Annotated in this window: 50 protein-coding genes and 1 tRNA gene (2 of these 51 cut by a window edge); 11 read left to right on the top strand and 40 right to left on the bottom strand. The window is 60.0% G+C overall.

Annotation, left to right across the window (positions count from 1 at the left end; translation table 11 throughout):
• Positions 1 to 801 carry the 3' portion of a LysR family transcriptional regulator gene (locus EPK99_RS15490; RefSeq protein ID WP_128443975.1) on the top strand. The gene continues 99 nt to the left of window position 1, outside the view, so 801 of the gene's 900 nt are visible here — the last part of the coding sequence; its start codon lies beyond the left edge, outside the window; the stop codon is at positions 799 to 801.
• A 97-nt stretch (positions 802 to 898) separates the two neighbouring features.
• Here the strand turns inward: EPK99_RS15490 and EPK99_RS15485 are convergent, their stop codons facing one another.
• The gene (locus EPK99_RS15485; protein WP_425374210.1) at positions 899 to 1132 is read right to left on the bottom strand and encodes a helix-turn-helix domain-containing protein; all 234 of its coding nucleotides are present in this window, start codon (positions 1130 to 1132) and stop codon (positions 899 to 901) included.
• A 272-nt stretch (positions 1133 to 1404) separates the two neighbouring features.
• On the opposite strand from EPK99_RS15485, the gene EPK99_RS15480 reads away from it, so the two are divergent.
• The gene (locus EPK99_RS15480; protein ID WP_128443973.1) at positions 1405 to 1878 is read left to right on the top strand and encodes a hypothetical protein; all 474 of its coding nucleotides are present in this window, start codon (positions 1405 to 1407) and stop codon (positions 1876 to 1878) included.
• A gap of 96 nt (positions 1879 to 1974) precedes the next feature.
• Positions 1975 to 2940 (top strand): magnesium and cobalt transport protein CorA, encoded by a 966-nt coding sequence (locus EPK99_RS15475; RefSeq protein ID WP_128443972.1) that lies wholly within the window; start codon positions 1975 to 1977, stop codon positions 2938 to 2940.
• A 35-nt stretch (positions 2941 to 2975) separates the two neighbouring features.
• Here the strand turns inward: EPK99_RS15475 and EPK99_RS15470 are convergent.
• Both EPK99_RS15470 and EPK99_RS15465 read right to left on the bottom strand, forming a co-directional pair.
• Positions 2976 to 3052, bottom strand: a tRNA-His gene (locus EPK99_RS15470).
• Between the two features lie 111 nt (positions 3053 to 3163).
• Entirely contained in the window at positions 3164 to 3610 is a 447-nt protein-coding gene (locus EPK99_RS15465; RefSeq protein ID WP_128444245.1) for a phasin family protein, read from the bottom strand.
• A 240-nt stretch (positions 3611 to 3850) separates the two neighbouring features.
• On the opposite strand from EPK99_RS15465, the gene EPK99_RS15460 reads away from it, so the two are divergent.
• Positions 3851 to 7762, top strand: a complete 3912-nt coding sequence (locus tag EPK99_RS15460; protein WP_128443971.1) for an ATP-binding protein — start codon at positions 3851 to 3853, stop codon at positions 7760 to 7762.
• Between the two features lie 247 nt (positions 7763 to 8009).
• Here the strand turns inward: EPK99_RS15460 and EPK99_RS15455 are convergent, their stop codons facing one another.
• Positions 8010 to 9962 (bottom strand): acetoacetate--CoA ligase, encoded by a 1953-nt coding sequence (locus EPK99_RS15455; protein WP_128443970.1) that lies wholly within the window; start codon positions 9960 to 9962, stop codon positions 8010 to 8012.
• A gap of 249 nt (positions 9963 to 10211) precedes the next feature.
• Between EPK99_RS15455 and EPK99_RS15450 the strand changes: the two genes are divergently transcribed.
• Positions 10212 to 11996 carry an AsmA family protein gene (locus EPK99_RS15450; RefSeq protein ID WP_164901784.1) on the top strand — a complete coding sequence of 595 codons (1785 nt, stop codon included), beginning with the start codon at positions 10212 to 10214 and terminating at the stop codon, positions 11994 to 11996.
• A gap of 7 nt (positions 11997 to 12003) precedes the next feature.
• Here EPK99_RS15450 and EPK99_RS15445 read toward each other — a convergent pair whose 3' ends face one another.
• From EPK99_RS15445 to EPK99_RS15420, 7 genes are all read right to left on the bottom strand, one after another.
• Complete coding sequence (locus EPK99_RS15445) at positions 12004 to 12822, bottom strand: ABC transporter permease (protein ID WP_128443968.1); 819 nt, start codon at positions 12820 to 12822, stop codon at positions 12004 to 12006.
• A 1-nt stretch (position 12823) separates the two neighbouring features.
• The gene (locus tag EPK99_RS15440; protein WP_128443967.1) at positions 12824 to 13741 is read right to left on the bottom strand and encodes an ABC transporter permease subunit; all 918 of its coding nucleotides are present in this window, start codon (positions 13739 to 13741) and stop codon (positions 12824 to 12826) included.
• Between the two features lie 12 nt (positions 13742 to 13753).
• The gene (locus EPK99_RS15435) at positions 13754 to 14911 is read right to left on the bottom strand and encodes an ABC transporter ATP-binding protein (RefSeq protein ID WP_128443966.1); all 1158 of its coding nucleotides are present in this window, start codon (positions 14909 to 14911) and stop codon (positions 13754 to 13756) included.
• Between the two features lie 71 nt (positions 14912 to 14982).
• On the bottom strand, positions 14983 to 16080 hold the full coding sequence (locus EPK99_RS15430) for a polyamine ABC transporter substrate-binding protein (RefSeq protein ID WP_128443965.1): 1098 nt from the start codon (positions 16078 to 16080) through the stop codon (positions 14983 to 14985).
• A gap of 224 nt (positions 16081 to 16304) precedes the next feature.
• Positions 16305 to 18140 carry a methyl-accepting chemotaxis protein gene (locus EPK99_RS15425; protein ID WP_128443964.1) on the bottom strand — a complete coding sequence of 612 codons (1836 nt, stop codon included), beginning with the start codon at positions 18138 to 18140 and terminating at the stop codon, positions 16305 to 16307.
• 170 nt (positions 18141 to 18310) lie between these two features.
• A complete protein-coding gene (locus EPK99_RS25915; RefSeq protein ID WP_281033466.1) occupies positions 18311 to 18445 on the bottom strand; it encodes a hypothetical protein in 135 nt (44 codons plus the stop codon).
• Positions 18446 to 18573: 128 nt separating this feature from the next.
• Positions 18574 to 19755 carry a BaiN/RdsA family NAD(P)/FAD-dependent oxidoreductase gene (locus EPK99_RS15420; protein WP_128443963.1) on the bottom strand — a complete coding sequence of 394 codons (1182 nt, stop codon included), beginning with the start codon at positions 19753 to 19755 and terminating at the stop codon, positions 18574 to 18576.
• 126 nt (positions 19756 to 19881) lie between these two features.
• On the opposite strand from EPK99_RS15420, the gene EPK99_RS15415 reads away from it, so the two are divergent.
• The 5 genes from EPK99_RS15415 to edd all read left to right on the top strand — a co-directional run bounded on the left by EPK99_RS15415 (position 19882) and on the right by edd (position 26827).
• The gene (locus EPK99_RS15415) at positions 19882 to 21321 is read left to right on the top strand and encodes a glutamine synthetase family protein (protein ID WP_128443962.1); all 1440 of its coding nucleotides are present in this window, start codon (positions 19882 to 19884) and stop codon (positions 21319 to 21321) included.
• Between the two features lie 7 nt (positions 21322 to 21328).
• Positions 21329 to 22621, top strand: coding sequence for an NAD(P)/FAD-dependent oxidoreductase (locus tag EPK99_RS15410; protein WP_128443961.1), 1293 nt, complete (start codon positions 21329 to 21331; stop codon positions 22619 to 22621).
• A gap of 110 nt (positions 22622 to 22731) precedes the next feature.
• Entirely contained in the window at positions 22732 to 24204 is a 1473-nt protein-coding gene (gene zwf / locus EPK99_RS15405; RefSeq protein WP_128443960.1) for a glucose-6-phosphate dehydrogenase, read from the top strand.
• 4 nt (positions 24205 to 24208) lie between these two features.
• Positions 24209 to 24907, top strand: a complete 699-nt coding sequence (pgl, locus tag EPK99_RS15400; RefSeq protein ID WP_128443959.1) for a 6-phosphogluconolactonase — start codon at positions 24209 to 24211, stop codon at positions 24905 to 24907.
• Positions 24908 to 25009: 102 nt separating this feature from the next.
• Positions 25010 to 26827 carry a phosphogluconate dehydratase gene (gene edd / locus EPK99_RS15395; protein WP_128443958.1) on the top strand — a complete coding sequence of 606 codons (1818 nt, stop codon included), beginning with the start codon at positions 25010 to 25012 and terminating at the stop codon, positions 26825 to 26827.
• Positions 26828 to 26902: 75 nt separating this feature from the next.
• Here edd and EPK99_RS15390 read toward each other — a convergent pair whose 3' ends face one another.
• The 29 genes from EPK99_RS15390 to EPK99_RS15250 all read right to left on the bottom strand — a co-directional run bounded on the left by EPK99_RS15390 (position 26903) and on the right by EPK99_RS15250 (position 55990).
• A complete protein-coding gene (locus EPK99_RS15390) occupies positions 26903 to 27313 on the bottom strand; it encodes a hypothetical protein (RefSeq protein WP_205909102.1) in 411 nt (136 codons plus the stop codon).
• Between the two features lie 117 nt (positions 27314 to 27430).
• On the bottom strand, positions 27431 to 28525 hold the full coding sequence (locus tag EPK99_RS15385; protein WP_128443957.1) for an ABC transporter ATP-binding protein: 1095 nt from the start codon (positions 28523 to 28525) through the stop codon (positions 27431 to 27433).
• 36 nt (positions 28526 to 28561) lie between these two features.
• Entirely contained in the window at positions 28562 to 30217 is a 1656-nt protein-coding gene (gene bglA / locus EPK99_RS15380; protein WP_128443956.1) for a beta-galactosidase BglA, read from the bottom strand.
• Positions 30218 to 30248: 31 nt separating this feature from the next.
• The gene (locus EPK99_RS15375) at positions 30249 to 31409 is read right to left on the bottom strand and encodes a carbohydrate ABC transporter permease (RefSeq protein WP_128443955.1); all 1161 of its coding nucleotides are present in this window, start codon (positions 31407 to 31409) and stop codon (positions 30249 to 30251) included.
• A gap of 1 nt (position 31410) precedes the next feature.
• Positions 31411 to 32424 (bottom strand): carbohydrate ABC transporter permease, encoded by a 1014-nt coding sequence (locus EPK99_RS15370; RefSeq protein ID WP_128443954.1) that lies wholly within the window; start codon positions 32422 to 32424, stop codon positions 31411 to 31413.
• Positions 32425 to 32743: 319 nt separating this feature from the next.
• Positions 32744 to 34105 carry an ABC transporter substrate-binding protein gene (locus EPK99_RS15365; protein WP_128443953.1) on the bottom strand — a complete coding sequence of 454 codons (1362 nt, stop codon included), beginning with the start codon at positions 34103 to 34105 and terminating at the stop codon, positions 32744 to 32746.
• Between the two features lie 136 nt (positions 34106 to 34241).
• Positions 34242 to 35141, bottom strand: coding sequence for a bifunctional methylenetetrahydrofolate dehydrogenase/methenyltetrahydrofolate cyclohydrolase FolD (gene folD / locus EPK99_RS15360; RefSeq protein WP_128443952.1), 900 nt, complete (start codon positions 35139 to 35141; stop codon positions 34242 to 34244).
• Between the two features lie 119 nt (positions 35142 to 35260).
• A complete protein-coding gene (locus EPK99_RS15355) occupies positions 35261 to 37009 on the bottom strand; it encodes a GumC domain-containing protein (RefSeq protein WP_128443951.1) in 1749 nt (582 codons plus the stop codon).
• 80 nt (positions 37010 to 37089) lie between these two features.
• A complete protein-coding gene (locus EPK99_RS15350; RefSeq protein WP_128443950.1) occupies positions 37090 to 37719 on the bottom strand; it encodes a hypothetical protein in 630 nt (209 codons plus the stop codon).
• Positions 37720 to 37846: 127 nt separating this feature from the next.
• A complete protein-coding gene (locus EPK99_RS15345; RefSeq protein ID WP_128443949.1) occupies positions 37847 to 38380 on the bottom strand; it encodes a hypothetical protein in 534 nt (177 codons plus the stop codon).
• Positions 38380 to 38745 (bottom strand): hypothetical protein, encoded by a 366-nt coding sequence (locus EPK99_RS15340; protein ID WP_128443948.1) that lies wholly within the window; start codon positions 38743 to 38745, stop codon positions 38380 to 38382. The genes EPK99_RS15345 and EPK99_RS15340 overlap by 1 nt, the downstream gene beginning before the upstream one ends.
• Before the next feature lie 14 nt (positions 38746 to 38759).
• Positions 38760 to 39320: a rod-binding protein gene (locus tag EPK99_RS15335; RefSeq protein ID WP_128443947.1), complete on the bottom strand. Its 561-nt coding sequence runs from the start codon at positions 39318 to 39320 to the stop codon at positions 38760 to 38762.
• 133 nt (positions 39321 to 39453) lie between these two features.
• The gene (locus EPK99_RS15330) at positions 39454 to 39873 is read right to left on the bottom strand and encodes a hypothetical protein (protein ID WP_128443946.1); all 420 of its coding nucleotides are present in this window, start codon (positions 39871 to 39873) and stop codon (positions 39454 to 39456) included.
• Positions 39874 to 39880: 7 nt separating this feature from the next.
• Positions 39881 to 40633, bottom strand: a complete 753-nt coding sequence (gene fliR, locus EPK99_RS15325) for a flagellar biosynthetic protein FliR (protein ID WP_128443945.1) — start codon at positions 40631 to 40633, stop codon at positions 39881 to 39883.
• Complete coding sequence (gene flhA / locus EPK99_RS15320) at positions 40630 to 42720, bottom strand: flagellar biosynthesis protein FlhA (RefSeq protein WP_128443944.1); 2091 nt, start codon at positions 42718 to 42720, stop codon at positions 40630 to 40632. The genes fliR and flhA overlap by 4 nt, the downstream gene beginning before the upstream one ends.
• 140 nt (positions 42721 to 42860) lie before the next feature.
• On the bottom strand, positions 42861 to 43127 hold the full coding sequence (gene fliQ, locus EPK99_RS15315) for a flagellar biosynthesis protein FliQ (RefSeq protein WP_128443943.1): 267 nt from the start codon (positions 43125 to 43127) through the stop codon (positions 42861 to 42863).
• Between the two features lie 106 nt (positions 43128 to 43233).
• Complete coding sequence (gene flgD / locus EPK99_RS15310; protein ID WP_128443942.1) at positions 43234 to 43680, bottom strand: flagellar hook assembly protein FlgD; 447 nt, start codon at positions 43678 to 43680, stop codon at positions 43234 to 43236.
• Positions 43671 to 44120, bottom strand: coding sequence for a flagellar biosynthesis repressor FlbT (flbT, locus tag EPK99_RS15305; protein WP_128443941.1), 450 nt, complete (start codon positions 44118 to 44120; stop codon positions 43671 to 43673). Before flbT ends, flgD begins: the two co-directional genes overlap by 10 nt.
• On the bottom strand, positions 44117 to 44464 hold the full coding sequence (gene flaF, locus EPK99_RS15300; protein ID WP_128443940.1) for a flagellar biosynthesis regulator FlaF: 348 nt from the start codon (positions 44462 to 44464) through the stop codon (positions 44117 to 44119). Before flaF ends, flbT begins: the two co-directional genes overlap by 4 nt.
• A 47-nt stretch (positions 44465 to 44511) precedes the next feature.
• Entirely contained in the window at positions 44512 to 45540 is a 1029-nt protein-coding gene (locus EPK99_RS15295) for a flagellar hook-associated family protein (RefSeq protein ID WP_128443939.1), read from the bottom strand.
• A 2-nt stretch (positions 45541 to 45542) separates the two neighbouring features.
• A complete protein-coding gene (gene flgK / locus EPK99_RS15290; RefSeq protein WP_128443938.1) occupies positions 45543 to 47030 on the bottom strand; it encodes a flagellar hook-associated protein FlgK in 1488 nt (495 codons plus the stop codon).
• Positions 47031 to 47044: 14 nt separating this feature from the next.
• Positions 47045 to 48358 carry a flagellar hook protein FlgE gene (locus tag EPK99_RS15285; RefSeq protein WP_128443937.1) on the bottom strand — a complete coding sequence of 438 codons (1314 nt, stop codon included), beginning with the start codon at positions 48356 to 48358 and terminating at the stop codon, positions 47045 to 47047.
• A 190-nt stretch (positions 48359 to 48548) separates the two neighbouring features.
• The gene (rem, locus tag EPK99_RS15280; RefSeq protein WP_128443936.1) at positions 48549 to 49220 is read right to left on the bottom strand and encodes a transcriptional activator Rem; all 672 of its coding nucleotides are present in this window, start codon (positions 49218 to 49220) and stop codon (positions 48549 to 48551) included.
• Between the two features lie 271 nt (positions 49221 to 49491).
• Complete coding sequence (locus tag EPK99_RS15275; RefSeq protein WP_128443935.1) at positions 49492 to 50070, bottom strand: lytic transglycosylase domain-containing protein; 579 nt, start codon at positions 50068 to 50070, stop codon at positions 49492 to 49494.
• On the bottom strand, positions 50009 to 51694 hold the full coding sequence (locus tag EPK99_RS15270) for a flagellar hook-length control protein FliK (RefSeq protein WP_128443934.1): 1686 nt from the start codon (positions 51692 to 51694) through the stop codon (positions 50009 to 50011). The genes EPK99_RS15275 and EPK99_RS15270 overlap by 62 nt, the downstream gene beginning before the upstream one ends.
• Positions 51691 to 52854 carry a chemotaxis protein gene (locus EPK99_RS15265; protein ID WP_128443933.1) on the bottom strand — a complete coding sequence of 388 codons (1164 nt, stop codon included), beginning with the start codon at positions 52852 to 52854 and terminating at the stop codon, positions 51691 to 51693. The genes EPK99_RS15270 and EPK99_RS15265 overlap by 4 nt, the downstream gene beginning before the upstream one ends.
• A gap of 117 nt (positions 52855 to 52971) precedes the next feature.
• Positions 52972 to 54234 (bottom strand): MotB family protein, encoded by a 1263-nt coding sequence (locus EPK99_RS15260; protein WP_128443932.1) that lies wholly within the window; start codon positions 54232 to 54234, stop codon positions 52972 to 52974.
• Positions 54231 to 54872 (bottom strand): hypothetical protein, encoded by a 642-nt coding sequence (locus EPK99_RS15255; protein ID WP_128443931.1) that lies wholly within the window; start codon positions 54870 to 54872, stop codon positions 54231 to 54233. The genes EPK99_RS15260 and EPK99_RS15255 overlap by 4 nt, the downstream gene beginning before the upstream one ends.
• Before the next feature lie 236 nt (positions 54873 to 55108).
• Positions 55109 to 55990 carry a flagellin N-terminal helical domain-containing protein gene (locus EPK99_RS15250; protein ID WP_128443930.1) on the bottom strand — a complete coding sequence of 294 codons (882 nt, stop codon included), beginning with the start codon at positions 55988 to 55990 and terminating at the stop codon, positions 55109 to 55111.
• Between the two features lie 666 nt (positions 55991 to 56656).
• On the opposite strand from EPK99_RS15250, the gene EPK99_RS15245 reads away from it, so the two are divergent.
• Positions 56657 to 57362: the 5' portion of a flagellin N-terminal helical domain-containing protein gene (locus tag EPK99_RS15245; RefSeq protein WP_128443929.1), read on the top strand. 173 nt of this gene lie beyond the right edge of the window; only the first 706 of its 879 coding nucleotides appear in the window; its start codon is at positions 56657 to 56659; its stop codon lies off the right edge, out of view.

Raw genomic sequence — 57362 nt, 5'->3', positions numbered from 1 at the left:
AGAAGGATCACGGCGCTGGAAGACAGCCTTGGCACCAGGCTGCTCATCCGCCGAACGAATGGCTGCATTCTGACCGTCGAGGGCGAGGCTTTCCTGCGGGCTTCCGAGCGGATGGAAGCAGAGATGCTTGATGTTCAGGCGAGCATGGGCCGCATCGACGCTGCCATCGCCGGCACGGTCCGGATCGGGGCGCCCGACGGGTTCGGCGTCTCGTTTCTTGCCTCCCGCCTCGGCCGTCTCACCCGGCGGCATCCGGAACTCAAGGTCCAGCTCGTTCCGGTGCCCCGCTCATTTTCCCTATCCCAGCGGGAAGCGGATGTAGCGATCACCATCGAACGGCCGGACCAGGGACGCCTCGTTTCCTCCAGGCTGACGGACTATACACTCGGCCTTTATGCGGCCCGCAATTACCTGTCGGAATTCGGCGAACCAAAGACGATCGAGGCCCTGATCGACCATTCCCGTATCGGCTATGTGGAAGACCTGATCTTCTCGCCCTCGCTCGACTTTACCGGCGAGATCATGCGCAACTGGAATGCCCGTTTCGAGATATCGAGTGCGACCGGGCAGACCGAGGCGGTCCGCTCTGGGGCCGGTATCGGCATCCTGCATGATTATGTGGCAAGGCAATATCCGGAACTGGTGCGCATCCTGCCACAAACGGTGATCAGGCGATCCTACTGGACGACCTATCACGAAACCACGCGGGATCTCCTTCGTCTGAAAATCGTCGTGGAATTTCTGAAGGAGCTGGTCGAGGAGGAGCGGAATATCTTCGTCTTCGACACGGATACACTCTAATCCGGCTGTCTAAAACGCATGCGGCCGGCTCCCCCAGGGAAACCGGCCAGCAAGCATAGGAGCTTCGCCCTTCAGTCGGGCGAAAATCTTTAGCGGATCAGGCGTGGCGGAGCGTGCCGACCGGCACTTTCAACGCAGCAGCAACCCGCTTCAGTTTGCCCGGATCGAGATCCGTGCCGTTCTCTATGCTGACGATTTCGTCATTGACGAGGCCGGTGGTGACCGAAAGATCCTCGACGCTATAGCCAGCTGCCTGACGGGCTTCCGCAACCAGCACCGCGACCTGGTTCGGTGCGAGCGTGTTTTCAGACGAGGCATGAAAATTTTTCATAGAAACAGTCATTGTCGTTCCTTCCAGATAAACCTGCCTTGGAGGCAGACGAAGGGATGGGCTGCGGCCCAAGACTTGGATGGCCTATACGGTAGGCATCCCGCTGCGCATTAAATAGACAATCCTGTGGCGGCGGCAATAGCTTATATTGCACCGCACAAAGAATTGTCCGATTCCGTACCCTCTTTAGCCTCTTTTCCAACGCTTTGTTGATCGGGGCGAACCAATTCGCCCCGCCGCGCGTTCTCTTGTCGCCAAATCGAGGACCTATCATGCGCCATATGTCGGCATTCTGGGGCAACATCGCTGAAGACGCGTCAAAAATGCAGACGGATGCCGACGTGCTGGAAGCGGCCCATCATCTGGTGGATATCCATCTCATTTTCCTGCGGGAGCATGAGATCGGCAACAGCATACTGGACAGCAATGAGCTTCCGGTTGGGAAAGACGCTTTCGTCAATGCCTTCCGCGTGGTGATCGCCACAGAGAACCGGCCGAATATACGCTCGCTGCTCGTCAAGGCCGGTATCACCCTCGCCCACTTCCAGGACAATATCGGTGACCCCATCATACTGCGGCCCGCCCCGGACTCCGAGCACAGCGCCTTTCGTGGCCGCGTCGACATCGCCAGGATCCGGACAGTCGATCGCGCTATTCTCAACCTTGGCGAGGAACGTCTGAGGCTGGCTCAAATATTCCAGAAGGCGTCCAGACTTGCCGAAGGGAAAAAGTTCTACCACGCCTGAGACAACAGGTTTACAGCCGGTGGTTCCTGGTTGAATTCAGTAGGTCCTGACCCCAATTCCCGCCCCCGCAAGCAGATTCCAGATTGTTACTGAGCCATGAGCATTGTCGCGTCATATGTGTATCACGAAGGCAAGCGAGGTGCCGCCTTCGAGGCCGGCCGGGATACAGTTCCCGACGATCCGGAATCCTTCGTATGGATCGGACTCCACGACCCTGTGGAGCAGGAGCTTGTCGGGCTTCAGAAGATATTCAAGCTGCATGACCTCGCTATCGAGGATGCGCTTGCAGCAAAGCAGGTGCCGAAGGTCGATATCTACGACGACCAGCTCTTCATCATTGCCAAGACAGCCCATCTGGATGGCGACGCCATAGAATATGGCGAGACCGCCATCTTTATCGGTCCCCATCATGTCATCACCGTGCGCCACGGCTCCGACCGCGGCCACAGCGCCTTGCGGCAGAGGCTCGAAACCGCTCCGCAGATCCTCAAGAAGGGTCCGGATTATGTTCTGCACGGCGTTCTCGACTTCATCGTCGATGGCTATCTGCCGGTGGTGCAAACGGTGGAGGACCGGGTTCTGGAGATGGAACAGCATATGCTGGACGCTGTTCTTGGCCGCGAACAAATCAAGCGCCTGTTCCGGTTGCGCCGGCAGTTGATCCGCTTCCAACGCGTGCTGGGGCCGATGACCGAAGTCTGCGGCAAGCTGAACAATCTCGACCTGCCCTGCATCGACGATGAGACACGCAAATATTTCCGCGACGTCTACGACCATGTCCGCCGGGTGGATGGCATGGTGAGCGGCTTGAAGGACGTGATCACGTCGGTATTCGAGGCCAGCAACCTGCTTGAGCAGCAAAGCCAGGGTGCGATCACTCGACAGCTAGCGGCCTGGGCGGCGATCGCGGCGGTGCCGACGGCCATTGCCGGCATTTACGGGATGAATTTCGAGAACATGCCGGAGCTCAAGACGGAGCATGGCTATTACGTGGTGCTGGGCGTCATTCTGCTCTTGTGCACATTCCTGTTCGGACGCTTCAAACGCGCCGGCTGGCTGTGAGCCAGCAGCAGCTTCAAACACTTATGGAATGGAAATGGTACGGTTGGGGGGTCTCGAACCTCCGACCTCAGGTGCCACAAACCTGCGCTCTAACCAACTGAGCTACAACCGCACAAAACAGCGTCTGACGCTGCGGTGGTCCCAATACGGCGATCAGGCGGATTATGCAAGCCCCTTCCGATTAGAAAAGGCCATTCCCGAAGATCCGCCAGACGAGTGCCGATCAGGACGCCTTGACGTTTCCCATGGCTTTTTCCACGGCGTCCTTGCCGGGCTTCGCGACGGTGTCGGCTAGCTTGAGCGCCGATTCCTGGATTGCCTTGGCTTGGGCGACCGTCATTTCCGCCTGGCGCCGAAGAAACGACGTCTGCAGTTCGACGAGTTCGGAAACCGACTTGACGCCCATCAAGGCCTCCATGTGCAAAAGCGACATGTCGGCGGTGGTGCGCAAGGCTTCAATCGTCTGGATGCCGAGTTCCATACTTCCCGCCTGAGCAGACTGCATTGTGGATTCAGCCGTTTTGGTAGCTTCCTCTGCCGCCGCCTTCATCTTAATGTAGGCTTCGTGCGTCTGGCTTGCTCCCTTTTCGGCCAGATCACGAAAACCTTCGGTGAACTTGGCTGGGTCAAAAGCAGAAAAGGAGAACATATCTTCAGTCCGGTATGCCATCGCAGTCAATCCTCCGTCGGCGTCACCTTCGGCGCCAAAACAGGCAGCTTCGAAGTTCCAGTGCCACAAATATAGACTTTCTTCTTGTGCGTTGCAATGTTTGTTGTGCGATGCACAATCAGCGGGGATGTTAACCCTGTTGCCGGTTTGGCAGGCGTTCAGGTGGACCCTGATGGGACGGCGGGTTATTAATGATCAGTTAATTTTTCACTCCATGCCGGTTTCACCGACAGGTCGTCCATGCCAGCAGTTCAATACCCATTCATCGATATAGCTGTGCACGAAAGCGTGCGGGATCATTTTACCGCGGGCGAAGCCGTGGTCCTGTTTTCGCCTAACATGCAGGCCCCGCTCTGGGCCAATGGCGTCGGTGCCAGTCTTTTCGGCTTTCCGTCGATCTACGACTTCCTGGATCAAGGACCCAACCGGCTGGATGTGGCCTTCCGCCAGATCGAGGCAGCAGCCCGGCAGCTTTCCGCCAAGGGCGATGTGCGCCATGTCACGATCCGCGTCACCTCAGGCTTCCAGCGTCTCGCCATTCAGGCCCGTTGCGAACTCATCGAAGTGCAAGGCGAAGCAACGGTTCTGTTTACCGCCGCAGTGGAGACAAAACAGCTTAGCGACGCTGCCCGCGCCGCGCGGATGATCGAAGGGTTCGACGATCCGGAAACCCACATGGCCGTACTCGGGCAAGACGGCGCCGTGATCGCCGCCTCCGGTGAATTCGCAGGTCTGGAGATTTCCCCCGCAACGGCGAAAGCGCTGGCGGAAGCTGCAAGTGCCGATCGGGGGCGGCTGATCAAACGGCCGATCCCCACCATCAAGGGCTATCTGCCTGCCGCTATCGGCATGCCGTCGGACGAGCCCGCCCTGTTCCTTCTGTTCACCGTGGATACGACCTCGCACAGCGTTTCAAACGGCCCTATACCGACCACTGAAGAGCAGCCGAGCGACGATAGTGCCGGCATCCGGGATGATTTTGCGGATGCCATAGACGCCGTCGCGGAAATCGAAGAGGCGCCTGAGCTGGAAGAAGAAATCCTGCTTATGGTGGAGGAGCCTGTCGGCGAGGGCGACGTGCCGGAGGCACACGCCGTGGCTACCGAGACCGTAGCCGAGGTGTCCGCCCCTCCGGAAGTACTCGATCCCAGCGCAGATCCGATCGAAGACGTTGTCGACGGCGCGGTTCAAGCCGTCGATGCAGATGCGATCGAGCCTGCCATCGACACTGCGGCACCATCGACCACCGAGGAGGCGCCGGACGCAGATCCCACTCCCGAGCCCGAGAATGCCGCGTCCGACCCGGTTTCGGCAGATGTCAATCCCACGGATGAACCGGTGAATGCGACAGTCGAAGGCTTCGTATTCCAGCGCGACGCCCGGGCTCTGCGTTTCGTCTGGAAGATCGACGCGAACGGCCAGTTTACCGAGGTTTCCAAGGAATTTGCCACCGCAGTCGGACCGCATGCCGCGGATGTGACAGGCATGGCCTTTTCCGATCTCGCCGCGCTTTTCCATCTCGATCCGGACGGCAAGATCACCGAACTTCTCAACAAGCGCGATACCTGGTCGGGCAAGACCATATGGTGGCCGGTGGAAGGCACATCGCTGAACGTGCCGGTCGATCTCGCCGCCCTGCCCACCTATACGCGCACCCGCGAATTCGACGGATTCCGCGGCTTCGGCATCGTGCGGATCGCCGATGCTGCGGAAGATCCGAACGCTGTTGGGCTCTCCCTTTTGCCGCAGACGCAGGAAGACCTCGTCCCCGAAACCGAAGGTGAGGCGCGGGACAGCGTCGATGAGGAGATCCTTATTCCCGACCGGGAGAGCGTGGATGTCCTTCTGGATGAGCAGCCGCCAGAACAGGCGGCGGAGGACATTGTCGATCTGATCGAGGACCGCGCGCTAGAAGGCGGGGAGCCCGAACATTTCGAGCCGGAGGCACCGACCAGCGATATTGGCGACGAGACCACGAGTGGTGACGCTGCAACCGGTGGCGACGCAGCGGAACCCCTCGACTGGCCTGCTGGGGAGCGCCCTGCCCTGCGCCTGGTTCCGACGGCTGGCCGGCGTTATTCCGACAAGGTGATCCAGCTCGAAGAACGGCGATCGAGGCTGTCGCCCGGCGAACAGGCGGCCTTCCGAGAGATTGCCCGGCAACTCGACCGGTTCATCGGACCCGATGACCAGGATGGAATGGAATCGGACGAAGGTATGGAGCCTGCAAGCGAGGCCGAAGCCGAACTGCTGGAGGCGGCTTCTGTAGTGGAGGCTCCAGAAGCTCTGCCGCAGGACGTGGAGATCGTTCAGGAGCCGGAGCTTCCCGCCGAAGAAATCGAAGCGGCAGAAGAAGAGCGTGACGTTTCGGCCAGCGCCGAGGACGTCGTCCTTGACGCAGACCAGGTAGAAACCGAAGAACAAGCGCCCGAGGAAAGCACTGCCCAACCTGAGCCGGCAGTCACCCCGGAAGAGGCCGCAATGCCGGCGGACGCCGCCCCTGAGTTCCATGCCGCGAACATAAATGAAGTTCCGCCCGCGGATGAAACCGAGCCAGACGCTGCCGTAGACACAGAGGAAGAGCCTCCATTATCCGACCGCGAACTGCTCGGCCAGATGATCCCTATCCGCGAGCGGATCGGGCTGTCGGCAGAGATCATCGATCAGATGCCGGTGGCGCTGCTGGTACACAATGGCGATAGCCTCATTCACGGCAATCCGGAGTTCCTGAAGCTCACCGGCTACCAGACGATCGAAGAGCTTGCGGATGTGGGCGGTCTCGACGCGCTGCTGCAGCGGCAGGACCTTGAGGACAAGACCTCCGAAGCCAGCGGCATGGTGGTCGTGCGGGCCGACGATGCCATCATACCCGTCTCCGCACGACTGCAGTCAGTGCGCTGGGATGACGCCACTGCCCTGATGCTGGCGCTGATGCCCGTTGCGGCTGCAGCCACGCCGCAATCCGCCGGCACGGAAGACGAGGCCGGAGTGATACCTCTGCAGCCGGCCCGGCAGGCCGGCCAACTGGCACGCCTGCAGGTCGAGGTCGAAGAGCTACGCGCCATCCTCGAAACGGCGACGGATGGCGTGGTGATCATCGACGAAACCGGCGGTATCCGCTCCATGAACCGCGCCGCGAGCGGCCTCTTCAACTACGATAATGAAGAGATCAACGGAAAGCCTTTCGTGGTGCTCTTCGCACATGAGAGCCAGAGGGCAATCCTCGATTATCTGTCCGGACTTTCCGGCCACGGCGTTGCAAGCGTTCTCAACGACGGGCGCGAGGTGATCGGGCGCGAGGCATCGGGAGGCTTCCTGCCTCTGTTCATGACGATCGGAAAACTGACCTCGTCCAACGGCTATTGCGCCGTGATCCGCGACATTACCCAATGGAAGCGGACGGAAGAGGAATTGCGCACTGCCAAGCGGGCGGCCGAAACCGCCAATGCGCACAAGAGCGAATTCCTCGCCCATGTGAGCCACGAAATCCGCACGCCGCTCAATGCGATCATCGGCTTTGCCGACATGATGGCGAGCGAGCGGTTCGGGCCGATCGGTCATCCGCGCTATATCGAATATGCAAACGACATCAACCGCTCCGGTCGTCACGTCCTCGATATCGTCAACGACCTTCTCGACATCTCGAAGATCGAGGCGGGCGAGATGGAGATGGACTTCATCGCTGTCGGGCTGAACGAGACGGTGTCGGAGGCGGTGTCGCTTGTGCAGCCACAGGCAAACAACCAGCGGGTCATCATCCGCACGGCCTTGTCGAACGCGGTGCCTCAGGTGGTGGCCGACATCCGTTCGATCAAGCAGATCGTGCTCAACGTCCTGTCCAATGCCATACGGTTTACACCGTCCGGCGGCCAGATCGTGGTATCGACGGCCTATGAGGCCAATGGAACCGTGGCGCTCAGGATTAGGGATACCGGGATCGGAATGACGCGGGCGGAACTGGAGCTTGCGATGAAGCCATTCCGCCAGGTGGCCGGGACCGCCCGCAAGCGTGGCGACGGCACAGGCCTCGGGCTCCCGCTGACAAAAGCCATGGTGGACGCAAACCGCGCCAGCTTCGCGATCAATTCGGCTCCGAACGAAGGAACTCTCGTGGAGATCACCTTCCCGCCGCAGCGGGTGCTCGCTAATTAGAGCGGTCAGGGATGCGCATAAAAGAAAGGCAGCCTGGGGCTGCCTTTTAAGTTTTAATGCTGTCCAACGATTGGTGGAAGACATCATGTCTGAGGGAAGCTATCGGCTTCTCATATCCCCTACACGAGATCCGCCCATGTTGCTCCATTTTTGACCACATCGGATTAACAGGTGGTTAAAGCCGCCGGGCCTTTGCGGACAGGCAATATCTCCTGTCCCAAAACGAGACAACAGACCTCACCTTCTATCAATTCTTCAGGTCTTCCAAATCCTTGAAGAGATCGAGAGCCTCCGGATTGGCAAGCGCTTCCTTGTTCTTGACGGATCGACCATGCACCACGTCGCGGACCGCCAATTCCACGATCTTGCCGGACTTGGTGCGCGGAATGTCCCTCACCTGTACGATCCTGGCGGGCACATGCCGGGGCGAGGCACCGGTTCGGATTCGCGTCCTGATGGATTGCCTCAGCGCCTCGTCCAGTTCCAGGCCATTGGCCAGACGCACGAAGAGGATGACGCGCACGTCGTCATCCCAATCCTGTCCGATGCAGATTGCCTCGGCCACCTCCTGCATCTGTTCCACCTGGTTGTAGATCTCAGCCGTCCCGATGCGCACTCCGCCGGGATTGAGGGTGGCGTCCGAGCGTCCATGGATGACGATGCCGCCATGCTCCGTCCACTCGGCGAAATCGCCATGGCACCAGACATTGTCGAAGCGCTCGAAATAGGCCGCACGATATTTCTGTCCGTCCGGATCGTTCCAGAACATCAGGGGCATGGAGGGAAACGCCTTGGTGCAGACGAGTTCCCCCTTCCCGCCGCGCATCGGCTTTCCGTCGTCGTCCCACACGTCGACGGAAAGCCCGAGGCCCGGCCCCTGGATCTCGCCGCGCCAGACGGATTTCAGCGGATTGCCGAGCACGAAGCAGGATACGATGTCCGTCCCGCCGGAGATGGAGGCAAGATGGATATCGCTTTTGATGCCTTCATAGACGAAGGAGAAGCCCTCCGGCGACAGAGGCGACCCGGTCGACGCCAGCAGCCGCAGCGCCGACAGGTCGTGGCTCTGCCTCGGCACGATCCCGCTCTTGCGCAGAGCGTCGATGTATTTCGCGGATGTCCCGAAGACGGCGATCTTCTCATCCTGCGCATAATCGAACAGAACATTGCCATCGGGCGCGAAGGGCGACCCGTCGAACAGGCACAGGGTCGCGCCCACCGCGAGACCCGATACGAGCCAATTCCACATCATCCAGCCGCAGGTGGTGAAGTAGAAGAGCTTTTCGCCGGGCTCCAGGCTGCAGTGGAGCCGATGCTCCTTCAGATGCTGCAGCAATGTGCCGCCGGCGGAATGGACAATACATTTCGGCACGCCCGTCGTGCCGGAGGAAAACAGGATGTAGAGCGGATGCGAGAAGGGCAACGGCTCGAAGCGCAGAGCCTGTTCCTGGTAGGGGGACGTGAAGGCGTCGAGTGTGCGCCCATCGCCTAGCGAAGCGGCCAGCGTCGGCGCATCGCCCGCGTAAGGGATAACCAGAACCGGCGCCTTCAGCACGTCGGCAACCGCCCTCACCTTGGCCGATACATCCTGCAGCTTGCCGTTATACCAGTAGCCGTCGCAGGTGATGAAGAGCTTGGGGCCGATCTGGCCGAAGCGGTCGAGAACGCCCTGTTCGCCAAAATCCGGCGAGCAGGACGACCAGATGGCACCGAGCGATGCGGCGGCCAGCATGCAGGCTATGGTCTCGGGCATGTTAGGCATCATGGCGGCAACGCGGTCGCCGCTGACGATCCCCAAGCCGCTCATGGCCTGCTGCAGGCGCGATACCTCCGACCGGAGGCGGTCCCAGGACCAGCTATAACGGACCTTGTCCTCGCCACGGAAGATGAGCGCATCGCCCTCCCCGGAGCCCAAAAGAAGGTTTTCGGCAAAGTTCAACGTCGCGTCGGGAAAGAAGCGGGCGCCCAGCATGTCCTCGCCGTTGACGAGTGCGGGCACGCCCCGTTCGCCCTTGACGCCACAGAACGCCCATATGCCGGACCAGAAGTCGGCACGTTCCGCGATCGACCACTCATAAAAGGCATCGTAGCCGGAGAAGCTCTTCCCATAACGTTCGGCACACCAGCCCATGAACTGGTAGAGCGGCGTTCGGCGGCTCGCCTCCCCGGAGGGAATCCACAACGGCTGCTCAATGCCCATGCAACTGCTCCTCCCGAACAATCCTCGCGGGATATACGCTTAACGATAGACTCACCGCCGCAAGGCGACCCGCTACTGATTTGTATAGCAAGTCGATCAGGCGCATAAAGAGCAGTCGCGCGACCAGCTATCGTCCATTTGCGCGCCATCTTCATTTCCTATATCGCGTTTTCAATGTTGACCCCTCGCTTAGGAGATTTTCGGAGAAAGCTATGGCTCCCTCTTGGTCGAGGGTGGCAGCGCGTCATTGTGGGTGCAGCCGTTGTCCTTGCCCTGTTCGTCATTTTCCAGGTCGTCGCCCCTAGCCTGATCTCCTCCTCTCTCGTCCGCCAGAATATGGAGCGGGCTGTGGCCCGCTGGACCGGCCACAGCGTCAGCATTGCAGGACCCGCCGACATCCGCTTCTGGCCAAAGCCGCGGATCACGCTCCGCGACGTGACGATCCGCAAAACGGTCGAGGATGGCAGCGAGCGAGTGCTCGGCCATGTCGGCCGGCTTTCGGCGGGTTTCGATCTTTTGGAGGCGCTTAGGGGCGACCCGCAGTTCAAGGATTTCCGGCTGACCGACGCGCAGATCTTCGTGGTCCGGGAAGCGGATGGCCGCCTGGACTGGACCAATAGCGGATTGCTCAGTCAGGCCGTCAGAAATGTACAGACAAGCGGGGACCAGCAGATTCTCGACGCTGCTTCCGATGCCAACATAGGCGAGGTGAAGATCCGGGGCGGCATGCTTGAGGTCACCAATCTTACCGATGGCAAAAGAGTGCGCCTGGAGGGCATCGAAGGCAGCCTTGACTGGCCATCCCTCTCGCGGGGAATGCGCCTGCAAGGGCGGGCGAGTTTCCACGGGCGACCGCTGGATCTCGACATCGGGACGCCGCAACCGCTGCTGCTGCTTTCGGGACGAAGCGCCGAAACGGTGGTGAAGGTGCAATCCGATCTTTTCAGCGGCAGCTTCAACGGTGTCACCGACCTTGCTTCCCATGGCTTCCTCTCCGGTTATATTGCACTCTCGACCTCTGATTTTCCTTCGTTTCTCTCCTGGGTCGATGTCGATCTCCCCGCTACCACAGAGCTCCGGACGCTTTCGCTTCAGGCCAAGCTGGCCAGCAACGAGAACGCGATGCGGTTTGAAAGCCTGACGCTGGGGCTGAACGGGGTGGAGGCGAGCGGCATTCTCGATCTGACGCGGGAGGAGGGAAAGCGGCCGCGCCTTACAGGGACGCTTGCCATTGGCGATATCGACTTCTCGCCGCTCTTGCGAACGCTCGGGCCAAGCATGATCGATGGCGGCGAAGATGCGCGGCGGCTCCGCAGCAACCTCGAACTCGACGTCAGACTTTCGGCGCAGCACGCCACTGTCGGCCCCTTCGAACTCGATGAGCTGGCGCTCGGCATCATGAATGTCGGCGAGCAGACCCGCCTCGATATTCTCGACAGCGATTTCGAATCCGGGCGTCTGACCGGGCGCGTCGCGACCATCAAGGACGGCGGAGAGGGCGCGCTTGCCCTGCGGCTGATGATCCACAATGCGGATTTCGGCAGCATCGCCCGACGGCTGCAGTTTCAGGGCCCTCTGCCGGCTGCAACCGGCTCCATGGAAATCGCACTCGATGTGGCAAAGCCGCTGACACCTGCCGCCTGGCGCAATGCCAAAGGAACGGTCCTCTTTACCAGCGGCCCTGGCATTCTTCCGGGCCTCAACCTTTCCGCCATCCGCGAACTGTCGGCACGCAAACCCTATTTCCCTTTCAGCGAGGCGGCGAAGGGAGCTCTCGAGTTCCAGTCCGTGGAGCTAAACGCGAACCTGGCGGAAGGTTCGGCAGAAATAATCAAAGGCGAGATTACAACGGCCAGCGAAACCATCCAACTTGCCGGTATCGTCCCCTATGTAAACAACAGCCTGGCGCTTTCCTCGACCATACATCCGACCGGAAACGCTTCGACGGCACCTTCCGGCTTCTTCATCGGCGGCTCATGGCCAGACCCGGTCATCTGGCCGCTGCCCCAGACCGAGCCGAGGCCGGCCGAGTAGTCCCATGTCAGGCTGGAGTACGCAGGGCCAGGTGTTCGTCCTGCAGCCGGCGCAGCTCTGTCCGCTTCGTGCTGATCGAGGCGATGATCACGCCGATCGTCACGAGAGCGATGAGGATGGTGCAGATCGCATTGATTTCCGGCGTTACCCCAAGCCTTACCTGCGAATAGATCTTGATCGGCAGCGTGGTTGCGCCGGGGCCGGTGGTAAAGCTCGCAATCACCAGGTCGTCGAGCGACAAGGTGAAGGCAAGCATCCAGCCGGCGATGACGGCCGGAAAAATTAGCGGTAATGTGATCCGGAAAAAAGTTTTGACCGGCGGACAACCGAGATCCAGCGCCGCCTCTTCCAGGCTCCGGTCGAAGGTCAGCAGGCGAGACTGCACGACGATTGCGACATAGCACATGGTAAAAGTCGTATGCGCGATCACCACCGTCCAGAATCCGCGGTCCACCCCGAGCGCCACGAACAGCAGAAGCATGGACAGACCCGTAATAACCTCCGGCATGACAAGAGGGGCATAGATCATGCCGGAGAATATCATCCGGCCCGGGAACCGGCCGTAGCGGACCAAAGCCAGGGCAGCCATGGTGCCGAGAACAGTGCCGACCGATGCACTGAGGACGCCGACCCGTGCAGTGACCCAGGCGGCATCCATCAGCCCCTGGTTCGACCACATGGTCTGATACCACTGAAGAGAAAACCCGCCCCAGACCGTAACCAGCCTGGACGCATTGAAGGAATAGACGATCAGGATGACAATCGGGATGTAGAGGAAGGCAAAGCCCAGCGTCAGCACGGTCACGTCGAAACGGGAAGACTTCATCTTACGCGACCTTCTTCTGCTGGTTCTGGAAAATCATGATGGGGATGACCAGAAAGATAAGCAGGACCACGGCGACCGCCGAGGCAAGCGGCCAGTCGCGATTGCCGAAGAATTCCGTCCACAGCGTCTTGCCGATCATCAGCGTGTCGGCTCCTCCGAGAAGGTCCGGAATGACGAATTCGCCGGTGATCGGAATGAAGCAGATCATCGATCCGGCAATAACGCCCGGCAGCGAAAGCGGGAATGTGATTCGCCAGAAAGCCTTGAGCGGCGGGCAGCCGAGATCGTTGGCCGCTTCCAGAAGCGTGTTGTCCATCTTCTCCAGCGCCGAATAGAGCGGCAGCACCATAAACGGCAGGTAGGAGTAGACGATGCCGATGAAGACGGCAGTGTCCGTCCGGAAGATCTGCACCTGCTCCTCCGGCCCAAGTAGCCCGACGCCATGCAGGAGGAGCGTCAAAAGCCCATCCGGCTTCAGGATGCCGATCCAGGCATAGACGCGGATCAGGAAGGATGTCCAGAATGGCAGGATGACCATCATGACCAGCGTCGGGCGGATCGAACCCGGAGCCCGCGCCATGGCAAGCGCGATAGGGTAACCGATCAGAAGCAGCAGGACGGTGGAAATTGCGGCAATCCGCAGCGATGACAGGTAGGCCGTCACATAGAGGGGATCGTCGGTCAGGAAGATATAGTTCTCGAAATCCAGCTGCGAGAAGAAATCCCCGATCGCGCCGAAGCCTTCGAACACCGGCGTGTAGGGCGGCAAGGCGATGGCCGTATCCGAGAGCGATATCTTGAAGATGATGAAAAACGGCGCGGCAAAAAACAGCAGCAGCCAGAGATAGGGAAGACCAGCGACCAGCAGGCGGCCAAGGCCGCCTTTATCTTGCGTGTCTATGTCCTGAACAGCTGCCATCTTGCCTCCCCCTCACCGCGTCAGCACGAGGCCGGCATCGAGCGGCCAGGTAAGCCACACCATGTCGCCGAAGGTGATCGGCCGATCGACCAGACGAGAGACATTGGCCTGTGCGGCGCGCACGACGCGACCGTCGTCCAGCTTGACGATGAAAACGGAGAAGTCGCCGAGATAGCCGATATCCCAGACCTCGCCATGCACGGCATTGATGGAGGTATCTGCAGGCTGGTCGGGTGAAATACGGACCTTTTCAGGGCGCACGGCGAAGGCGACCTTGTCGCCGGTTGCGGCCTGGCACTCCTGATCGACCGCCACCTGGATGCCATCGCATTCGATGCGGATGGCACCTGGCGCGCCAAGCCCGCTATCCGTCGCCATCACCGTTCCTTCGAGGATATTGATGTCGCCGATGAAGTCCGCAACATAGCGGCTGTTCGGCGCCTCGTAGATTTCGGCCGGCGTCGCCACCTGGACTATGACGCCCTTGTCCATGACCGCGATCCGGTCCGAGACGGTCATCGCTTCTTCCTGATCGTGGGTGACGATCAGGAATGTCAGGCCGAGATTGGTCTGGATGTCCATCAACTCGAACTGGGTCTCCTCCCGCAGCTTCTTGTCGAGCGCGCCCAAAGGTTCATCGAGGAGGAGAACCTGCGGGCGTTTGGCCAGCGAGCGGGCAAGCGCCACGCGCTGCCTCTGCCCGCCAGAGAGCTGGTTCGGCTTGCGCTTGGCGAAGTCCTCCAGCTTGACGAGCTTCAGCATTTCCTCGACGCGCGCCGCGATTTCGCCTTTCGCCAGTTTGTCCTGCTCCAGCCCGAACGCGACGTTCTTTTCCACCGTCATATGCGGAAACAGCGCATAGCTCTGGAACATCATGTTGGTGGGCCGGCGATAGGGCGGTACGCCCCGAATGTCCTTTCCCTGCAGAAGGATCCGGCCTTCAGTCGGCTCCTCGAAGCCCGCCAGCATGCGCATCAAGGTCGTCTTGCCGCAGCCGGACGGCCCCAGCAGCGAGAAGAACTCCCGCTCGTAGATATCGAGGGTGAGATTGTCGACCGCGACGAAATTGCCGAACCGCTTGGTGATGTTCTCGAAGCGGATGAAGGGAACGGCCGACGGATCGGTCCACGGAGAGAATTTACGTTTTACCGGTCCAAGTGTCTTTGCCATCCCGTCGCCCCAGCCTGCCGAGAAACCGCATTAAAAAAGCGGGGCAGATGTTTCCATCTGCCCCTTTTCGATCAGTTTCCGGTCTTGATCTGCGTCCAGATCCGGTTCAGCACGCGCTGTTCTTTCGGTCCGTAGGGCGAGATGGTGAAGAGCTTCTTCGTCACCTCCTCGGTCGGATAGACCGAAGGGTTGTCCAGGATTTCCTTGTCGATGAACTTCTGCGAAGCAAGGTTGCCGTTGGCATACTGAACGTAGTTGGACGCCTTGGCGATGATCTCCGGCTTCATCAGGTAATTGATGAACGCATGAGCCTCATCGACATTTTTGGCGTCCGCCGGGATCGCCAGATTGTCGAACCACATATACGTCCCTTCCTTGGGGATCACGTACTGGATGTTCACCCCGTTCTTGGCGTCCGCCGCACGGTTCTTCGCCTGCAAAATGTCGCCCGACCAGCCAATGGTGATGCAGATGTCGCCATTGGCGAGATCGTCGATATAGGCCGAGGAGTTGAAGGTCTTGGCGAAGGGACGAACGGCGGAATAGACCTTGCCGCCGGCTTCCAGATCCTTGGTTTCCTTGCTGTCGGGGTTCTTGCCGACATAGTTCATGGAAATCGCAAACGTCTCGTCAGAGGCGTCGAGGATATTGATGCCGCAGGATTTCAGTTTCTTGGCATTTTCCGGCTTGAACAGAATGTCCCAGCTGTCGATCGGAACGTCGCCCAAGGCCTTCTTCACCTTGTCGACATTGTAGCCAATGCCCGTCGTGCCCCACATGTAGTTGACGGCGTACTGGTTGCCCGGATCGTATTTGGCGAGCCGTTCCGAGACCTGGGGCCACATATTGGAGAGGTTCGGCAGCTTGGACTTGTCAAGCTTCTGGAATACGCCGGCCTGAATCTGGCGGGCGAGGAAGGGGCCGGTCGGCACCACCACGTCATAACCCGAACCACCTGCCAAAAGCTTTGTCTCAAGGATGTCGTTGCTGTCGAAGACGTCGTAGACGACCTTGATGCCGGTTTCCTTGGTAAAATCGGTGAGGATGGATTCGTCGATATAATCCGACCAGTTATAGACGTGGACTACTTTTTCCTGCGCAAGTGCGCTTCCTGCGACGAAGGCTGACGCGGCAAATGCAGCAGCAAGCCTGAGCAACTGGCTTTTCATGATTTCTCCTGTTCCACTCTTTTTCGGGCAGCCGGTGAACGGCGCGCAAAATCCTTCGTCTTTTCAGGCGAGAGTAGAAAGGAATGCTTCTGCCCACAAGAGGGAAACTGCAGCGCAGCAAATGCCGGCGGACGGAACGAAAGGAGGAGCCGGCGGATGAGCGCCGGCTCCTCTTTCACTTGACGACTACGTAACCCGGCCTCTGCTGCCGGAGCGGCAGCCAATCAGGCCGCGCGGCTCATCTGCGCTTGGCGCCCCGCTTCGATGCGGAAGCGCTGGACGAGGGCCAGAAGCGCATCCGCTTCGCCGGCGAGACGACGGCTGGCTTCGCTGGTCTGGCCCACCATTGCGCCATTCTGCTGGGTCATCTGGTCCATCTTATTGACGGAGCCGTTAATGTCCTGCAGAGCCGCCGATTGATCCTGGCTGGCGGTCGCGATCGTATCGACATGCTGGCTGATAGCCGTGATTTCCCGGCTGATGGAAGCAAGGACACTGCCCGCTTGCTGGACCAGCGAGGCGCCAACGCTGACTTCGTGGCTCGACTGGTTGATGAGGTCCTTGATCTCCTTTGCGGCACCGGCCGAGCGCTGCGCCAGCTCACGCACTTCCTGCGCAACCACGGCGAAGCCCTTGCCGGCTTCGCCCGCGCGCGCCGCCTCGATGCCGGCGTTGAGTGCCAGGAGGTTGGTCTGGAAGGCGATCTCGTCGATGACCTCGATGATGAGCTCGATCTTCTGTGATGCTTCTTCGATCCGGCTCATGGCATCGACCGCGTTCTTGACGACCACGCCGGAGCTGTCGGCGCTTTTCTTGGTCGAGAAGACAGCATCGTTGGCCTCGCGCGCCCGCTCCGCCGAAGAACGGACCGTCACGGTGATTTCGTCCACCGCGGCGGCCGTCTCTTCCAGCGATGCCGCCTGGGTCTCGGTGCGACGCGACAATTCGAGCGAGGATTGGCTCAGCTCCGCGCTGCTTTTCTGGATGGAAAGCGTGCTCGTTCGGATCTGCGAAAGCGTATCGCGCAGGCCGATGATAGATGCGTTGAAGTCGTTGCGCAGCTCTTCCAGGCGGCCTGAGAAGGCTGTTTCGATGGTGGCGGAGAGGTCACCCTGCGCAAGCCGTGCGAGGGCCGTACCCAATTCCTTCACGGCGAGGTCGATCTGCCGATCCACGTGCTGCTTTTCCAGATCGTTGCGTTCGCGTTCCGCTTCCGCTTGGGTTCGTTCGGCTGCACTTCGGCTTTCGATCTGCTGCTTCTCGATCGCATTGTCGCGGAAGACTTCAAGGGCCCGGGCGATGTTGCCGAATTCGTTAGGCAGCGCGACGTAGGGAATGGCGGCAGCATTGTCGCCCGCCGACATAGCCCGAACCCGGTTCGTCAGAATGCCGAGGGGGCGGATCAGCGCGCGGATCGCGAAAAAGCTCACGAGCCCGATGAACAGCAGCGCGATCAGCGAGGTGCCGATGATGACATAGCCGGCAGATGCAATATGAGCGAAATAGACCTGCATTGGTATCCCGATGAACAATACTCCCGCGACGTTACCGGTAGTATCGGTGATCGGCAGGTAGCCGGTCATGAAGTCCTTGCCGAAGAGAACGGCCGAACCGAAATAGGCCTGCCCCCTGGCGAGAAGAGGCTGAGCAGGATGATCGACCGCAAGCTTAGTACCGACGGCGCGCTCGCCTTTTTCAGTTTTCACATTGGTGGATACGCGGACATAGTCGCTGCCCTGTTTATCAAACACCGTGGCGACACCGCCAATGGCGCTTGCCGCGCGGTCGACGAGATCGTGATCCTTCAGGGCTCCCTCGCCCCTCAGCACCTTGCCAACCAGTTTATCCTTGATCTCAACCTTGGCGCCCGGAAGCTCCAGCTCGTAAAGAAGCGCCATCGCCCGGATCGCGTCGCGAGCATCGTCACTGGCTGTTTCCATGATATCCCGGCGTACGTTGACGAAAGCCAAGCTGCCAACGGCGATCACGGCACCGGTAATCAGAACAAGACAAAGAATGACGATGCGGGATACGACCGAGGTGGGGAAAAGCTTCTTCATAAGCGACATCTCTCAAGACTTTGGGACAATGCGTCCAATTGTCGCTTCGCAAGATGAAGATTTACTAAACTTGACGTTCGTCAATGCTTACCCGCATGACACGTCATGAATATGCGGGAGAAACAAGGCTACGATTACGGCCCTGGCAGGTAAGAATGCGGAAAGAGGCTTCAAAAAACTGCCGGTAGAGCCAGAAGAGCCGCAGTTGCTCCGACGGTCAGGATCAGCAGGCGTAGTCGGAACAGCTTGGCGCTGTCCTCAGCCTTGGCAATGGCGATTGCACGGGCACGGCGGGGGTTCGACATAAATCAATCTCCATTGCGCGTCGTCCACGGCCTCCTCAATGAGCAAGGCCTTGCCAAACATAGACCTCAGGAATTGGCTGGCAATAAGGCAGCATCCGCCACCTCTATTAAGAAGTGTTGAATCCGCTCTATACCGCCTCGCCGCAGGCATGGCCGGACGCCCAGGCCCATTGGAAATTGTAACCGCCCAGCCAGCCGGTCACATCGACGCATTCTCCAATAAAGTAGAGGCCCGGTACGGCTTTGGCCTCCATGGACTTGGAATCGAGCGCAGCCGTATCCACCCCACCAAGAGTAACTTCGGCCGTGCGGTAGCCTTCCGACCCCGCCGGCCGGATGGTCCAGCCGCTGACCATGCCGGCAAGCCTGTCGATTGCCTTGTCCGGAACGTCGGCCAACGTACCGGTCATGGATTGGCTTTCGGCAAAAAACTGAGCCAGCCGCTTGGGCAGAACAGTTGCAAGGGCGGTCTGAACCGACTGCCGGCCATTCGTTCTGCGGGCCAGCTTCATTGCCGCAGCGATATCGATATCCGGCTCGATCGTCAGCCGAACCTCGTCGCCTTCCCGCCAATAGGACGAAATCTGCAGAACTGCCGGACCGCTCAGACCCCGGTGGGTGAACAGCAGCGCTTCGCGGAAGGAGGTCTTGCCGTGACGCAGTTCTGCCGGCACGGCAATGCCGGATAGCGGCGCCAGCTTCTCCAGCGTATTCGGATCGAGCGTCAGCGGAACCAGGCCGGGGCGCGTTTCGATCACCTGAATCCCGAACTGTCCGGCGATATCATAGGCAAAACCTGTCGACCCCATTTTGGGGATGGACTTGCCGCCCGTGGCGACCACAAGCGAACTGGCTTCCACCGTGCCGTTCGAGGTCTCCACGCGGAAGCTGTCCGGCGTCTTCTCAACCGCCGAAACCTGGGTCTGAAGCTGAACTACGGCCCCCGCTGCTGACATTTCGGCGAGCAGCATGCGGATGATGTCCCTGGCACTGTCGTCGCAGAAGAGCTGGCCCAGCGTCTTTTCGTGCCAGGCAATGTGATGCTTCTCCACCAGATCCACGAACTGACGCGGCGCGTAGCGCGCCAAGGCGGATTTGGCGAAGTGAGGATTGGCGGACAGATAGTTTTGCGGAGCGGTGTGCAGGTTGGTGAAGTTGCAGCGGCCGCCGCCAGAAATGCGGATCTTCTCACCCGGCGCCTTGGCATGGTCGATCACCAGCACGGTCCGGCCGCGCTTTCCGGCGCGCACCGCGCACATCATGCCGGCAGCGCCTGCACCCAAGATAACGACATCGAATTTTCGCGCCATCTGCCGCTCCTTCCGTTTCACAGCCTGCTTTTTCGATGCGGAGGGCAAAGTCAATGGCTGTACCCCCTCGCCAAGTTTGGTTCCATGGCTATGATGGGCGCACGATCAACCTCGCCCAGATGTGTCATGTCGCGCAAAAAAGCCGCTGCTGCCCCCGCCACGAGCCCTGTCCTCAAATCCGCCTCCGGCCAGCCGGCGCTGACCTCGCTGCGCGGCGCAACCGATTGGCGGGACGCAACGGCCTGGCTGCGGGCACGCGGTATCGAGGATGTGGAATGTATCACCCCGGATCTTGCCGGCGTGCCGCGCGGCAAGATGATGCCGTCGTCCAAATTCACCTCGAACACGTCGCTGGCCCTGCCATCGGCCATCTACCGGCACACGATCTCGGGCGAATATCCGGAGGAGACCGCAAGCTTCCGCTATGAACCCCGCGACAGCGACCTGAAGCTGGTGCCGGATCTGTCGACGCTCGCCGTCGTGCCATGGGAGAGCGATCCCACTGCTCAGGTCATCTGCGACATCGTCGATACCGAGGGCAATGCTGTCTGCTACACGCCGCGCAACGTGCTGAAAAACATCGTCCGGATGTACAGCGAGCGAGGCTGGAAGCCGGTCGTCGCGCCGGAAATCGAATTCTATCTCGTCGCCAAGAACGACGACCCGGACTATCCGCTGCATCCGCCCAAGGGACGCTCGGGCCGCTCCATCCTCGGTGGCCAGGGTTATTCGATTGCCGGCATCAACGAATTCGACGAACTTATCGACGACATCTACCACTTCTCCGAGAAGCAGGGCCTGGAGATCGACACGCTGATCCACGAGGAGGGCCCGGCCCAGCTGGAGATCAACCTTCGGCATGGCGATCCGGTGGAGCTGGCCGACCAGGTCTTCATGTTCAAGCGCACAATCCGCGAAGCAGCGTTGAAGCACGGCATCTACGCGACATTCATGGCCAAGCCCATGCAGGGCCAGGCCGGCTCCGCCATGCATATCCACCAGTCGGTGGTGGATATAGAAACCGGTCGCAACATCTTCTCCAACCCGGACGGATCGGCATCCAAGGAATTCTTCCACTTCATCGGCGGCATGCAGACCTACGTCCCAAAGACGCTGGCGATGATGGCCCCTTACGTCAATTCCTACCGGCGCCTGACGCCGGACATGTCCGCCCCGGTCAACAATGCATGGGGTTACGACAACCGGACCACGGCTTTTAGGGTTCCGGTTTCGGACCCCAATGCCCGGCGTGTGGAAAACCGCCTGCCGAGCTCCGATTCCAACCCTTATCTGGCGCTTGCGGCCTCGCTCGGCTGCGGCCTGATCGGCATCATGAACGCCATCGAGCCATCGGCTCCGACCGGCGATTCTGCCAACGAGGGCGATGTAGACCTGCCACGCGGGCTCCTCGAAGCGATCTCGCTGCTCGAATCGGACGCGACCCTTGCCGAGGTCTTCAGCTCGGAGTTCATCGGGCTTTATGCCGGCGTCAAACGCGGCGAGTTCGAAACCTTCATGCAGGTGATCAGCCCCTGGGAGCGGGAGTTCCTGCTTCTCAACGTTTGAGGCCGGTATGAGCGAAACATGGCAGAGCCCAATTGCCCCGGGCATTTCCTGGTATCAGGCGTCCCTTGACGAACGGCCCGCCTATCCAGCGCTCAATGGGTCGCTGAAGGTGGATGTTGCGATCGTCGGCGGGGGCTTTACCGGCCTTCAGGCCGCCTACAACCTGGCAAAAGCAGGGATCAACGTCGCCTTGATCGAGGCCGGGCGCTTCGGCGACGGAGCATCTGGCCGCAATGGCGGGCAATTGGGCACCGGCCAGCGCTGGTGGCCGGAAGATCTGGAAAAGGAACTCGGCCTGGAGCGGTCCAAGGCGCTGTTCTGGATGGCCGAGCATGCCAAGCAATATCTGCTCGACTTCGCCCAAACGCAGAGCATCGACATGGAATTCATGCCGGGCCAGCTCAACGTGTCGCACAAGCGGGGCTATGAGCGTGACTATCGCGCCAATGCGGAAATCGCCGCCACGCGCTATGACTATCCGCATATCAGTTTCATGGATGCGAAGGAGACGGCAGAGCGGGTCGGAACCACGGACTATTACTGCGGAATACGGGATACGGGCACGGGCCATATCCACCCGCTGAAGCTGCTGATAGGGCTAGCCCGAGCCGCCCAGGCTGCGGGCGGACAGATCTACGAGATGACCCGCGCCACGGCTATTCGCCAGTCTGGTGGCAAGACCCTAATCGATACGCCTGCCGGCGTGCTGACAGCCGACCGCGTGCTTCTCGCAACCAATGCCTATATCGGCGCGCTGGAGCCAATCACGGCTTCGCATATCATGCCGATCGGCTCGTTCATCGCGGCCACGGCGCCGCTCGACGATTTTCCGCAGATCATTCCGGGTCATGAGGCGGTGTGCGATTCGCGCTTCGTCGTGCGTTACTTCCGAAAGAGCCGGGACAACCGCCTGCTGTTCGGCGGTCGGGAAGTCTACTCCTCCCGCAATCCCGCCGACACGGCGGAAGCCATCCGCGGCCAGATTGTCACCACCTATCCGGCGCTGAAAAACGTCCCCATCACCCATGCCTGGGGCGGCAATGTCGGCATCACCCTGCCACGGCAGCCCTTCGTGCGGGAGGTGATGCCAGGGGTAACCTCCATCGGAGGTTATTCAGGTCATGGCGTCATGCTGTCAAATTACTGCGGTAAACTTTATGCAGACAGGGTTACGGGAAAGGCGAGTGAACTCGATCTCCTTGCGGAGCTGAAGATACCCGCATTTCCCGGCGGCCGTCGCATGCGCAGTCCCTTGCTTTTCCTAGCCCTGACCTGGTTCGCCTTGCGTGACAGGTTCTAGGGTCAAAATCCTCGGGCTAGGGCTTTCGCATCGTCTAAATTCAATTCGGACTAGCACTTTTCAATCGATTAGATTACACAGCCTCAACCATGCAAGATGAAAGAAACGCGATGAGCAGCCAGATCATCCCAGTCGAACCATTTGATTGCGTCGTCTTCGGCGGCACCGGAGACCTCGCGGAGCGCAAGCTCCTGCCAGCCCTCTATCACCGGCAGATCGAAGGGCAATTCACCGAGCCCACACGCATCATCGGCGCTTCGCGCAGCACCCTCACCCATGAGGAATACCGCAAATTTGCAGAGGACGCGCTGAAGGAACACCTGAAAAAGGGTGAATACGACGAAGCGGAAGTCCAGAAATTCTGCGAGCGGATCTACTACGTATCGGTCGATGCCAAATCCGACCAGGGTTGGGACGGGCTGAAGGAACTGCTCAACGACGGCAAGGAACGCGTTCGCGTGTTTTATCTTGCCGTCGCTCCAGGGATCTTCGGGGCGATTTCCGAGAAGATCCGCGACCATAACCTGATCACCGATTCGACGCGGATCGTTGTCGAAAAGCCGATCGGCCGCGACCTCGCCTCCGCACTGGAACTCAACGACACGATCGGCCGGGTTTTCCGCGAAGAGCAGATCTACCGGATCGACCACTATCTCGGCAAGGAAACGGTGCAGAACCTGATGGCTCTGCGTTTCGCCAATGCGCTCTACGAGCCGCTGTGGAACGCCGATCATATCGATCACGTGCAGATCACCGTGGCGGAATCGGTAGGCCTCGAAGGCCGCGCCGGTTACTACGACACAGCCGGCGCCCTGCGCGACATGGTGCAGAACCACATCATGCAGCTGGTCTGCCTGGTTGCCATGGAAGTGCCCTCCTCCATGAATTCGGAGGCCGTGCGCGACGAGAAGCTGAAAGTGCTGCGCGCGCTGAAGCCGATCACCGAAGCCAATTGCGAGCAGATGACGGTGCGCGGCCAGTACCGTGCGGGCGCTTCCGCCGGCGGCCCGGTCAAGGGCTATCTGGACGAGCTGGAAGGCGGCGTTTCCAACACGGAAACCTTCGTCGCGATCAAGGCGGAGATCGGCAACTGGCGATGGGCCGGCGTACCCTTCTACATCCGCACCGGCAAGCGTCTTGCCTCGCGCATGTCTGAAATCGTCATCAACTTCAAGCAGGTGCCGCACAACATCTTCGACAGCGCCGCCGGCCGGATTTCCTCCAACCAGCTGATCATCCGCCTGCAGCCGGACGAAGGCGTCAAGCAGTCGCTGATGATCAAGGACCCAGGCCCGGGCGGCATGCGCCTGCGCAACGTGTCGCTGGACATGAGCTTTGCCCAGGCGTTCAGCGTCCGCAGCCCGGACGCCTATGAGCGCCTGCTGATGGATACGATCCGCGCCAACCAGACGCTGTTCATGCGCCGGGACGAAGTGGAAGCTGCATGGCGCTGGGTCGATCCGATCCTGAAGGGCTGGGAAGAGACCGGACAGGTGGCGCAAGGCTACACGGCCGGCACCTGGGGACCGAGCCAGGCCATCGCGCTCATCGAGCGAGACGGCCGCACCTGGCATGAAGGCTGATCCGATGACGGCGACCCTGCACGAATTTGCCGATGCAGCCGCACTTGCCGCGGGTTTGGCGGACGAAGTCGCGGCTCGGCTTGGTTCCGCTATACAGCAACGCGGATCCGCTTCGATCGCGGTTTCCGGTGGCTCGACGCCCAAGCGCTTCTTCGAGACGCTGTCGTCGCGCGATATCGACTGGAGCAAGGTGACGGTGACGCTGGTGGACGAACGTTTCGTACCGCCCGATAGCGACCGCTCCAACCACTTGCTGGTGGCGACGCATCTGCTGAAGGATAAGGCGGCTCAGGCCGCCTTCATTCCTCTTTATTACGATGCACCGACGATCGAGGATGCAGCCGTGATCGCAACGGAGAAAACTGCCGGTATCGGCAATCCTTTCGACGTCGCCATTCTCGGCATGGGCGGCGACGGGCATACGGCCTCCTTCTTTCCACATGGCAATAACCTGGCTCGGGCGCTCGATCTTTCCGGTCCGCGTGGCATACTGACGATGCAGGCGGAAGGTGCGGGCGAGGAACGCCTGACCTTCTCCTTCGCCAGCCTTGCGGATGCACGCTTCCTCGTCGTCCACATCGAGGGCCAGGGCAAGAAGGATGTGTTGGAGCAGGCAAAGGCGGGATCGGACGAGACGGACATGCCGATCCGCGCCGTTCTCAATCGTGCCGCATCGCCGGTCGAGATCTACTGGGCGCCGTAAAAGGCGCTTCGAACAAAGGCGTTTGCTGCGCCTGATTTCCATCATGCGCAATCCCGGTGGCTGCCACGCCTTCCGCCGGGATTGGCCAGAGAGGACAGAACCATGGCTGCCCATTCCGCTATTGAGGCGATCACCGCCCGCATCGTTGAACGCTCCAAGCCCCAGCGCGAAGCCTATCTGGACCGGGTTCGCCGGGCCGCAGCCCGCGGTCCGCACAGATCGACGCTGTCCTGCGGCAACCTTGCCCACGGTTTTGCCGTCTGTTCCCCCGCCGACAAGGACGCGCTCGCCGGAGATGTCGTTCCGAACCTCGGCATCATCACCTCCTACAACGACATGCTTTCGGCCCATCAGCCCTACGAAACCTTTCCGGCCATCATCCGGGACGCCGTGCGGGAGGCGGGAGGCGTTGCCCAGGTCGCCGGCGGCGTGCCGGCCATGTGCGACGGGGTGACCCAGGGCCAGCCCGGCATGGAGCTTTCGCTTTTTTCGCGCGATGCCATCGCCATGGCGGCCGGCATCGGGCTCAGCCACAACATGTTCGACGCGGCGGTCTTTCTCGGCATCTGCGACAAGATCGTGCCCGGCCTGGTAATCGCGGCGCTCGCCTTCGGTCATTTGCCATCCGTGTTCATCCCGGCCGGTCCGATGACAACCGGCTTGCCGAACGACGAGAAGTCACGCATCCGCCAGCTCTATGCAGAAGGCAAGGTCGGCCGCGCCGAACTGCTGGATGCCGAATCCAAATCCTACCACGGCCCCGGCACCTGCACCTTCTACGGCACGGCCAATTCCAACCAGATGCTGATGGAGATCATGGGCTTCCACCTGCCGGGCGCCTCCTTCGTCAACCCGGGCACGCCATTGCGCGAAGCGTTGACGCGCGAGGCGGCAAAGCGGGCCCTTGCTATCACGGCCATCGGCAATGAGTTCACGCCTGCCGGCGAGATGATCGACGAGCGCTCCTTCGTCAACGGCGTGGTCGGCCTGCATGCGACGGGCGGCTCCACCAACCACACGCTGCATCTGGTTGCCATGGCCCGCGCCGCCGGCATCTGTCTCACCTGGCAGGACATCTCCGAACTGTCGGACGTGGTGCCGCTTCTGGCGCGCGTCTACCCGAACGGGCTCGCCGACGTGAACCACTTTCACGCAGCAGGCGGCATGGGCTTCCTCATCAAGCAACTCCTGAAACACGGCCTTGTTCATGACGATGTCCGCACCGTCTTCGGTCACGGGCTGGAAGCCTATACGGTCGAGGCGAAACTGGATGCGGCGGGCCAGGTTCACCGTGAGCCAGTGCCGGAGCAGAGCGGAGATCCGAAAGTGCTGACGTCGATCGATGTACCCTTCCAGTCTTCCGGCGGGCTGAAAATGCTGACCGGCAATATCGGCAAGGGCGTCATCAAGATTTCGGCCGTCAAGCCGGAACGCCATATCGTCGAGGCGCCCGCCATCGTGTTCCACGATCAACAGGAGTTGCAGGACGCCTTCAAGCGGGGCGACCTGAACAAGGATTTCGTCGCGGTCGTCCGGTTCCAAGGCCCCAAGGCCAACGGCATGCCGGAACTGCACCGGCTGACCCCTCCGCTCGGCGTGCTTCAGGATCGCGGGTTTAAGGTGGCGCTGGTGACGGATGGGCGCATGTCGGGCGCATCCGGCAAGGTGCCGGCCGCCATCCACCTGACGCCCGAAGCCTATGACGGTGGACCAATCGGCAAGATCCGCGATGGCGACATGATCCGCCTCGATGCCGTGGCAGGCACGATCGAAGTACTGGCGGATGCGGCGGAATTTGACGCCCGCCCCGCCGCGACCGCCGATCTTTCGGAAAACGAGTTCGGCATGGGCCGCGAGCTCTTCGCCCCCTTCCGCCGCAATGTCGGCTTTGCGGACCAAGGCGCCAGCGTGTTTGCTTGAGGCAAGACGACTTTCAATGAACAGGGCGGCAGTGGGCCAGTGGGCCGCCCTTCACTTTAATTCCTCAGGCTTTCCTCACCAAGCCCGGACATCCAGCGTCCGGTCGCGGTGGTTCGGATGGGTCGAGAAAACGAAAATCCGGTTCATTTCCTTCGGCGTCAATATGCGCAGGAAGCGTACGTCGATGGTGTTGTTGGCGTTGACGCGCATGAGCACGCAGCCGACCTTCGTGATGCGGGCATCGGGAATATCCAGATAGAACTGCTTGGGGAGGCTATATTGCGTCATCAGCGCCAGCACGGCGCTGCTCTGGGAGATGCGCACCACGTCGCAGCGGCGCTGCGCCATGTTGAGCACGCCGTTCTCAGTGTATTCGAGGCGCCCGGCATTCATCGTGTCTTCCATCTTGAACCGCTGCTCGCGGTCGTACATGAACGACTCTTCCTTGTTCAGAAAGTGGTTCTTGCCGCCTGGCGCCGTGCTCATGATCTTATCTCCATGCCGTGTTCCAATAGCCTAGACCGCGAAGTTTAACAGAGCGTTGGGACGTCCCGCTTTGGAACAAAGCACACCTTGGGCTCTTAAGATCTGGTGAATAGCAGGTTAGCGCTTCTTAGAGAAAGCTTGTCCGGCTGCATCGAAGAGGTGCAGCTTGGCCGCAGGGGCCGCAAGCCGCACGATATTACCCTTACGGATGTCCACAATACCCGGTAGCTTGACGACAACAGGCTCCGTGCCGGGCAGTCCGTCCACATAGAGGAGCGTCACCTCGCCCAGCGCTTCCACGATTGAGACGGTGCCTTCGAAAAGGTAGTCGTCGCCCGTCGCCACAAGGAGATCCTCCGGCCGAACCCCCAGGTTTACCGCCTCGCCTGCCTTAGCGGTCTCCGTGCGGATCGGCACCGGCAGCGAACGGCCGCCGGACAGGGAGATGCGGGTCGTCTCTCCGCTCTCCAAGATGGTGGCAGGGATGATGTTCATCGCCGGCGAGCCTATGAAACGGGCGACGAAAAGGTTGGCCGGATGCTCGTAAAGTTCCAGCGGGCGGCCGACCTGCTCCACCCGGCCGGCGGAGAGAACGACGATCCGGTCCGCCAGCGTCATCGCTTCCACCTGATCGTGGGTCACGTAGATCATCGTGGTTTCCGGCATCTGTTCTTTAAGCTTGGCGATCTCGATGCGCGTCGCCACGCGAAGCGCCGCATCGAGGTTCGACAGCGGTTCGTCGAACAGGAAGACCTTGGGGTCGCGGCAGATGGCCCGGCCGATCGCGACGCGCTGACGCTGACCGCCGGAGAGCGCTTTGGGCAGGCGGTCCAGATAGGGCGTCAGTTGCAGGATATCGGCCGCCGCGCGGACGCGCCGGTCGACCTCCGTCTTGCTCTCATGAGCGATCCTCAGGCCGAAAGCCATGTTGTCGTAGACGGTCATATGCGGATAGAGCGCGTAGGACTGGAAGACCATGGCAATGCCACGCTTGGACGGCGGAATGTCGTTGACCACCTGGCCGTCGATGGACATTTCACCGGCCGTGATGCTCTCCAGGCCGGCGATCATTCTCAGGAGTGTCGATTTCCCACAGCCGGACGGGCCGACAAAGACGACGAACTCCCCTTCGGCTACGTCCAGGTCGATGCCATGCAGCACCTGAACCTGGCCATAGGCCTTGCGGATATCCTTCAGCATGACACCGGCCATCTCGTCCTCCTCCTCTATTCCACCGGGATTTTCGCCTCAGGCATGACGGGCGAAAAATGCTCCCCATGCAGGCAGCTCCACCTGTCTTCCCTCAAGCGCGCTATCGAAGCCGTGGCCGCTCAACGCCTCCCACTCCCCGACCGGAAGATCGGTCGAAGCCGCATTCGGGCTCATGTTGAACAGGCAAAGCAGCGTCTCGTTGCCGTATTGCCGCTTGTATCGCAGCACGTCGCCATCTTCGGCCAGGAACAGGATGTCGCCCTTGGCAAAGACCGGATGCTGCCTGCGGAATGCGAGGAAGCGCCTGTAATGCTCCAGCACGGATGCCGGATCGCCATATTGGGCACCGACCGCCTTCAGCTGATGTTCGACCGGGATGGGCAGCCAGGTCTTTTCGGATGTCGAGAAGCCGGCCTGAAGCGCCTGCGCATCCCAGACCATGGGGGTGCGGCAACCGTCGCGTCCCTTGAATTCGGGCCAGAACTGGATGCCGTATGGGTCCTGCAGGTCCGCATAGGCAATATCGGCTTCCGTCAGCCCCAGTTCCTCGCCCTGGTAGATGCAGACCGAACCGCGTTGGGTGAGAAGGATGGACGCCATGATCCTGGCAAAGGCTTCGCGGTCGGCCACGTCGTGGCCCCAGCGGCTGACATGGCGGACGACGTCGTGGTTCGAGAAGGCCCAGCAGGCCCAGCCATCGGGAGCGGCAGCCGAAAACGCATCCTGCACCTCCCTTACCCGCGCAGGCGTCAGCGGATCCGGCGCCAGGAACTCGAAGGCGTAGCACATCTGCATCTTGTCATTGCCGGATGTGTATTCGCCGACGATCTCCAGCCCGCGTTGGCTGTCGCCCACTTCGCCCACGGCCGCAATGGCCGGAAACTCCTCCAGCACGGCGCGAAACCGCCTCAGGAATTCCAGGTTTTCCGGCCGGTTCTTGTCGTATAGATGCTCCTGGAAGTTATACGGGTTGACCGCGGGCGCCGTGGAGGCATTGCGCCGCGATGGGTCGAGCGCCGGATTGTCGCGCAATTCCTTGTCGTGAAAGTAGAAGTTGATCGTGTCCAGCCGGAAGCCGTCCACCCCGTGCCGCAGCCAGAAGCGGGTCATGTCCAGCAGCGCGTCCTGTACTTCCGCGTTGTGCAGGTTGAGATCCGGCTGCGAGGTCAGGAAGTTGTGCATGTAATACTGCATGCGTGTCGGGTCCCAATGCCAGGCCGATCCGCCGAAGATGGACAGCCAGTTGTTGGGCGGTGTGCCGTCCGGCCTCGCATCGGCCCAGACATACCAGTCGGACTTGGGGTTGAAACGGCTGGACCGGCTTTCTATGAACCAGGGGTGCTGGTCGGAGCTGTGCGACATCACGAGATCGATCATCACCTTCAGGCCAAGGCGGTGCGCCTCGGCGATCAGGCTGTCGAAGTCGGACAGCGAGCCGAACATGGGATCGACGTCCGTGTAGTTCGAAACGTCATAGCCGAAATCCCGCATCGGCGAGGTGAAGAAGGGCGAGATCCAGATCGCGTCGGCACCAAGTACCGAGACATGCGGGAGGCGGGCGGTGATGCCCTTGAGATCGCCGATGCCGTCGCCGTTGGAATCCTGAAAGGAGCGAGGATAGATCTGGTAGATCACGGCGCCACGCCACCAGTCCTTGTCGGGGGTCGCGGTCGCTGCTGCTGCAATGGTCATTCAATATCCTTGGAATACACGAAAGTTGAAGTCAGCCGCCCTTCACCGAACCGGTCAGCAGGCCACGGACGAGATAGCGCTGCAGGGCAAAGAAGACGGCAATGGGGACGAGGATGGTGATGAAGGCAGAGGCGGTCAATATCTCCCATTTGCCGCCCTGCGATCCCAGCAGGGCATTGAGCGCGCCGGTCAGCACGAGCTGGTCCTTTCCGGTGCCGAGGAAGACCATGGCAACCAGGAGATCGTTCCAGGTCCAGAGAAACTGGAAGATGGAGAAAGATGCAAGAGCCGGAAATGAGAGCGGCAGAACGATCTTGAGGAAAATCTCGAAATCGCTTGCCCCGTCCACCCTTGCGGATTCGATAATCTCCTTGGGCAGGCCGGCGATATAGTTGCGCAGTAGGTAAATGGCGAGCGGCATGCCGAAAGCCGAATGCGCCAGCCAGACCCCCGCATAGCTTCGCGACGGCACGCCGAACAAGGCGCCGACCTCGTTATACATCTTCAGGAGCGGGATCAGCGACATCTGCAGCGGCACGACCATGAGGCCGACCACCATGGCGAGGATGAGCGCGCGTCCCGGAAACTCCATCCAAGAGAGAGCATAGGCGGCGAAAGCAGCGATCAATATGGGAATGATGGTGGAGGGGATGGCGACCGTCAGCGAATTGACAAAAGCCTGGCCGATGCCTTGGGAGGTCAGCACCGTCTCGTAGTTCTGCGTGGTGAAGGCAGGCGGGGTTCCGACGGTGAGGTAGACGCGCTTGCCCCGGCCTGCTTCGAACGGAGCGTTCTTCGTGTAGGTGTAGCTGCCATCCTCGTTGATCGTAAGCGTCTCGCCCTCACCAAGATCGGCGGGTTCGCTAGCTTTGTAGTCCGAAGGCGCGGTGACCTTGGTTCCGAAGGCCTGCACCTTGCCGCCCTGTCCCGCTTCGAACACCGAGCCGGAGATCACGTAGTTGGTGCCGTCCTGCCTCGCCGCCACGCCGTCCGCCAACCGCACGGCCATGGTCTGCGACGAGCCGGTCAGGGCCGTCCACCAGCCGGAAGAGGCGATTTGCTGCGGCTCCCGGAACGAGGTGACGAGGATGCCGAAGGTGGGAACCAGCCAGAGCAGGCAGATCAGCAGCACCGAGAGGTGAACGACGAGCCGCGGAAGCCCGATGCGGCGAAGGCTGGCAAGTGCGGTCATCTCAACGCCCTCCGCCCTGATTGCTTGCCTGGCGGATGTTCCAGATCATGATCGGCGTGACGGCTGCCATGATGACCAGCGCGATGACCGCACTTCGGCCGCTATCCCCACCGCCCCGGAACATCCAGTCGAACATGAGATTGGCCAGCACCATGGTGTTCCACTGGCCGTTGGTCATGGTCAGCACGATGTCGAACACCTTCAGCACGAGGATGGTGATGGTGGTCCAGACGACGGCGATCGTGCCCCATATCTGCGGCACCATGATCTTCCAGAAGATCTGCCAGCCATTGGCGCCGTCGATGACGGCCGCCTCGACGGTTTCCTCGGGGATGCCACGCAACGCCGCCGACAGGATGACCATGGCAAAGCCGGTCTGGATCCAGATGAGGATCGCCATCAGGAAGAAATTGTTCCAGAAGGGCATGGAGATCCACACCTGCGGATCGCCGCCGAAGAATTGCACGATGGCGTTGAGCAGGCCGATCTGCGCTTCCTTGCCGCCGCGATATTCGTAGACGAACTTCCAGATCACCGAGGCGCCGACGAAGGAAATCGCCATGGGCATGAAAATCAGGCTCTTGGCGATATTGCCCCACCAGATCCGGTCGGTCATCACGGCGATGACGAGGCCTAGGAAGGTGCAGGCGGCCGGCACGACGGCGAGCCAGAGGACATTGTTGAAGATCGCCTGGCGGAACTGTGCGTCATTGACCGCCCAGAGATAGTTGGCAGCACCCACATAAGTGGTTCCCGACCGGTCATAGAAGGAGAGGATGAAGGTCGCGACGACCGGGTAGACCAGATAGACCGCCAGAAGCAGAAGCGCCGGGCCGAGGAAGAGCCAAGGACGGACGGAGGCACGCCGGTTGAGATTGAGCGAGGCAGTGCGGACATCGCCATCCCGGACAGGGAAGATCAGCTGCAGCAGCCTGTCGGAAAGCCAGTAATAGAGAGCGCAGAAGAAGACGCCGGCTATGACCACGCCAACCGACGAGACGAGCTGCGATATCATCAAATCCCTCCCCTTTTTCGCCTATCTTCTTGTTAACCGCACGCAATCGAAGGCCCCTCCCCACAAGGGGGAGGGCTTAACCCGGCCGTGCCGCCGCTGGATTGGGACGGAGGCGTTGCGGCTCGTTCCCCTCCCCTTCTGCCGTTCTTGGCGGCCTATCCCTCACCCGCCTCCGCTTCGCTCGGCGACCTCTCCCCGAGGGGAGAGGATGATCGTCAACGTGCCGGCAACTTCTCTTCTCCCCAACGGGGAGAAGGTGGCCCAAAGGGCCGGATGAGGGGGGCTTCACAATGCGATAGTTTTAAAATTGCCTAAGTCCCTATTTCAAACCGTCCCAGGCCTTCTGGATATCCGTACCAGCCGTCTTGGCATCCTTGCCGCCCACATAGTTCACCATGCCCGTCCAGAAGGCACCGGCGCCGATCTTGCCCGGCATGAGATCCGACGCGTCGAAGCGGAAGGTGGTGGCTGACGTCAGGATCTCGCCCTGCCGCCTCAAGGCGTCGTTGGCGTAGGCTTGGGGATTGACGCCCTTGTATGGAGTGAGGAAGGCTGCTTGGGCCATCCACACCTCATGGGCGATCGGCGTCTTGAGGAAATCGATGAAGGCCTTGGCGGCCGGCGAATCCTTCGTAATGGCGACGATGGTGCCGGCGCCGAGAACCGGCGTACCGAGATCGGGCTTGGAGGCATAGGTCGGCATGTAGAAGAAATCGGCGTCGGCTCCGAGCTTCTTGTCCGGCGGAAAGAAGGAGGAGATGAAGGAGGCCTGATGGTGCAGGTAGCACTTGGGCGGGATCTCGAACAGGCCTTTGGGACTGTCGCGGAAATCCGTCGAGGCGACGGCCGCCGTGCCGCCGCTGACATATTTGTCGTTCTTGGCGAATTTGCCGAATTCCTCGATCGCGCCGACCACAGCCGGATCGTCGAACTTCACTTCGTTGCTCACCCATTTGTCATAGACGTCGGGCTTCTGCGTGCGCAGCATCAGATCCTCGATCCAGTCCGTTGCTGGCCAGCCGGTGGCGCCTCCCGATCCGAGACCAATACACCACGGCACGCCGCCATCCTTGACGATCTGGTCGGAAAGCTTGATCAGATCCTCCATGGTCTTGGGGATTTCGTAGCCCGCTTCCTCGAAATTCTCCGGCACGTACCAAATCAGGGATTTGAGATCGGCCTTGTAGGGAAAGCCGTAAAAGGCGTCCTTTCCATCCTTGCCCTTGTAGATGCCGTAGCCGACCCAGCTTTCGCCGGCGCCGTAGTTCTGCTTGATCCAGTCGGCATTCTCTTCGCCGAGCGGCGTCAGAAAACCCTTGGCGGCCAGATCGGTCAGCAAGCCCGGCTGCGGCATGATCGCGATATTGGGCGGCGATCCCGCCTGCGTATCGATGACGATCTGCTGCTCGTAGTTTTCGGAGGAGGAATAGCGGCCATCGACGCCGGTCGCTGCGTTGAAATAGGCGAGCACGCTGTTGAACAGGATTTCATCTTCGCCGCGCCAGGGGCCGAACAGGGTCAGTCCCTGCCCTTTCAGATTGCCGTGGCTGGATTTGAAGTCGTCATAGCTTTTCCAGTTGAAGCGAGAGTCCTGCCCCGGTGGAAACTTCAACTCCTGGGCCTGAGCGGCACCTGCCAGCAGAACTGCCACGGCCGTGCCCACCAAAAACAACGCCTTCATCAGATCCATCCTCCCTTAACGTCCTCACCGCCGGAGCGGCCTCCTTGAAGACACTGTAACACTGCCAAGGATTTAAGGCGCTGGCGGGGGAGTCAAGGGCCGCGATGACGGTTTGCGGGGCGACCCTTGAGCAAGGCTAGAACTTCGGGGCCGGCTGTCCGGCGGCGCGATGGGCAGCAATGACCGTGTTGGCCATCAGCATGGCAATCGTCATCGGGCCGACACCGCCCGGAACCGGCGTGATGGCGCCGGCAATGGCGGATGCGTCAGCATAATCGACATCGCCGACCAGCCGCGTCTTGCCTTCGCCCTTGTCGGGAGCTGGAACGCGGTTGATGCCGACGTCGATCACGGTCGCACCCGGCTTTACCCAATCGGCCTTGACCATTTGGGCACGGCCGACGGCGGCAACCAGGATATCGGCGCCGCGGCAGACGGCCGCCAAATCCTTGGTTCTCGAATGCGCCATGGTCACCGTCGCATTGGCGGCAAGCAGCAGCAGGCCCATGGGCTTGCCGAACAGATTGGAGCGGCCGATCACCACGGCATTGAGCCCGGACAGGTCCTCACCATGGATACGCTTGACGAGCAGCATGGCGCCGGCTGGCGTGCAGGATATGAGGCCCGTATCGAGGTCGCCCGTAGCGATCTTGCCGGCATTGACGACGTTCAGGCCGTCCACATCCTTTTCAGGCGAGATGGACTGGATCACCGGCTCCGTATCAAGGTGCCGGGGCAGCGGAAGCTGAACCAGGATGCCATGGATGGAGGGATCGGCATTCAGTCCGGAGACCAGTGTCTGGAGCTCCTCCTGCGTCGTCTCCTCGGGCAAGCTGTGCTGTACGGAGTTGAAGCCGCATTGCTTGGCCATCTTGCTCTTGGAGCTGACATAAGCGTGACTGGCGGGATCATTGCCGACGATGACGACAGCCAGGCCGGGCTTTACCCCCGTCGCCTTTTCCAGCGAACCTGCCGCCTCGCTGACAGCCAAAATCACGGATGCCGCCGCCTGCTTTCCATCGATCACAACCGCCACACGCCATCTCCCACGCTAGACATTCCGCCTCATACTCGGACCTGCCTGGAATGACTTGCCCGCTTGCGCCCTATGATGTCCATCAGGAACAAATGCAAGCTGATTCGATATGTGAGGGTCTACCCGCGACCGGTAAAGCGGCGTTCGGAGTAGAAGCGCAGCTTGTCGCGAAGCTCCGACATCTCGCGGCGCAGTGCCACGATGTCCTGCTCGTCCTTGGGGTCATCCTCGACCGGTGAGGCAGCGGCAGGACGTTTGGTTTCAACCGAGCCGAGCCCACCCGCCATGACGGCGGCCACCAAAGGCGGAAGCTTCACCTCCGCTACGGGACGGCGGTTTGCCATCAGCACGTCGTTGATCTGATCCACGAGCGAACGGTCGTTGGCGGCAACCAAAGGCCAGGTGTCGGACACGATCGGCTCAATGGCGGCCGAATGCGCGCGTTCTGGCCAATGCTGACGGACCGGCTCCGGCTCCTCGCCGGTATTGATGTCGTCGGCAAGCAAATCCACATCCTGCATCCAGTCGAGGTCGGCTTCGGTCTCCGCGACATGCTGCTCCTCGGCAAACGCGTCCCGGCGGCGGCGGAACGATACCACCACAGCGGAGGCAGCTGCGAACCCAAGGCCCGCGCCGGCTGCGCACCACAACCAAGGAATGGTAGCGGCCGTATCGGCCCGCCTCACCACAGCCGGCTTTACGAACTGGACCGCGGGCGCCGCCGGTTTGGCCGGGGTGACCGCGCCATTCTGCTGGCCCTGAAGGTAGTTGTTGCGCGCCTCGTCCACCGCGGTTTCGAGCGATGCCAGGCGTTCGGCGCCATCGGCCTTGTCCTTGTCTGCTGCCATCCCATCGCGGCGCGCTTTCATCTCAGCAAGTTGCTTGACGGCTTCGGCCTGCTCGCGCTGCAGTGAAGACACCAGCTGGCGGATAGCCTGCTGCATGTCCTTTCGGACCTCATCCAGTGCTGCTTGAGCGGCCAGAAGACGCGGATGGCGCGGGCCAAGATTGGCCGAGAGCTGATCGACAGTGAGCTTGGCCTGAACCTGCCTCTGCCGTTGATATTCAAGCCCCGTAAATTCCACATTGTCGGGAAGCGGCCTGGCAAACACGTCGTCTTCGGTCATGGACGACGCCTGCGTCGCCTTCCGGGACAATGCCGCAAGGTCAGCCTCCGCCTGCGCAATCTGCGCCGCCAAAGTCTCTTTATCGGACCGGAACTGGCGGAGCTCAATGACGCGCTTTTCGTCCATATGCGACAGGAAGCCGGACAGAGCTGCCTCCGCCCGCTCCAGCGCCTGGCGCAAGCCCTCCAAGGCGGGATCGGTTCTGCCCGCGGCATAGGTCAAGCCGTCCGAGAACATGCCGCTCAGCGTATCGGCAAGCTTGTTCGCCTTGCCGGCCTCGCCTGCGGTTACCGAGACACGGACCAAGCGGCTGCCGCGGTCGTAGGTGACCGCAATGGCCTCAGCCAGCCGGTCGCGGATCTGTGCCTCGCCTTGAGCAATGGTCATGCCGCCGCCGGAGACGATGTCGGAAACAACCTGCACAAAGCCTGGACTATGGGGGGCAAAGTTGTCGTCGTGCGTCAGGTCGAGCGAGTGGATCAGGTTGTCGAGACTCTGCTTCGACTTCAACCCTGCAATGGCATTCGTAACCGCCGCATCGTCCACGGTCTGCACCCGGGCTTGCGTCTCCGCGACATATCGCGATACGGATTCCGGTTGAAAGACGAACGGAAGCAAGCCCCCTAGCAGGGCGCAAAACCCAATGACCATGGAGGTCGCGCGCGGCGAACCGGGACGCAAGGGCGCCTCGCCGGCCGAACCTTCGTTCCCCCTGCCGCTGATAGTTTCCAATTTGTCCATGGACGACCGCATCCTATCCGTGGCCCGCTCGACGCGGCGCACTGATTAATGCAGTCTAAATTTTGATGGCAAAGAAAGAGTTAACGCCCCAGCTCCGATCGATGCGAAGCGATTAGCCGCGGCGACGCCGAGCGGGCCGCAAGACTCGGTCTCAGGAACAATCCAGGCGCACAGATGGCAAGACCCATATGCCGCCGAAGAGCCGGCTGATGCACCTGCATCCGGTATAGCGACGCTTCCGAATCCGAAATGACGAGATCGAGACGCTGGAATACCTGCTGGTGTGGACCAAGAGCAAGAAACTGGTGCCATGGGGCATGGCGGGCGAGATCCGAACGCAGAGTTTCGAGACTATGCTGATCGGCTGCGACCAAGCCGATGCGACAGCTTTTATCCATGAAGGTCATCAGGCTAGGCACGAATCTGCTGGCGCTGAAGCGAGAGGATGGCATAGGACGAAAAAAGCGGCTCCATCCTCTATTGCCGGAGGCCTTGCGAAGGGAAAAACGCTTGAGCCTTCTCCATCGGCCATCGGACCAACTGGCCAGATCGATGACGCTGCCGGCAAAGCTCAGCTTGGAGGGCTGCCCGCCTTGGCCTATGACGCGTTCGACCAGCATGAAAGCTTCGTTCCAGCTCATCGTCTCCGGTATGCTGTCGAGCGGTCTGCGAAGCGGCGGCGCGCTGATGTATTCGGCCAATGTGCCCAAGACATTCCTCCCAAGACGATATGGCGGGAGGATAGCAACGAGCGCTGATCATGCTTTTAAGCGGTTCGGTAAAATGCCACCGATGTTGCGAAAAGCTTACCTGTGCGACAACCAGGAGTCGCGCCTCTCAGTGCGATGGCGCGGGAGTGGCTTCCACGGGGGTGCCTTCGACGATCTTCTGGGGCGGAATGGGATTGCCGCGGCGCTCCGAGTTCGACTTGATCGTGTCCTTGGACATGTAGTCGAGCTGTTCGATCATGACGTTCATGACGACGGCGTCACCCAATTTGGAGTTGAGACCCTCCTTGATCTTCGTCCGGAATTTTTCCGGATCGAAGCCGCCGACATTTTTGAGGTCGATCATGGGATTTCCCATCAGCAGGCTGAAGAGCTCGTCCGTCAGCATGACGTCCATGGGAAGCTGCACCTTCTTCGACTTCTCGGCATCGACGGAAAGTGAAATGCGGCCGAGGAAGTAGCCTTCCACGGCCCCGTTTTTGATAACCGGCATGCTGAGGGGGGTTCCGCGCACGACTGTCGAGACGACCGGAACGGGGGCGGCAGCCGCCTCCGCGCTCGATTGAGACATCCGCACGGAAAGGTAGACGCCTCCGATGGAGACGAGACATACCCAAAGCCCGATCAGCAGCACCTTAAGCATCAGGAAGCGCCATACCGAAATTGATGTTCGGAGTAGGTGCCGTCGGCATCCATATCCTTGACCGCATTCTTCAGGATGTCCGCAACGGCGCGAACAGCCTCTAGATGCGCTTCGACACGCTGGGCGTTGAGCTTCAGCTTCTTCTTCAGCCCGATCAGCTGATCGAGATAGGGCGCCGAAGTCTCCTTGACGTCCGGACCCCGGAACAGCGTCGTCAGCTCGTATAGGCACCGGCTCTTGTGGGCGTTCGACACCTTGAGGTCAAAGCCCGAATCGCGACCGATGCGCTCGTTTTCGTTGTCGATGATCATCTCAAGACGGGACAGAACAGTCTTGATGCGATAGTCGGTAGAAACGACTTCCATATCAACCTTCAATGTTAAGAGTTTGTTTTCTTGGCGTTGGTGTCAGTCTGGGCAGGGGAAAGAACTTGCCGCTGAAAGTCGGTGATCATACTCACGGCCAACTGCCGGTCGTTTTCATCGGTGGTGGCGTTGGGTGTCTGGCCGCGCGCATGCTGCACGGACTGCGAGAACAGCTTCTCGGCTATGCCGAAGCCACCCTGCTTGGACACCGCATCGGCAATCTGCTCCGCCATCATGCCCTTCCAGAAGTTGCCTGCGGCACCCTTGCCGTAAACTTCTTCGCTGTCCGAGGGCAGCATGTTCTGGATGAAGGTCGAGGCGACGCTGGCCTCGAACTTCCGGTAGGTTTCCGGGATGTCCTTGTGGTGGCTAACGCGCACATTGGCCACGTCCGGAAACGCCGCCTTATCGGTATTGCTGACAGCCTGGGAGAACCCCACGCCGTTCGATGCTAGCAACACTGATTGGTTCGCCGCCTCGTTCGCCTTCAGCTTGTCGCGTGCCGCCTGAAGCAAACCAGGATCCGCGGCCTGGACAACATCCAGGACCAGATCGCTCGGGGGAGAGATAGCCAATTTCAACTCCTACAGCATGTCGCGCAAAAGCGTGTCTCGGTTTTGCGTCAACGATATGCGATAAAACAAAGACTTAAAGCGTGGAGCGCTACTCTGAAAGATCGCGACACGCTTCAGTATTCCGCGACGACAATCATGTGTCATCAAGCTTGCTGGAAACTGGCGTGGCTGCGAGCAATCCAAGATCGACGAGATCGTACATCCGCTCGTCCTCCTTCAGCCGCTCTTCGGCGACTTCCGCGTCCTTCATCTTGTCTTCGAGACGGTCCCCCTTGGTCTTCTCCCTCAAGACCTTGGCTTCCTGGATGTTCTGCTGGATCGCGAGCTGCTGGCTTCTCGTAAACAAACGGGTCAGCCGTTCGCTGTAGTTCTTGGCGAACTGCTGGTGCAGCGAATCGACCGATGAAATCGCGTTGATGGTGGAGACGATGGAGGTCGTCACTTCCGCCTGGCGCGAAATGGCGACGCTGAGTTCGAATTCGGCCAGCTTCTCGAGCTGACGCTGTACGTCCACGAGACGTCGCAGTTTCTCCGACTTCGAATCATTTGCCATGGCAGCCTCATAGTCCTGTGAAGACGGTGGCGAAGCCCTTCACGAATTCCTGGATAATCGCGGCAATGCCCAGGTAAAACAGGAATATTCCGCCCATCAGGGCATAGGGCGTCGATATGAAATAGACCGGTATCTGCGGAGCCATCTTGTTGATGAAGCCGACCGCGAGGTTGAACATGATGCTGTAGAGCAGAAACGGGCTCATCAGCCGCAGGACGATCATGAAGGTCGCAGACAGCGTGTCGGTCAAGGTGATGAGTATCCGCCGCGGTTCCATCCCTTGCGCCAGAGGGATCGTGGTGTAGGAATCCAGTAGCGACTTGATGACGATGTGATGGAAGTTCAGCATCAGCAGCACAAGCAGGCCGGCAAGAGACAACATGCCGGTCAGCTGGTTTTCCGAGGAGTCTTCCATGATGTCGCTGCCGGGCGGACCGTTGAAGGAAATCGCCGTGGCGATGGCAGTGCCGGCAAACTGCAGCCCGACGGTATAAAGACGTGCGATCAGGCCAAAGACAGCCCCAACCACGGTTTCAGAGGCAATCATCATGCCGAAGGTGGCAGGATCGGCAGTCGTTTTCGGATAGATCGTGTCCCAGATCATCGGCAGAATTGCCATCGACAGGGCAAGCGACAGGAACAGCCTCACCTGCATGGGAAGCCGGGCGGAGGAGAAGCCCGGCATCAGCATGAAGCAGCCGCCGATGCGGCAGAACGCCAGGAAAAGCGCCAGAAGCGTTCCCTGCGGGTCCGTTATCATGAAATCGACCCAAGCACCTTGATCTCGATACCTTTCGCCAGCTCGACATGCGACAGAACGGGAAGCGTCGCAAAAAGCCGCTCAATAATCATGCGAACATAGGACCGCGTTTCCGGCGATGTGACAAGTACGAAAGGCAGGCCCCGATCCATATATTCACGGATAACCTGGCCGGCCTGCTCGCTGAACTCTTCCAATGTGCGCGGATCGATGTCGAAGTCGATGATATCGCCCTTGGCGTCGCGCTTGATGGCCTGGTGGAACATCAGGTCCCATTTCGAGCCCAGGCGAAGCACGCGCAGTACGCCGTTGTCGGCGAGGTCGCCGCAGATCTGCTGAGACATACGGACACGAACATGCTCGACCAGTTGCTCGGTCTTGCGGACATGCGGCGCCAGTTCGGCAAGGGCTTCCAGGATGAGGTGCAGGTTGCGGATGGAGACCCGTTCGGCCAGCAGCAGCTTGAGAACCGCCTGAAGGCCGGAATAGGACATGTGAGACGAACACATCTCGTCGGCGAGCTTCTTGTATTCCGGATCCAGCCGGTCGATCAGAATCTTCACGTCCTTGTAGGAGAGAAGCTGCGGCAGGTTGTTCCGGATCACTTCGCTGACATGCGTGAGCAGCACGGAGACGTTGTCGATCGGGTGGAAACCCTCGCGCTTCAGGTCTTCTACGAAGTGCTCCAGCACCGAGACGGCCGGCATGCCGAAGGTCGGTTCGCGCACCTCGTCGCCCGGGACGGTGGGCTTGCGGCCCTGGCCGACGATGACCAGGACTTCCCCGAGCCGCAGCGTGCTGCTGGCGACCGTCGTGCCATGGATGCGGATCTGGTAGGACTTGTCCGGAATAGCGATGTCGTCGATGACCTTGATTTCCGGAACGACGAAGCCGTACTGGGTCGCAAATCGCTTGCGCATCTTCGCCACGCGGAAGCCGAGCTCCTGGTGGGTGCCGAGCAGGCGCGGAAAGACCTGCTTGCCGAGCGCCAGTTCGACCTCTGCCGTCTTGAGAACGTTCTTGACCGAATCCTTCTCGGATTCGCGCGTCTCCACGACTTTTCTTTCCTCGCTCTCGCGCAGCCGCTTGTTCTCGGCTTCGATCTGCCTCGGGATGCCCCAGGCGCTGCCGCCCATGAGAAGCGCAAGAACCATGAAGGGGATGAAGGGCAGGCCCGGAACCAGCGCAAGGGTCGCCATCAGCCCAGCAGCAACCCACAATGCTCGAGGATATCCGCTCAGCTGGCCGATGACAGCCTTGTCGGTGGAACCGAGCGTGCCGCCGCGGGTAACGATGAGGCCGGCGGCCAGCGAGACGATCAGCGCCGGAACCTGAGAAACGATACCATCACCGACGGAGAGTTTGACGAAGACATCGGCCGCCTGGCCGATTTCCATCCCATGGCGAAAGTAACCGATGATGATGCCGCCGAACACGTTGATCGTGGTGATCAGCAGGCCGGCGACGGCGTCGCCGCGCACGAACTTCGAGGCACCGTCCATGGCGCCAAAGAAAGAGCTTTCCTCTTCCAGTTCGCGACGTCTGAGCTGCGCTTCCTTCTCGTCGATAATGCCCGCCGACAAGTCGGCGTCGATCGACATCTGCTTGCCGGGGATAGCGTCGAGGGTGAAGCGCGCGCCGACTTCCGCGATACGCGTTGCGCCCTTGGTGATGACGATGAAGTTGACGACGATCAGGATGAGAAAGACGATCAGACCGATGACGAAGTCGCCGGACATCACCAGGCTGGAAAAGCCCGCGATGACGCCGCCGGCGGCATTGTGCCCCTCGTGACCGTGGGAAAGGATGACACGCGTCGTCGCGATGTTGAGCGCCAGACGTATCATGGTGGCGATCAGCAGCACCGTCGGAAATGCCGAGAAGTCCAGCGGCCGCTGGATCCACAGCGAAACCATGAGAATGAGCACCGACAAGGCGATGGAGAAGGCCAGGCCGATGTCGATCAGGAAGGCCGGGATCGGCAGGAACAGGATGCAGAGGATAGAGACGATGCCAACGGCGAAACCGATGTCCCGGCCGTTGAGCCCGGGCTTGCTCGGTAGAACGGTGGTGCTGCTTATTGCCATGTCGCTCTATCTCTTCATGAGACAAGAAGGCGCTTGCTGCGCCCCGTGGATCGCGCAACCCCGGACATAAACATGCAACCGGACCTGCTACGACAGGTCTGTTTTAGTTGGCGAAGCTTGCGTGAAGGTGGCGACCCGCTTCAGAACCCGGTCTGGACGCGGGAGAAGACCATGTCGGTGAACAGCCCGATCTGCCCGCCGATAAAGGGAGCAGCAATGCCAAGCGCCACCATGACGGCGACGATCTTCGGCACGAAGGTGAGTGTCATTTCCTGAATCTGGGTCAGCGCCTGAATAAGAGCGATGACGAGGCCGACGATCATGGCCGTCAGCACGCCCGGGCTGGAGGCTATGAGAACCGTCCAGATGGCCGTGTGCATGACATCAAGAGCATCGGCTTCGTTCATGGTGGTCGGGTCCTGGCATTATCACGCGAATCGCAGATCCATGATGACAGCTGCCAGCGCCCAATACAATCGAACGGGCAGACCGCTGATCTGCCCGCCACAGCGTTTAGCTCGACGACGGCGTAGATTGCTTGGTGGTGGAGATGGTGATGCCTTCTCCGACAGCGATCTTGTCGCCTTTCGTCGTGGTGGCCGTGAGACCGTCCTTAGTCACCTCGACCGAGGCTATAACGCCGCTGGTCTTGCCGTCGGCGCTTGTAATTGTCTTGTCGATGTAGTTGGAAGCATTCGACAAGGAGGACTGGGCGATCAGGCTTTCCAGATTCGTATTCGTCTTGATCGTCTGCTCCACCTGAGAGAACGTCGCCAATTGCGAGATCTGCTGGCTGGCATCCATGGGATCGGTCGGATCCTGGTTCTTCATCTGAGCGATCAGAAGCTGCAGGAAGGCATCATAGTTCAGGGATGCCTTCGAAGCGTCGGACGATGAAGCCGAGTTCGTGCTGTTCGCGGTCTTGGCAGCGGCGGCTGAATTGAGGGGATCTATTGCCATGATGCCATTTCCCTTCTGAGGCCGGCGATCGCCGCTGGGCCAACTTCATCATTGTTCAAGATGCGTTCCTCGACCGGGTACAGGGCCCGGATCGCCTTCAATGCGTCGAATGCGCGATCCGAAGCGACCAGCGCGTCGATCTGCTTCAGCTCCTTGATGATTTCCGGGTTCCGGAAGCAGGACAGCAGCATCATGATCGAGCGGCGGAACATTGCTGTCGCCTGTTCCTTGCCGTCGGGATTGATGAGCATCATCTGGGCGATGAAATAGAGCTGGCGAAGCGGCGTCGTCGTATCTTCGGGCTGGAGAACATGGTTTTCCAGGAGGAACGTGACGTTGTTCAGGAACTCGAGCGAAACCTTCCGATCGACCCGCAGAACTGCGCCGTTGATGAAGATCTTCTCGCCAGACTTCAATGATATCCGTAGTGTGCTTTTCATCTTAGGCCATCCCTGATGATGGTAGTCACGTCAATGATCCCCTGGTAATTGTCGGACTGTCGCTTTCGAATGCGTTCGCATTCCTTCAGTATCCAGAGAGCGATGGAGATAAGCTTTGCCCGCAGCTCTATGCCGAGCTCGTTGTCGGGCTGGTTCAGATCTTCGATAAAACGCGTCCAAACGCGACGCGTGTAGTGGATGGCTTCTACGGCTTCCTGCCCATAGCGGGATTTGTCCGGAACAGCGGACAGAAGTTCGATCGAACGATCCAATACCTGGCGTTCTCTCTCACGAGCGCTTGCGAGGTCATCCTTAATTACCTCGGCATACGCGAACTGGAACATGCTTGCTTCCCTCATGTTGCAAACGAAGTGCCACCGACAACTAATCTTCAGAGATAGTTGACGAGGCTCATATCTTGTATCTTCGAGGTTATCTTATAGGAGGTCTCAACCTGCGTGAGCAGAGTGTTGAGACGGACCGACGCCTCGTAGGTGTCCACACCGACGAGACCCGTCAGCTGCGTATTGATAATGCCCATCTGCGACTTCATGGCCGTGTTCGCTTTTTCGACACGCTCCTGTGAAAGGCCCATGGACGACCGTTCTGCGTCGATGCCGGAGACAGCCAAGCCAGCCAAGGTGGTCACCTGGGTGTTGACGGCGCTCAAGGCGTCGGAAGACAGACCTTTGGTCGCCAGCTGTGACGTGATCAGACTGGAAAGCGCCAGATTCTTGAAGCCGTCTCCGTTGAGACTGCTCGACGTGGTGACGCTTTCGGACGTGCTGATGCGGCTCGACATCTTGTTGTCGGAGGCCTTGCTGTAGACGGACCAATCGAAGTTTGAAGTGTAATCCGTCAGAAACGTCTTCATCTGGCTGGACGTGATATCCGAAGCCGAAGCAATGCCGTTGCTCGACATGAAGTCGTCGAGGCTCGTGTTGAAGTTGTCCTTCAGGTCGCCGATGAACGTATCGCCGAGCGGTGCAACATCCGTGTTGATCCCCGAGAAAAGATATTCCCCGTTTGTCGAGACGTTCGCATAGCTGTTGAAGTTCTCCAACACCGACATGGCGGTATCGGCCGATACCTGCAAGCTGGTGGAGTCGCTGCTTCCGGACAAGGCCACGAGCGAATTGAGCAAGGTCTGCCCAGAATCCGACATCTGCTGCATGGCAAGCTGGGACGACTGCATGCGCTGGTTCGACATTGAATTGGAGTCGATGATCGCTTGCAGGCGCGCAGTCTCGCGGTCGTAATCAAGGCTCGTGGAGGTTCTGGTGCCCAGTTCCAGACCGACATCCTCGAAGGTGCCGCTGACGGATTCCTTCTGAAGTTTCGATATCTCGGCATGCGAGCTAGAGACGGTGAGCTGCATCGCCTGGCTGACGGACAGGGATGAGATGGACGTTGTCTTCATGACTAATTCGCAGCCTCCATCAGGGCGCCAAGCATATCATCGATGGTGGACAGCAGCTTTGATGCTGCTTTGTAAGACTGCTCCACATCGAGGAGCAGGATCAGTTCTTCATCCAGGTTGACGCCGGTCGAATTGGAATAAGCTTCCGTCGAACGCGACAGCATCGCAGAGGTCGTTTCGGATGCGTTGGTCGCACCGCTACGGTATTCTTCGGCCCAGCCGACAGAATCCGTCGAATAGTCGAGGATCGAGGCGCTGTTGCCGATCTGTGCGGCGGGATCGAAGTCCCTCGCGGTTTCGAAGCCTGCCACATATTGGTTAAGCAGTGTTGAAAAGCCGCTGGCACCGTCTGGATTCTGCGTGTCACCTGCGATCGAGCCGTCCCGGAGTTTCGACGGATCATTTATCGCAGCCTGATTCACGGTGATCAGGCCGGCCAGGCCATGGATGACCTGAGGAGTATCCGGAGATGGGTTGTAATTGGGCTCCGGGTCGTAATCCGCGACCGAGCCTGACGCCGGTCCGAACAGCCCCGGCACAGAGTCGGCGCCACTCTTTTCGGAAAACATCGAAACCAAGCCGCGGGCGATTTCGTCCAGCTGGTCCTGATAGGTCGGATAGATCTCGTCGCGCAGCTGCAGGAACGCCTGAAGGGAGCCTTGAGCCGTGCTGTCGCTGTTCTTGCCGGCGCCCAGCTCGACGCCGTCGATGTAGATGGCGCTACCCTTTATCGGAGTACCGGAGGAATTTGCGGCAGAATAGCTGGTCCTTGGATCGTATGAGACGGTGCGCGGAGAAGTCTCGAACAGGGTGATGCCGTCGCTCGTGTAGATCGACATGTTGTTGCCGCTGCCCGTGGCCGTGCTGACCCCGACGATGCCGGAGATCTGCTTCAACAGGCTTTCGCGGGTATCGAGCGCGTCATTGGCATCCGCGCCGGCAGACGTGGCTGCCATGACGGCGTCGTTGGCATCCTTGAACTGGCTCAAGAGCTTGTTGAGCTTGTCTATGGACGTCCCGATCTGCTGGTCGGCATCCGCCCGCAGGTTCTGCACTTCGGTGGTCGCCGTGTTGAGCGAGGTCGCCACGTCCACGGCGGAATTCACAGCCGCGGATGCGAGGGTCGAGTCGCCCGGCGTTGCCGCGTAGGCCTGCAGAGCATCCCGCATGTCTGCGAGTGCCTTGGACGGCGCAAGCGCGTAGTCGTCGCCGCCCATGATTGCGTGAAGGGAGTTCAACCCTGACAGGAGCGTCTGCTGTCCTGCATCGTCCGATGTCGACGTCAACGTCTGCTTCAGGAGCGCCGAATCCTGCGTCCTGTCGATTGCGACGGTTGTGGCACCTGAGTAGGCATTCGTCGTGACCGTCGCAGTACGGCGATTGTAATCGCTGTTGCTGACGTTCTGGACGTTTGTCGACAAGACCGCGGTTTGCGTTGCGGAATTGCTGAGGGTATTTTTTGTCGTGCTCAGTGCCGATGCAAGTGACATCGTTTAACTCCCAACTACCGGACCAGATTTATTAGTACGTCCATCAGATCGGATCCGGTCTGGAATACCTTCGAGTTCGCGCTGTAGCTGCGCTGAGACTCGATCATCTCGGTGAGCTCGTTCGCAAGATCGACGTTGGAGGTTTCCAGCGCGCCGGAAACGATCTTCCCGAACCCGCTGGTGCCTGCAAAGCCGAGCGTGACGACGCCCGAATCGCTGGTGGTGCTGTAGACGTTGCCCGAGCCTACTTCGAGATTGTCCGGGCTTTCGACCGTTGCCATCGCGATCTGGTAGAGCGGCTTGGTCGAACCGTCGGCATAGACCGCATTGATGGTGCCGGCGGCATCGATCTTGACGCTCTCGATCGAGCTCGGCTTGCTGCCGTTGACGCTGCCGCTCGAAATATTCGACTTTGCTGCAAGCTGCGTCATCTTGGACAAGTCGATCTTGATGCCAGCGCCGTCGCCATCCTCGTCGATAAGGATCGACAGATTGTCAGGGCTGCTATCTACATCGACCAGCTTGCCGTTGGCGTCGTAGGTTAGCGGAATATCCGACATCACCGGGCTGACTGGATTGCCATCGACATCCTGATAGGGGAAGCTGCCATTGCCAGCCTTACTCGCATCGGCTGCGTTATAGACTGTCAGTCCCCATGCGTCCGGCTCCGTGGCGGTCTTGGAGAAGTAGAAGTCGTAAACCACAGGATTGCCGAGGCTGTCATAGCTCGTCAGCGACGTCTTGAGCGTGCTGTTCATATCGACTTTGACGTCGGTCGTATTTTCGCTCGGAAGGTGATCCGTCACCACCGCAGCCGCACTGTTGAGGTTGCCGGCCAGTGAACCGTTGGTGGATGCGACTGCGCTGAGATCGTTGCCGCCGACATTGATCGGGATCAAGCCGTCATAGCTGTTGACGACGGTGGTGGGCGTGCCGGATTCGTAGGAGTAGCCGAGCAGCGTGTAGCCGGCCGCATTCACTAGATATCCGCTTTCGTCCTTGGTAAAATTGCCAGACCGCGTCAGGAAGGTGTTGCCAGCGGTGTCCTGGACGACGAAGAAACCGTTGCCCTGGATCGCGAGATCGGTCTTGGAGGTGGTGTACTCAAGCGCACCCTGCTCGGAGACCGCGTAGGAGGTCGATGTCTCTACGCCGCCCGAATTGTAAGCGCCAGCCGTCGAAGGCAGAACGAGCGACGAGAACGAGGTCGATGCTTTCTTGTAGGCAGTCGTCGAAGAATTGGCAATGTTGTCGCCGACGGTGCCCAAGCGGTTCGCCTGTGCCGACATACCGGATACGGCGGTTTTCATGGTTCCAAAAAGGCTCATAGGAATCCTCGTTCATTTAGGCTTTTGAGTTTTAATAAGCGGGCCTTGCGTGAAGCTGTCTGTTTATCCTGCTCAGCTGGATCGACATGCTAACCCGAAGTTCGTGCTGCATTTTTTCGAAGAAAAGGACGTGTCTGCATAAACAAAAACGGCACCTTGTGACAGGTGCCGTTCAGGACGTTCTTTCGGGTTATTGCCAGTCGATGCAGTAGCCCAGGAAGCGCTTGGAATCGATGGGATCGAAGCCGAGTTTCTTGCGCAGTTTCTTGCGCAGCTTGCTGATGTGGCTTTCAACGACGTTTTCCTCGACGTCCTCGTCGAAGACCCCGTAGATCGCGTTGAAGATCTGCGACTTCGATACGCGGCGGCCGCGGTTCGAGATTAGATATTCCAGGATACGGCGCTCGCGCCTCGGAAGCGCGAAAACCTCGCCTTCCACTTCCGGATCGCGACCGTCCGAGAAGACCCTGATCGGACCGACATCGGTATGGCCGGCAATGGCCCGCAGGCGGCGCCGGATGGCTGCAGCCCGAGCCAGGATTTCGCGCGGGTGGACCGGCTTGCGCACCACATCATCGACTCCGCAGTCGAACAGTGCCAGGGTCGCCTCCAGAGAAGGCTGATCGCTGACTGCGATCACCGGTGCCTGGCTGCGTCCCCGAATGGCCCGCGGCAGGTCGTGGATCAGTTCGCCCTGACCAATCAGAAACGCCTCGATTGCCGCAATATCGGCCTCCGCTGCGGAGTTTACCCAACCGGTAAATTCCTCCGCATCAAAGCCTGTGGACGGAACGCCTTCCCGCCCAAAAAGGGATGTGTAACCATCCTTAACAATTTGTCGATCATCAACCACTACGATCATTCGTCCGCCTCCGAATCAGTGTCGCATTCTGGTGATCAAGTAGTACGAATCGGCTGGAATCGGAGCAACTAGAGGAAGTCACAGGGCTTTGCTAATAGTTGATTAACCATGATGCATCGATTTGGCTCTACATCTAGTAGGTATAGCCCGCATGCACCCTAGAGTGTTGTGGAAAATTAACTATTTATGAAGGAGCTTCCTTGCAATGGAAGGCAGAGAGGAATCCAGCAGCAGCCGTCCCAAACGTAACAAGTAACAATAGTATTCTATTTTAAGTTGCGGAACCGGCACAGAAAGCCGAGGCATTCGGAGTCCATTTTCCAAAGCCCGTCGCGACCAGATTAGCAATGACGCGGCACACATATTGCTGCTGGGCCGGATTGTTGTTCGGACCGGCATGGTATCTGGCTACCGCCATCGTCCAGGTCTCATGCCGATCGTGGAGACGCTTCAAAAAGAGAGCGGCGTATTCCACGTTTTTCGCCGGATCGAACATGTCCTGCACGGAGGCAAATTCTTCTCCGTGGTAGTGGTGGTTGATCTGCATGCAGCCGAGATCGATGAGCGTCGCACCAGCGTTTTTGGCCTGCGCGAAGAGCGCCAGCGCCTCCTGCAGAGAGGATGCGAAATACGCCTTGCCTTCGACATTAAGCGCATAGGCGCTGAGCGAACCCTTGCGCCCGGTTTCGGTCAAGCCGACGGAATAAAGGATGCCCTCGGGGATGCCGTACTTGCGGGCCGCGGACTGGATCTGCCTCTCGCACCCGCCTGCCTGCTGCGCCTTGGCGTCAAAGGTAAACGCTGCCAGCGTTACCATTGCTCCTGACAGAAGCTTCAACGGCAGTTTCATTGCGGTTCTCCGTCTCATTGCCACCAGGCTGACCAGATGACCGGCCCTGGGCCTGCTGGCGTGCTGCTTCGCCGTCCCTCTGGGGTTGCTGATGCTGCGCCTGCGGGTTGTTGTTTGCCTGCGGCTGCCCGCTGGACGAATTGGAATTAGGATCCGCCGAGGATGCCAGGCTGACTGTCACCTGATCGACGTTGAAGCCTTGGGCGCGCAAGGCTTCCAGCATGGGCTTGCTGTCGTTGCTAAGCTCCCGGTAAGCGGCCGCATTGTGCACGGTCAGGTGGATTGACAGCTCTTCGCCTTGCAAGCGCATGTTTGCCGTCACCGTGCCGAGATGCTCCGGGCTCAGCTGAAGCTTCAGCGTGTTGACGACATTGCCGGTACTGGAGACGCTGGCTGCGTTGGAAAGACTGGAGGCGGGATACATGGCCGAGGCCCAGTCGCGATCGTTCGATGCTGCCGAAAGCAGGTTGCTGGCATTGCTGCCCATGCCGAAACCGAGATAGCGGCGGGAATCGAGTACAGTGATCATCTCGGGCTTCTCGATATCTCCGACACTCTCCTGCAGTTCCGCGCCTCCACCGTCACCCTTGGTGATCGAAAGGCTGATGGCAACGGCCGCATCGCCCACCTTCTGGAAACGGAACGACTTCGTATCCGGGGCGTCCGTCTCCCCGCCGGTTGGCGCCAGGAAATCCATCGAGGTGTCGCTATCGTCCAGGGAGACGGCTGCGTCGATCTTGGCCGGACCATCCGCGATGGTGCCGTCGGTCGCATTCAATGCAGACGGATCGCCCTTGGCCCCTGTGGCGGAATTGACCATGAGTTGCAGAAGCGCCTCGGCGGAAGCCGATGAAGGTGCCAGCTGGGCATTGGCCGCTGGAGCCGGGGCATCGGCTTGGCCGCTGCCTGCAACATCATCGGGGCTTGCAGCTTCGTCAGCGGCCTTCCCTTTGCTGCCTTCGGCGAGCGCAGATGAGGGACGCTTCACGCCCGTGACTGCCGCGGTGAATTTTGTGAGGTCGAGTCCGGCTGCCAGTTCCTCCTGGCCCGCCGACACTAACGCTGCCGAAATTTCATCAGCCGACAAGTCAGTCTTCGCGCCGGTTGCGCGTGGAGGCACCTGGCCGTCGTCTGCCGGCAGCGCGCCCTGTTGTGCCGCAGCCTGAAGGAGCGCCTGGGCCGCAGCACTTTGCTGCGCTGCCGTCTGCGCCATGTCCGCAGGCGGTTGTTGTTGCGCACCTTGAGGAGCAATCGCCTGAAGCAGGGTCTGGGCTGTATTGGTTGCCGGCTGCGAAGGCGGCTGGGGTGCATCGGTCGATGCCTGCTCGGCCGCCTGCTGAGCAGCGGATGTGTCCGTGCCTGCGGTTCCGGTCATCTGTAGCTGCGACCCTAGCGAAGCGAGGTTGTTGAGCGCGTTGAAGCGGGCAGCCGGCGTGCTATCGGCAGACGGATTGGTTTCTTGCCCGTCGAGTTGCGCGGGGTTGGAATTGTTATCCTCGTTCGCATCCGTCAGCGCCCGGGCAAAAGCGCCGGCGTCGCCGCCTTGGGAAGACGTTTTGCTGAGCAGAGCGGCCATCGAGGGATCGGTCACCGTGCTCGTCGCGGCAGCTGCAACATTCGTCATTTTCTTGCTTCCCCCTTCAGCAAATCATCAATCTGCTTCAGCTTCATTCGGTTTTCGTCCAGATAGGACTTAAATTCACTGTCTGCCTGGACAGCCTGCGGACCGGCCGGCTGACTATCCGGCGAGGGTGCCAAAGCAGTGGTCATGGAATTGTCCGTGGCAGGAGTTGGTGCGCTGCCTGCGCCCAGCGATGCAGGCATCAATATCTGCTCTGCGACGTTTCGTGCGGCATCGCGCAGTTTCTTGTCACGTTCCGAAAGCGTCTCATCCGGAATCAGCGAAATGCTCTCCACCGCATCGGAAACCTTGGCCGTCGAAATATTGGCGAGATCGCCGTACAGTTGCCCCATGGCCTTGCCGCCCCCGGCAATATCTGCGGCAGGCGGCGCGGCGCGAGCAGATGCGTCGCGGGCCAGATCCTGTTTGCCCGCCAGAAGCGCCCGCCGTGCAACCCGCAGGTAAAGTTCCTTGGCTCGCTCATCATCCATCATGGCGACGATGTCGGCCCACTGACTGCGCTCAAAGCGCCCCTCGCCATCAACGATCAGCTGGACGAACATATCGACGAACTGACTGGCATAAGGGGAATAAAGAAAACGGCGAACATATTTGCCCGACAGGTCGAGCGACCGGGGAAAGTCCGAAATTTGCAGGGCAACCGCCAGCGAACGGCGCAGCGCGGCCTCCTCGAGATTGGTGCCCGGAGCCAGAAGCCTGGCCTGATCGAAATAGCCGAGCGCCTTCTGAGGCTCGACTGCAGCCGTGGTGTTGCCGGCGACCAAAGCCAGATAAGGGCCGACATCCGTCGTGCCATATTCCTTCACCAGTTCATCGAAGGCCGGCAGGACCGAGACACCCTGCCCTTGCAGGTAGCGCCTCAAGACCCGCGTCAGGCGACTGTCGAAATCGCCCTCTATGTCGCGCGAGGCTAGATATTCGAGCGTCTGCGGATTGCCACCGCTCATGGCGAACATGAAAACCGCATCCACATTGCGGGTATCCTTGAAGGCTTCCGGGCCGATCGTGCGCAGTCGCTGGTCGAGCGTCTTCAAAAGGAAGCGCTGCATTTCATTGGCGGAATGGTCGCCCATGACGATGGAATCCTGGATGAACTGCAGCGAGCGCATCATCTTGTAGGGTTCCAGGTCGTCTGCGGCCAAGGCAGGGCCAGCCCCGGCGAGCAAGGCGCCCGCGAGGATGGATCTAATTCTGCTTTGGCGATTGCGCGAACGCATCATCAGGACCTTTTCTATCGAGCCTATCAGCCGCGGAAGCGACTATCCCTGGCCGAGCAGGATTTCGATGCGGCGGTTTGCTCCGTCCATCGGATTGTTGGGAACCTGCAGGCGCCGGTCGGCAAAGCCGGATACCTGCTTCACCCGGTCCTCCTTCAGTCCGCCCCGCACCAGCATGTAGTAAGCCGCATGAGCGCGGGACATGGAGAGGCCCCAGTTGTCTCCCGAGCTTCCCTTGTAGGGACGAGCGTCCGTATGACCGCGGATAATCACGGAGCCCTGCCGCTCGGCCAGAACCTTGCCGATCTTTTCCATGGCAAGGACCAGTTCCTTGTTCGGCAACGCCGATCCGACTCCGAACATGGAGGTATTGGCCTCGTCCGATACGGTGATCAACACGCCGCCTTCGGCCGGTTGAACGACGATGCCTTCGGCAAGCTTGCCGGCGATCCCGGAGACCTGGCTCTGGATTTCCTTCTGCAACGCGTCGGCCTCCTGCTGCCGCGCCGCCTCGCTTGCCTTGGCCTCGGCAGCAGCCTTTGCGTCCGTAGTGGCCTTGGCGCCGTCCTTGCCAGTAGCGACAGGCTCCGTCTTGGCAAGCTCGGTCGGAGCCGCAGGCTTCACGTCGGTCTTGGATGGATCGACTGTGGGTGCCGGCGGCTGCGAGAAGGCGCTGGCCTCCTGTCCCGGCAGGCTCGTGTCGGCGCTTTGCTTGCCGTTACCTTTCGAAGCGACGTCGAGCTGCTTGCTCCAGAAATCGGGATCGAAGGGGTCTCGGTAGGCTTCGCCGCCATCCGCGCCTGTCGACGGACCTGAATTGCTGGCACCGCCCTCACCCTTGGTGCTGACATTGTCCTGCTGGCCCACTTCCTGGGCAATATTGGCCAACACCGAATAGGGGTTCTTGAACAGATCCGACTCGGAATAGTTCATCTCGTCGCCCGAGGCGGAAATGGACTCCCCGTCGAGACCGGCCTTGCCGCCGCCGACTCGATCGTTCTCCACCGAAGACTTCTGCTCGGTTGCTTCGCCTTCCGCCTGGTCGGCCGGCTTCTTTATGCCTTTCGAGGCAGGCGTGTCGTCGGATAGGGGCACGGGATTGAAATAGCTTGCCAGAGAAGCCTTGGTCTCTTCGTTGGATGCGTTGACCAGCCACATGACGAGGAAGAAAGCCATCATGGCGGTCATGAAGTCGGCAAATGCGATCTTCCAGGCGCCGCCGTGGTGGCTGTCATGATCGCCTTTGTGGCGCTTGATGATGATGATCTCGTTCTTGCCGTGGTGATGGTTTTCAGCTTCGCTCATGCCAGAACTCGCTCAAGGTCGGCCGCAAAGGCTGAGAGCCGCGTGACGAGAAGGGTATCGCCCATCTCGACACGAAGGTCCGTTCCCTCGGTGGGATGAAATTCGATAGTGCTGCCTGCCTCTTCGAGCTTGTCGCGGAGGAGATCGCAAAGGTGCTCCGGTCCCGAAACCTTGATCTGTTCGAGAACCTCCTTGGCAAGCTCGGGCTTCAATTGTTCGGCCAATTCCTCGACAGCCTGACGATCGAACTGTTCCTTCAGGATGGGAGCCAGGAGACGTACCGTGGCATCGGCCAGATCGGAAGTAAGGCGATCGAAAAGTTCCGGCAGTGCCTTGGCAAGATAGTCGGCAATACCGCCCTCGAACTCCTGCCGCTGCATTTCCAACTCGGCCTCATGCTTCTGCTGCAACTCGGCCAGGGCTTCCGCATGTTCGGCGGTCATCTGTTCGCTCGCCGCCTTGAACCCCTCGTCATGGGCCTGGCGGCGCTCCGCCTCGAGATCGACCTGCTCCACGAACGGTTCGATAGCAGGGAAATGGGATTCGACTTCGACGAGCGGCGGCGCCTCGAAATGCACAGCCGCCGGCATCGACTCCGCACCGAAGTCCCGCAGATATCTGGCCAGTGGGGAATTCATCACGCACTCCATCAACGTCGTCTGCAGCTTGGACGCCGCAGCATCCTCCATCCGCTGTCTCTGCCACCCATTGCCTTCCCATATGCGTCAGCAAGGAACGGCGCGGGAGCGTCGGCGAAGGAATAGATGCAAAACTAGGCAAGTAAACTTGTGCGAGGATGATGCCGGCCATGTCCACAAAAGCAGACGGCCGCTCCAGGGGAACGGCCGTCTCAAGATCGGGATCGGAAAGGCTCTTACTGCTGGAAGAGCTTGAGAATGTTCTGCGGACCGGAATTGGCGATCGACAGCGACTGGACGGCGAGCTGCTGCTGCGTCTGCAAGGCAGACAGCTTGGCAGATTCTTCTTCCATGTCTGCATCGACCAGACGGCTGACGCCTTGCTCGATGGCGTCGGAAAGCTTGGAAGCGTAGCTCGTCTGCAGATCGATACGGGTGGTCAGGGCACCGAGGGCTGCGCCCCCATCCGTCAGCTTGGAGAGAGCGTTTTCGACATTGCTCAACTGAGTTGCAAGACTGTTGGTGGTGATATCGGATACATCGACGCTCATCACATCGTCCGTGAGGATGCCACCGGTGGTGACGCCCGTCGTAGGATCGATCGATTCGAACAGAGCATTGTTCGCGATGTCGTAAGTGGCGGTGGTGACTGAAACGCCGGCATCGGTACGAACGAAACCGTCAACGACCGTGCCGGTGTTGGCGCCATTGTTGACCATCCAGTTTTCGCCGCTGAAGGAAGCGCCCTTGGCGATGGAAACCAGCTGTTCCTTGAGCTTGTTCACTTCGAGCTGGATCTGGCTCTTGTCGGTCGAGCTTTCAGTTGCCGTGACGATCTTCGATTTGATCTCGTTGACGACGTCGATGGCGCTCTGCATGGCGGCATAACCAGTGTCGACTTTGGCAGCGCCGACGCCGAGGGCGTCGGAAGCAGCGTTCAGGGCCTTGTTGTCCGAGTTCATGGTGGTCGAGATCGACCAGTAGGCAACGTTGTCGGCAGCCTTGCTCACCTTGTAGCCCGAAGACACCATGTTTTGAGTGTCTTCGAGGTTCTTGTTGATGGTGCTAAGCGTCTGGAGTGCGGAATTTGCGGCGACGTTCGTCAAGATGCTGGTCATTGAAAATTGCCCCTTGTGGCGTATTGAACTGGGTGGGCACCCCGGGTGCTCCGGTAACGACGATCAGCTTCATGCTTGCCGCTTCCATGATCGGCTCGTCGCTGCGATGACCGAAGAAAATCATTTTATGGTTAACAGCCGGTTAAACATGACATTGCACCGGCAATCTTCGTTACTTTTCTCCTTCCAAACAGCTTATTCCCGGCACCCGGCACACTAAAGGTCAGGATCGACGCACAGGACAATAGGATGCGGCGGGTGTCTAATCTGGCGACGAGTGCTGCATCCCTTGCGAATCATCACCACGATCCGGAGCGGCATCGTGATGCGCTGAACTGAGGTGACGGCAAACCGGTATGGCTGACGGCCAGGTGACGGATCCGGTTCCTCCCCGGTATTGCCAAGCCCACCGGATTTCGAACGTCTCGCGACACCACTTCCTTAATAGCGAGATGCTGAATTTTCAAACTGTTAACCACAGTTTAGAGCGCTTCCGCCGGCGGCCCGAATTTAAGGGCTTGGCAAGAATTGGCTGCGAGATTGAGCGCCAGATGATGGGCTTGGGCCGTTAAGGAACAAGAGGCATGAAGCCGAACCGTCGTTTACCGGTGACAATACCGAGTCCGGTATGTCCTCCTTTTGTATAGAGTCCAGGGGACACTCCAAATGACTAGCATTAACTTTAATTCGTCCGCTTCGGCGGCACTCCAGACGCTGAGCAGCATCAACAAGAGCCTTGAACAGACGCAGAGCAGCGTTTCTTCCGGCTATAAGGTTGGCAAGGCGTCGGACAACGTCGCCTACTGGTCGATCTCGACCACCATGGACTCAGACAACAAGGCCCTGAACGCTGCTTCCGACGCCCTCGGCGTCGGCGCTGCCAAGGTCGATACCGGCTATGCCGCCATGCAGAGCGCCATCGACGTCGTCAACGAGATCAAGACGAAGATCGTCACGGCAACTGAAAGCTCGACCGACAAGAGCCAGATCCAGCTCGAAGTCGGCAAGCTGCAGGAACAGCTGGTTTCCATCGCCAAGGGCGCTTCCTTCAGCGGCGAAAACTGGATGGTCAACAATGCCGCCAACACCGGCACGGTCGTTGACGGCTTCGTTCGTACCGGTTCGGCCGTCGAGGTAACGACTGCCAGCTACGACATCGCGAACAATGCTCTGTTCGAATCGATCGATCCTACGACGGGCGTCACCACCGGCGGCATCCTCACGGACGACGTAATGAGCGTCAACGTGACCGATATCACCACCAACAGTCTTGCAACTCAGTTGAGCAATGTCGATGGCGCTCTCGCCAAGATGACCAAGGCCGGCGGTGCTCTCGGTGCCCTGACCACCCGTATCGATCTGCAGACGAACT

This window comes from Neorhizobium lilium (assembly GCF_004053875.1).
GTDB lineage: Bacteria > Pseudomonadota > Alphaproteobacteria > Rhizobiales > Rhizobiaceae > Neorhizobium > Neorhizobium lilii.
This window is presented reverse-complemented; position numbering and strand designations above follow the sequence as displayed.

What these genes read in the sequence shown, in the direction of transcription:
- EPK99_RS15415 (WP_128443962.1), top strand. Translation starts at nt 19,882, where the DNA reads ATGTCGCGCAAAAAAGCCGCTGCTGCCCCCGCCACGAGCCCTGTCCTC.
- EPK99_RS15410 (WP_128443961.1), top strand. Translation starts at nt 21,329, where the DNA reads ATGAGCGAAACATGGCAGAGCCCAATTGCCCCGGGCATTTCCTGGTAT.
- EPK99_RS15430 (WP_128443965.1), bottom strand. Translation starts at nt 16,080, where the DNA reads ATGAAAAGCCAGTTGCTCAGGCTTGCTGCTGCATTTGCCGCGTCAGCC.
- flbT (WP_128443941.1), bottom strand. Translation starts at nt 44,120, where the DNA reads ATGAAAAGCACACTACGGATATCATTGAAGTCTGGCGAGAAGATCTTC.
- EPK99_RS15370 (WP_128443954.1), bottom strand. Translation starts at nt 32,424, where the DNA reads ATGATATCGCAGCTCGTCTCGTCGGTTGGCGTGGTCATAGCCGGCGTC.
- EPK99_RS15455 (WP_128443970.1), bottom strand. Translation starts at nt 9,962, where the DNA reads ATGGGCATTGAGCAGCCGTTGTGGATTCCCTCCGGGGAGGCGAGCCGC.
- edd (WP_128443958.1), top strand. Translation starts at nt 25,010, where the DNA reads ATGGCTGCCCATTCCGCTATTGAGGCGATCACCGCCCGCATCGTTGAA.
- EPK99_RS15445 (WP_128443968.1), bottom strand. Translation starts at nt 12,822, where the DNA reads ATGAAGTCTTCCCGTTTCGACGTGACCGTGCTGACGCTGGGCTTTGCC.
- EPK99_RS15465 (WP_128444245.1), bottom strand. Translation starts at nt 3,610, where the DNA reads ATGGCATACCGGACTGAAGATATGTTCTCCTTTTCTGCTTTTGACCCA.
- EPK99_RS15425 (WP_128443964.1), bottom strand. Translation starts at nt 18,140, where the DNA reads ATGAAGAAGCTTTTCCCCACCTCGGTCGTATCCCGCATCGTCATTCTT.
- pgl (WP_128443959.1), top strand. Translation starts at nt 24,209, where the DNA reads ATGACGGCGACCCTGCACGAATTTGCCGATGCAGCCGCACTTGCCGCG.
- EPK99_RS15435 (WP_128443966.1), bottom strand. Translation starts at nt 14,911, where the DNA reads ATGGCAAAGACACTTGGACCGGTAAAACGTAAATTCTCTCCGTGGACC.
- fliR (WP_128443945.1), bottom strand. Translation starts at nt 40,633, where the DNA reads ATGATAACGGACCCGCAGGGAACGCTTCTGGCGCTTTTCCTGGCGTTC.
- rem (WP_128443936.1), bottom strand. Translation starts at nt 49,220, where the DNA reads ATGATCGTAGTGGTTGATGATCGACAAATTGTTAAGGATGGTTACACA.
- EPK99_RS15270 (WP_128443934.1), bottom strand. Translation starts at nt 51,694, where the DNA reads ATGACGAATGTTGCAGCTGCCGCGACGAGCACGGTGACCGATCCCTCG.
- EPK99_RS15285 (WP_128443937.1), bottom strand. Translation starts at nt 48,358, where the DNA reads ATGAGCCTTTTTGGAACCATGAAAACCGCCGTATCCGGTATGTCGGCA.
- EPK99_RS15255 (WP_128443931.1), bottom strand. Translation starts at nt 54,872, where the DNA reads ATGAATTCCCCACTGGCCAGATATCTGCGGGACTTCGGTGCGGAGTCG.
- EPK99_RS15295 (WP_128443939.1), bottom strand. Translation starts at nt 45,540, where the DNA reads ATGAAGACAACGTCCATCTCATCCCTGTCCGTCAGCCAGGCGATGCAG.
- zwf (WP_128443960.1), top strand. Translation starts at nt 22,732, where the DNA reads ATGAGCAGCCAGATCATCCCAGTCGAACCATTTGATTGCGTCGTCTTC.
- flgK (WP_128443938.1), bottom strand. Translation starts at nt 47,030, where the DNA reads ATGTCACTTGCATCGGCACTGAGCACGACAAAAAATACCCTCAGCAAT.
- flgD (WP_128443942.1), bottom strand. Translation starts at nt 43,680, where the DNA reads ATGGCAATAGATCCCCTCAATTCAGCCGCCGCTGCCAAGACCGCGAAC.
- EPK99_RS15475 (WP_128443972.1), top strand. Translation starts at nt 1,975, where the DNA reads ATGAGCATTGTCGCGTCATATGTGTATCACGAAGGCAAGCGAGGTGCC.
- EPK99_RS15355 (WP_128443951.1), bottom strand. Translation starts at nt 37,009, where the DNA reads ATGGACAAATTGGAAACTATCAGCGGCAGGGGGAACGAAGGTTCGGCC.
- EPK99_RS15275 (WP_128443935.1), bottom strand. Translation starts at nt 50,070, where the DNA reads ATGAAACTGCCGTTGAAGCTTCTGTCAGGAGCAATGGTAACGCTGGCA.
- EPK99_RS15375 (WP_128443955.1), bottom strand. Translation starts at nt 31,409, where the DNA reads ATGACCGCACTTGCCAGCCTTCGCCGCATCGGGCTTCCGCGGCTCGTC.
- flhA (WP_128443944.1), bottom strand. Translation starts at nt 42,720, where the DNA reads ATGGCAATAAGCAGCACCACCGTTCTACCGAGCAAGCCCGGGCTCAAC.
- EPK99_RS25915 (WP_281033466.1), bottom strand. Translation starts at nt 18,445, where the DNA reads ATGTCGAACCCCCGCCGTGCCCGTGCAATCGCCATTGCCAAGGCTGAG.
- EPK99_RS15420 (WP_128443963.1), bottom strand. Translation starts at nt 19,755, where the DNA reads ATGGCGCGAAAATTCGATGTCGTTATCTTGGGTGCAGGCGCTGCCGGC.
- bglA (WP_128443956.1), bottom strand. Translation starts at nt 30,217, where the DNA reads ATGACCATTGCAGCAGCAGCGACCGCGACCCCCGACAAGGACTGGTGG.
- flaF (WP_128443940.1), bottom strand. Translation starts at nt 44,464, where the DNA reads ATGTTCCAGTTCGCGTATGCCGAGGTAATTAAGGATGACCTCGCAAGC.
- EPK99_RS15250 (WP_128443930.1), bottom strand. Translation starts at nt 55,990, where the DNA reads ATGACCAGCATCTTGACGAACGTCGCCGCAAATTCCGCACTCCAGACG.
- EPK99_RS15485 (WP_425374210.1), bottom strand. Translation starts at nt 1,132, where the DNA reads ATGAAAAATTTTCATGCCTCGTCTGAAAACACGCTCGCACCGAACCAG.
- EPK99_RS15345 (WP_128443949.1), bottom strand. Translation starts at nt 38,380, where the DNA reads ATGCTTAAGGTGCTGCTGATCGGGCTTTGGGTATGTCTCGTCTCCATC.
- EPK99_RS15480 (WP_128443973.1), top strand. Translation starts at nt 1,405, where the DNA reads ATGCGCCATATGTCGGCATTCTGGGGCAACATCGCTGAAGACGCGTCA.
- EPK99_RS15440 (WP_128443967.1), bottom strand. Translation starts at nt 13,741, where the DNA reads ATGGCAGCTGTTCAGGACATAGACACGCAAGATAAAGGCGGCCTTGGC.
- EPK99_RS15365 (WP_128443953.1), bottom strand. Translation starts at nt 34,105, where the DNA reads ATGAAGGCGTTGTTTTTGGTGGGCACGGCCGTGGCAGTTCTGCTGGCA.
- EPK99_RS15385 (WP_128443957.1), bottom strand. Translation starts at nt 28,525, where the DNA reads ATGGCCGGTGTCATGCTGAAGGATATCCGCAAGGCCTATGGCCAGGTT.
- EPK99_RS15460 (WP_128443971.1), top strand. Translation starts at nt 3,851, where the DNA reads ATGCCAGCAGTTCAATACCCATTCATCGATATAGCTGTGCACGAAAGC.
- EPK99_RS15340 (WP_128443948.1), bottom strand. Translation starts at nt 38,745, where the DNA reads ATGGAAGTCGTTTCTACCGACTATCGCATCAAGACTGTTCTGTCCCGT.
- fliQ (WP_128443943.1), bottom strand. Translation starts at nt 43,127, where the DNA reads ATGAACGAAGCCGATGCTCTTGATGTCATGCACACGGCCATCTGGACG.
- EPK99_RS15260 (WP_128443932.1), bottom strand. Translation starts at nt 54,234, where the DNA reads ATGAGCGAAGCTGAAAACCATCACCACGGCAAGAACGAGATCATCATC.
- EPK99_RS15330 (WP_128443946.1), bottom strand. Translation starts at nt 39,873, where the DNA reads ATGGCAAATGATTCGAAGTCGGAGAAACTGCGACGTCTCGTGGACGTA.
- EPK99_RS15390 (WP_205909102.1), bottom strand. Translation starts at nt 27,313, where the DNA reads ATGAGCACGGCGCCAGGCGGCAAGAACCACTTTCTGAACAAGGAAGAG.